This is a genomic window from Blautia sp. MSK18_10 (assembly GCF_020553185.1).
GTDB classification, from domain to species: Bacteria; Bacillota; Clostridia; order Lachnospirales; family Lachnospiraceae; genus Blautia_A; species Blautia_A wexlerae.
Map to the genome: position 1 here is coordinate 1 of NZ_JAJCGT010000013.1, position 57,671 is coordinate 57,671.

General features: G+C 40.5%; 44 protein-coding genes, 2 pseudogenes, 1 CRISPR repeat array, 1 riboswitch and 1 other annotated feature (1 of these 49 running past the window's edge). Of the genes and pseudogenes, 15 read left to right on the forward strand and 31 right to left on the reverse strand.

Annotated elements, in window-relative coordinates; all coding sequences use genetic code 11:
• The first annotated feature begins 375 nt into the window (after positions 1-375).
• Positions 376-645: a binding site (T-box leader), on the forward strand.
• 343 nt (positions 646-988) lie between these two features.
• Positions 989-2,707 carry a biosynthetic-type acetolactate synthase large subunit gene (gene ilvB, locus LI074_RS07330; protein WP_022381367.1) on the forward strand — a complete coding sequence of 573 codons (1,719 nt, stop codon included), beginning with the start codon at positions 989-991 and terminating at the stop codon, positions 2,705-2,707.
• Positions 2,708-2,724: 17 nt separating this feature from the next.
• A complete protein-coding gene (gene ilvN / locus LI074_RS07335) occupies positions 2,725-3,234 on the forward strand; it encodes an acetolactate synthase small subunit (RefSeq protein ID WP_022381366.1) in 510 nt (169 codons plus the stop codon).
• 68 nt (positions 3,235-3,302) lie between these two features.
• On the opposite strand, the gene LI074_RS07340 is transcribed toward ilvN (LI074_RS07335), so the two are convergent.
• The gene (locus tag LI074_RS07340; protein ID WP_173698045.1) at positions 3,303-4,559 is read right to left on the reverse strand and encodes a DNA polymerase Y family protein; all 1,257 of its coding nucleotides are present in this window, start codon (positions 4,557-4,559) and stop codon (positions 3,303-3,305) included.
• Positions 4,560-5,321: 762 nt separating this feature from the next.
• Between LI074_RS07340 and LI074_RS07345 the strand changes: the two genes are divergently transcribed.
• From LI074_RS07345 to LI074_RS07360, 4 genes and pseudogenes are all read left to right on the forward strand, one after another.
• Positions 5,322-6,035, forward strand: coding sequence for a phosphatase (locus LI074_RS07345; protein ID WP_022381364.1), 714 nt, complete (start codon positions 5,322-5,324; stop codon positions 6,033-6,035).
• Between the two features lie 159 nt (positions 6,036-6,194).
• Positions 6,195-6,596: pseudogene (gene ilvN, locus LI074_RS07350) on the forward strand (acetolactate synthase small subunit); the annotation flags it as partial.
• 348 nt (positions 6,597-6,944) lie between these two features.
• Positions 6,945-7,583, forward strand: coding sequence for an ECF transporter S component (locus LI074_RS07355; RefSeq protein ID WP_118408713.1), 639 nt, complete (start codon positions 6,945-6,947; stop codon positions 7,581-7,583).
• 258 nt (positions 7,584-7,841) lie between these two features.
• Complete coding sequence (locus LI074_RS07360; protein ID WP_173698044.1) at positions 7,842-8,807, forward strand: P1 family peptidase; 966 nt, start codon at positions 7,842-7,844, stop codon at positions 8,805-8,807.
• Between the two features lie 71 nt (positions 8,808-8,878).
• On the opposite strand, the gene LI074_RS18150 is transcribed toward LI074_RS07360, so the two are convergent.
• The 7 genes from LI074_RS18150 to malQ form a co-directional block, all read right to left on the reverse strand.
• Positions 8,879-9,031: a hypothetical protein gene (locus tag LI074_RS18150; RefSeq protein WP_420314068.1), complete on the reverse strand. Its 153-nt coding sequence runs from the start codon at positions 9,029-9,031 to the stop codon at positions 8,879-8,881.
• A gap of 188 nt (positions 9,032-9,219) precedes the next feature.
• Complete coding sequence (locus LI074_RS07370) at positions 9,220-10,404, reverse strand: MFS transporter (RefSeq protein ID WP_055153347.1); 1,185 nt, start codon at positions 10,402-10,404, stop codon at positions 9,220-9,222.
• A 340-nt stretch (positions 10,405-10,744) separates the two neighbouring features.
• Positions 10,745-11,509, reverse strand: coding sequence for a tRNA threonylcarbamoyladenosine dehydratase (locus tag LI074_RS07375; RefSeq protein WP_022381359.1), 765 nt, complete (start codon positions 11,507-11,509; stop codon positions 10,745-10,747).
• A gap of 326 nt (positions 11,510-11,835) precedes the next feature.
• On the reverse strand, positions 11,836-12,522 hold the full coding sequence (locus tag LI074_RS07380; protein WP_020993573.1) for a DUF6198 family protein: 687 nt from the start codon (positions 12,520-12,522) through the stop codon (positions 11,836-11,838).
• A 168-nt stretch (positions 12,523-12,690) separates the two neighbouring features.
• Positions 12,691-14,109: a pyruvate kinase gene (pyk, locus tag LI074_RS07385; protein ID WP_118330128.1), complete on the reverse strand. Its 1,419-nt coding sequence runs from the start codon at positions 14,107-14,109 to the stop codon at positions 12,691-12,693.
• Positions 14,110-14,361: 252 nt separating this feature from the next.
• The gene (locus tag LI074_RS07390; RefSeq protein WP_055059861.1) at positions 14,362-14,892 is read right to left on the reverse strand and encodes a DUF3877 family protein; all 531 of its coding nucleotides are present in this window, start codon (positions 14,890-14,892) and stop codon (positions 14,362-14,364) included.
• Positions 14,893-15,223: 331 nt separating this feature from the next.
• On the reverse strand, positions 15,224-16,729 hold the full coding sequence (gene malQ / locus LI074_RS07395) for a 4-alpha-glucanotransferase (protein ID WP_020993574.1): 1,506 nt from the start codon (positions 16,727-16,729) through the stop codon (positions 15,224-15,226).
• A gap of 536 nt (positions 16,730-17,265) precedes the next feature.
• On the opposite strand from malQ, the gene LI074_RS07400 reads away from it, so the two are divergent.
• Positions 17,266-19,641 carry a phosphoketolase family protein gene (locus LI074_RS07400; protein WP_008706824.1) on the forward strand — a complete coding sequence of 792 codons (2,376 nt, stop codon included), beginning with the start codon at positions 17,266-17,268 and terminating at the stop codon, positions 19,639-19,641.
• Between the two features lie 86 nt (positions 19,642-19,727).
• Here LI074_RS07400 and LI074_RS07405 read toward each other — a convergent pair whose 3' ends face one another.
• Complete coding sequence (locus tag LI074_RS07405; protein WP_022381354.1) at positions 19,728-20,630, reverse strand: LysR family transcriptional regulator; 903 nt, start codon at positions 20,628-20,630, stop codon at positions 19,728-19,730.
• A gap of 377 nt (positions 20,631-21,007) precedes the next feature.
• Between LI074_RS07405 and LI074_RS07410 the strand changes: the two genes are divergently transcribed.
• Entirely contained in the window at positions 21,008-22,666 is a 1,659-nt protein-coding gene (locus tag LI074_RS07410; RefSeq protein ID WP_118592691.1) for a glycoside hydrolase family 13 protein, read from the forward strand.
• An 89-nt stretch (positions 22,667-22,755) separates the two neighbouring features.
• On the opposite strand, the gene LI074_RS07415 is transcribed toward LI074_RS07410, so the two are convergent.
• From LI074_RS07415 to LI074_RS07495, 17 genes are all read right to left on the reverse strand, one after another.
• A complete protein-coding gene (locus LI074_RS07415) occupies positions 22,756-24,444 on the reverse strand; it encodes an AAA family ATPase (protein ID WP_118592690.1) in 1,689 nt (562 codons plus the stop codon).
• A 169-nt stretch (positions 24,445-24,613) separates the two neighbouring features.
• Positions 24,614-25,228: direct repeats of the CRISPR family, unit length 30 nt; unit sequence GTTTCAATACATCTCATGTTACTCTTTATC.
• 245 nt (positions 25,229-25,473) lie between these two features.
• On the reverse strand, positions 25,474-25,764 hold the full coding sequence (cas2, locus tag LI074_RS07420) for a CRISPR-associated endonuclease Cas2 (RefSeq protein ID WP_008706834.1): 291 nt from the start codon (positions 25,762-25,764) through the stop codon (positions 25,474-25,476).
• A gap of 65 nt (positions 25,765-25,829) precedes the next feature.
• Positions 25,830-26,258: a CRISPR-associated endonuclease Cas1 gene (gene cas1 / locus LI074_RS07425; protein ID WP_330593944.1), complete on the reverse strand. Its 429-nt coding sequence runs from the start codon at positions 26,256-26,258 to the stop codon at positions 25,830-25,832.
• The gene (cas3, locus tag LI074_RS07430; RefSeq protein WP_243868794.1) at positions 26,230-28,827 is read right to left on the reverse strand and encodes a CRISPR-associated helicase Cas3'; all 2,598 of its coding nucleotides are present in this window, start codon (positions 28,825-28,827) and stop codon (positions 26,230-26,232) included. The genes cas1 and cas3 overlap by 29 nt, the downstream gene beginning before the upstream one ends.
• Before the next feature lie 50 nt (positions 28,828-28,877).
• A complete protein-coding gene (gene cas5b, locus LI074_RS07435) occupies positions 28,878-29,615 on the reverse strand; it encodes a type I-B CRISPR-associated protein Cas5b (protein WP_118592689.1) in 738 nt (245 codons plus the stop codon).
• Between the two features lie 3 nt (positions 29,616-29,618).
• Positions 29,619-30,557: a type I CRISPR-associated protein Cas7 gene (locus LI074_RS07440; protein ID WP_118592688.1), complete on the reverse strand. Its 939-nt coding sequence runs from the start codon at positions 30,555-30,557 to the stop codon at positions 29,619-29,621.
• Positions 30,550-32,304 (reverse strand): CRISPR-associated protein, encoded by a 1,755-nt coding sequence (locus LI074_RS07445; RefSeq protein WP_118592687.1) that lies wholly within the window; start codon positions 32,302-32,304, stop codon positions 30,550-30,552. The genes LI074_RS07440 and LI074_RS07445 overlap by 8 nt, the downstream gene beginning before the upstream one ends.
• 88 nt (positions 32,305-32,392) lie before the next feature.
• The gene (cas6, locus tag LI074_RS07450) at positions 32,393-33,097 is read right to left on the reverse strand and encodes a CRISPR-associated endoribonuclease Cas6 (protein WP_008706840.1); all 705 of its coding nucleotides are present in this window, start codon (positions 33,095-33,097) and stop codon (positions 32,393-32,395) included.
• A gap of 364 nt (positions 33,098-33,461) precedes the next feature.
• Positions 33,462-35,252, reverse strand: a complete 1,791-nt coding sequence (locus LI074_RS07455; RefSeq protein ID WP_173698043.1) for a flavin reductase — start codon at positions 35,250-35,252, stop codon at positions 33,462-33,464.
• 577 nt (positions 35,253-35,829) lie between these two features.
• Positions 35,830-36,999: a M20 metallopeptidase family protein gene (locus LI074_RS07460; protein WP_173698042.1), complete on the reverse strand. Its 1,170-nt coding sequence runs from the start codon at positions 36,997-36,999 to the stop codon at positions 35,830-35,832.
• A gap of 20 nt (positions 37,000-37,019) precedes the next feature.
• On the reverse strand, positions 37,020-38,909 hold the full coding sequence (gene recQ, locus LI074_RS07465) for a DNA helicase RecQ (RefSeq protein WP_161276503.1): 1,890 nt from the start codon (positions 38,907-38,909) through the stop codon (positions 37,020-37,022).
• A 25-nt stretch (positions 38,910-38,934) separates the two neighbouring features.
• A complete protein-coding gene (locus LI074_RS07470) occupies positions 38,935-39,822 on the reverse strand; it encodes a putative ABC transporter permease (RefSeq protein ID WP_161276504.1) in 888 nt (295 codons plus the stop codon).
• A gap of 67 nt (positions 39,823-39,889) precedes the next feature.
• Complete coding sequence (locus LI074_RS07475; protein ID WP_173698041.1) at positions 39,890-42,838, reverse strand: hybrid sensor histidine kinase/response regulator; 2,949 nt, start codon at positions 42,836-42,838, stop codon at positions 39,890-39,892.
• A 5-nt stretch (positions 42,839-42,843) separates the two neighbouring features.
• Entirely contained in the window at positions 42,844-44,694 is a 1,851-nt protein-coding gene (locus tag LI074_RS07480) for an ABC transporter substrate-binding protein (RefSeq protein WP_173698040.1), read from the reverse strand.
• Positions 44,694-46,877, reverse strand: a complete 2,184-nt coding sequence (locus LI074_RS07485) for an ATP-binding response regulator (RefSeq protein WP_173698039.1) — start codon at positions 46,875-46,877, stop codon at positions 44,694-44,696. Before LI074_RS07485 ends, LI074_RS07480 begins: the two co-directional genes overlap by 1 nt.
• Positions 46,861-47,676: a substrate-binding periplasmic protein gene (locus tag LI074_RS07490; protein ID WP_119241120.1), complete on the reverse strand. Its 816-nt coding sequence runs from the start codon at positions 47,674-47,676 to the stop codon at positions 46,861-46,863. Before LI074_RS07490 ends, LI074_RS07485 begins: the two co-directional genes overlap by 17 nt.
• A 179-nt stretch (positions 47,677-47,855) precedes the next feature.
• A riboswitch (cyclic di-GMP riboswitch) is annotated at positions 47,856-47,949 on the reverse strand.
• Positions 47,950-48,112: 163 nt separating this feature from the next.
• The gene (locus tag LI074_RS07495) at positions 48,113-49,456 is read right to left on the reverse strand and encodes an MATE family efflux transporter (RefSeq protein ID WP_025580637.1); all 1,344 of its coding nucleotides are present in this window, start codon (positions 49,454-49,456) and stop codon (positions 48,113-48,115) included.
• 218 nt (positions 49,457-49,674) lie between these two features.
• Here LI074_RS07495 and LI074_RS07500 point away from each other — a divergent pair, with 218 nt between their 5' ends.
• Together LI074_RS07500 and LI074_RS07505 are read left to right on the forward strand one after the other, a co-directional pair.
• On the forward strand, positions 49,675-50,133 hold the full coding sequence (locus tag LI074_RS07500; RefSeq protein WP_173698038.1) for an Lrp/AsnC family transcriptional regulator: 459 nt from the start codon (positions 49,675-49,677) through the stop codon (positions 50,131-50,133).
• 143 nt (positions 50,134-50,276) lie between these two features.
• Entirely contained in the window at positions 50,277-50,588 is a 312-nt protein-coding gene (locus LI074_RS07505) for a helix-turn-helix domain-containing protein (RefSeq protein WP_082809189.1), read from the forward strand.
• A 100-nt stretch (positions 50,589-50,688) separates the two neighbouring features.
• Here LI074_RS07505 and LI074_RS07510 read toward each other — a convergent pair whose 3' ends face one another.
• Both LI074_RS07510 and LI074_RS07515 read right to left on the reverse strand, forming a co-directional pair.
• Positions 50,689-51,666, reverse strand: coding sequence for an NAD-dependent protein deacetylase (locus LI074_RS07510; protein WP_227194210.1), 978 nt, complete (start codon positions 51,664-51,666; stop codon positions 50,689-50,691).
• Positions 51,667-51,714: 48 nt separating this feature from the next.
• Positions 51,715-52,614, reverse strand: a complete 900-nt coding sequence (locus LI074_RS07515) for an NAD-dependent protein deacetylase, SIR2 family (protein ID WP_227194208.1) — start codon at positions 52,612-52,614, stop codon at positions 51,715-51,717.
• A gap of 150 nt (positions 52,615-52,764) precedes the next feature.
• Between LI074_RS07515 and LI074_RS07520 the strand changes: the two genes are divergently transcribed.
• From LI074_RS07520 to LI074_RS07540, 5 genes and pseudogenes are all read left to right on the forward strand, one after another.
• The gene (locus LI074_RS07520) at positions 52,765-53,202 is read left to right on the forward strand and encodes an Rrf2 family transcriptional regulator (protein WP_055052657.1); all 438 of its coding nucleotides are present in this window, start codon (positions 52,765-52,767) and stop codon (positions 53,200-53,202) included.
• Between the two features lie 89 nt (positions 53,203-53,291).
• Positions 53,292-53,615, forward strand: a complete 324-nt coding sequence (locus tag LI074_RS07525) for a tetratricopeptide repeat protein (RefSeq protein WP_179962954.1) — start codon at positions 53,292-53,294, stop codon at positions 53,613-53,615.
• 111 nt (positions 53,616-53,726) lie between these two features.
• A complete protein-coding gene (locus LI074_RS07530) occupies positions 53,727-53,999 on the forward strand; it encodes a type II toxin-antitoxin system RelB/DinJ family antitoxin (protein ID WP_118592679.1) in 273 nt (90 codons plus the stop codon).
• A pseudogene (locus LI074_RS17825) lies at positions 53,996-54,276 on the forward strand (type II toxin-antitoxin system YafQ family toxin). Before LI074_RS07530 ends, LI074_RS17825 begins: the two are co-directional and overlap by 4 nt.
• A gap of 372 nt (positions 54,277-54,648) precedes the next feature.
• Complete coding sequence (locus LI074_RS07540) at positions 54,649-54,999, forward strand: hypothetical protein (RefSeq protein ID WP_226824580.1); 351 nt, start codon at positions 54,649-54,651, stop codon at positions 54,997-54,999.
• 72 nt (positions 55,000-55,071) lie between these two features.
• Here the strand turns inward: LI074_RS07540 and LI074_RS17565 are convergent, their stop codons facing one another.
• From LI074_RS17565 to LI074_RS07550, 3 genes are all read right to left on the reverse strand, one after another.
• On the reverse strand, positions 55,072-55,272 hold the full coding sequence (locus LI074_RS17565; RefSeq protein ID WP_330597524.1) for a DUF6199 family natural product biosynthesis protein: 201 nt from the start codon (positions 55,270-55,272) through the stop codon (positions 55,072-55,074).
• Between the two features lie 41 nt (positions 55,273-55,313).
• A complete protein-coding gene (locus LI074_RS07545; protein WP_226839683.1) occupies positions 55,314-55,712 on the reverse strand; it encodes a GNAT family N-acetyltransferase in 399 nt (132 codons plus the stop codon).
• 388 nt (positions 55,713-56,100) lie between these two features.
• Positions 56,101-57,671, reverse strand: partial view of an ABC transporter permease gene (locus LI074_RS07550; RefSeq protein WP_118592678.1) — the 3' portion only. The gene runs 874 nt beyond the window's last position; the window shows 1,571 of its 2,445 coding nt (coding positions 875-2,445); its start codon lies off the right edge, out of view; the stop codon is at positions 56,101-56,103.

Genomic DNA, 57,671 nt, shown 5'->3' on the forward strand with positions numbered 1-57,671 from the left:
GCAGATACGCCTATAATTTTTGAAAATTCATGTATAGAATAATATTTACTCAAAGAATCAACTCCTTTCAATAATATTCTACTCTAATATCTTGCAAAACTCAACATGTGCTTATATGATTTTATAATTTATATTTAACTGTTAATAACCTTCCAAACAGCTGTATTATTTATTTTTTATATCAGCAATATAGAAATCTGTCAATTACATTACTGTTCACTCCGTTCTCAGTAACGTAGCCAAAATTCATTCAGGAACATAAATTTTACAGCAATTATCCAAAACCCGGTTGACAATTTCCTCTCTATAAATGTATAATGTAACCCAAGAAAACATTTGTCCACCCTATTCGGACAATGAATATCCCTATATCAGCCAAATGCCATGACAGGGAGGAGTACACAACCCCGGGAAGCACAGAGAGAAAGCGGTCGGTGCGAGCTTTTGTGAACGAATTGTGGAAGTAGCCCCCGAGCAGTGAACCAAACCGCATATCCAGTCAGATGATTCATAGACCCGGACAGACATGCCAAGTAGGCTTCAACGTCAGTTCCACGTTACAGGAACACAGTATATCAGTACTGACAAAGTGCAGAGCCAGACTCTGAATACAGGTGGTACCGCGGAAACATTTTCGCCCTGGGCAAACAAGCCCAGGGCGTTTTTTACTATATTCAGAATTGTGGGAGCTGCTTTACAGCGTTCTCAGCAGAATCAGCGCAGCGCCATTCTGCCCCTGTATCAGCCAATACACAGCTCAGAAATTTATTTGTTTGGTGTGCATTTGCAGGAGTCGTGTAGATCTTAGTGCCTAGAAATCTGCGTTGTTCAGAAAAATCTCACTGTCTGAGCGCAGCGAGTTTGAGATTTTTCTGAACGCTTTTAGCAGATTTTCAGACACTTAGATCTACTAGGCTCCGAAACCGCACACCAAACAAATAAATTTCTGAGCGTCCTATACACATACACAAAGGAGGTTTACCAAAATATGAAACAAATATCCGGCAACAAACTCTTAGTCAAAGCCTTAAAAGAAGAAGGCGTAGAATACCTCTTCGGCTACCCCGGAGCCTGTACCATCGACATCAGTGACGAACTCTATAAACAGGACGACGTCAAAATCATCCTCCCCCGTCACGAACAAGCCCTTGTACACGAAGCCGACGCCTACGCCAGAACCACCGGCAAAGTCGGCGTATGTCTGGTAACCAGCGGTCCCGGAGCAACCAACCTTGTAACAGGACTTGCAACCGCCAACTATGACAGCGTACCTCTTGTATGCTTCACCGGCCAGGTAGCCCGCCACCTCATCGGCAACGATGCATTTCAGGAAGTAGACATCGTAGGAATCACCAGAAGCATCACCAAATACGGCGTTACTGTCCGCAGACGTGAAGACTTGGGACGTATCATCAAGGAAGCCTTCTACATTGCCCGCACCGGCCGTCCGGGACCTGTCCTCATCGACCTTCCAAAGGACGTCATGGCAGAACTTGGCAGCGCAGAATATCCTAAAAATGTCAACATCCGCGGTTACAAACCAAACACAGATGTCCACATCGGCCAGCTCAAACGTGCCATCAAACTTTTAAATAAAGCAAAACGTCCCTTATTCCTGGCAGGCGGCGGTGTAGTAATCTCCCGCGCCCATGAAATTTTCCGGGAAGTAGTGGAAAAGACAAAAGTACCGGTTGTCACAACCGTAATGGGAAAAGGCTCTATCCCCACAGACCATCCGCTCTATATCGGAAACCTTGGCATGCATGGTGCCTATGCAGCAAATATGGCAGTCAGCAACTGCGATGTGCTGTTCTCCATCGGAACCAGATTCAATGACAGAATCACCGGAAAACTTCATGAATTTGCACCACATGCCCAGATTATCCACATTGATATTGATACAGCATCCATTTCCCGAAACATTCAGGTGGATATCCCCATTGTTGCTGATGCAAAAGAGGCTATCACCAAAATGAACGAATACGTCCAGGAATGTTCAACGGACAAGTGGCTTAACCTGATCAAAAACTGGAAAGAAGAGCATCCGCTTAAAATGCGTCCAAATGATCTTTTAAGTCCGATGGATATCCTGAAAGAGATCAACGAACAGTTTGAGAACAGTATTATCGTAACAGATGTAGGACAGCATCAGATGCTTGTCTCCCAGTATGCGGAAATCACAGAGGGCAAACAGATGATCATGTCCGGTGGTCTGGGAACAATGGGCTATGGTCTTCCAGGCGGCATCGGAGCCAAAATCGGAAATCCCGACAGACCTGTCATCGTTATCTCCGGTGACGGCGGTGTGCAGATGAACATTCAGGAGCTTGCAACTGCAGTTCTGGAAGAACTTCCTGTTATCCTGTGCATCTTTAACAATGAATACCTTGGAATGGTACGCCAGTGGCAGAAGCTTTTCTACGGCAAACGCTATGCTATGACCAATCTGCGCGCAGGAGCACTTTCCCGCCGCACTGAAGGCATGGAATATCCACAGTACACACCGGATTTCATCAGACTTGCAGAGAGCTACAGGGCAAAAGGAATCCGTGTCACAAAGAAAGAGGAAATTGCAGCAGCCTTCGAGGAAGCAAAAAAGAACACAAAGGCACCTACAGTAATTGAATTCATCATTGACCCTGAGGAAATGGTTTATCCTATGATCAAACCAGGCGGAACTCTGGAAGATATGATTATGGACTGTTGATCAGGAGGAAAATTATTATGGATAAAGGAATGAAAAAAAGATGGATTTCTCTCTATGTTGAGAACCAGGTAGGTGTTCTGTCCAAAATCTCCGGACTTTTCTCCGGAAAAAGCTACAATCTGGACAGTCTTACTGTAGGAACTACCGAGGACCCCACAGTATCTCGAATGACTATCGCAACAGTCAGTGATGATGAAACTTTTGAGCAGATCAAAAAACAGTTGAACCGTATGATCGAGGTTATTAAGGTTATTGATTTCACAGACGTATTTGTCCGCATGAAAGAGATTCTGTATATTAAGGTTTTTAACTGTTCCAAAGAAGATAAGGTTGAACTGTTTCAGATTGCCGAAACCTTCAAGGCAAAGGTCATTGACTATGGCAAAGACAGCCTGCTCCTGGAATTTGTCCAGACAGCAACCAAGAATGACGCAGTAGTGAAACTGATCAAGGAAGAATTTCACAGAATTGAAGTGGTACGTGGAGGAAGTGTAGGAATCGAATCTATCAGTATGATGGAACGATAAAACTTTTTCTGAAATTTTTATAAAGGGAGGATTGTCGCATTATTCTTAATGCTCAGTCCTCCCTTTACTTACGGTTCTTCTGTCTTTTCGTTTTTCATCTGTGCTTTCGCTTTTCGCCCAATCCGTGTATTGCTGTTCATAATACTGGCACGGGTGATCTTATCATTTCCAAATTTCATCCGGATCTCATCCATAGCTGCATCCAGCTTTCTGCGGCGTTCTTTATTTTCCGTATCTTCAAACAGAGACATCTGTTCATAAGTGCCATCTGTAAGGCCTGTCAGTGCCACACCAATCAGACGTAGCGGCTGTCCTTTCCAGAATTCTTTAAAAAGTCTTGTAGCATTTATATAAATTTCATCTGTAAGATCTGTAGCATTTTCCAGCTTTGTCTGGTGTGAACGGTTTCTGAAATCCAAAGTACGAAAAGTCACGGAAATACAGTTGCATTTCTTATCTTTTCTGCGCATTCTGGTTGCCAGAACATCACACTGCTCCAAAAGTATGGGAAACACCTGCTCTATGGAAGTAATATCATCGTTAAAAGTAGTTTCCACACTGAAACCTTTTGCCTCATCAGGCACTGCTTTTACAGGGGAATCATCAATACCTCTGGCATATTGCCATAGCTGATGTCCCGTTTTTTCCCCAAGCCAGTACTGCACATTGGATGCTCTTTCTCTTGCCAGATCACCGATGGTACGGATCCCCTGATTCAGAAGCTTCTGCTCGGAAGCTTTTCCCAGAAACAGCAGATTACGGATAGGAAGAGGCCACATTTTCTCTGGAATTTCATCCGGGAACAAAGTGTGTACTCTGTCCGGCTTCTGAAAATCTGATGCCATCTTTGCCAAAAGCTTATTGGTAGAAATTCCCACATTTACTGTGAATCCCAGCTCTCTGTGAATCTTGTCTTTCAGCTCATGAGCAGCAGCTACAGGGTCAGGATAGATCAGAGAAGTACCTGTCATATCCAGAAATACCTCATCAATGGAAAAAGATTCCATCACAGGTGCAAAGGAAGCACAGATTGCTTTAAATGCCCGGGAACATTTATCGTATAATTCAAAATCACTGGGAACGATCACCAAATTGGGACATTTCCGAAGAGCCATAGCTACTGGCTCGCCGGTCTGGATCCCGTATTTTTTTGCAGGGATAGATTTGGCAACCACGATACCTGTCCGTTTCTTTGGATTTCCTCCTACACAGGAAGGAATTTCTCTGAGATCCGGCAACCCCTGGCTCACCCTTCTGGCTGATTCCCAGGAAAGAAATGCACTGTTTACATCAATATGAAAAATTAACCGTTCCGTACTTTTCACTGTTCTTCCTCCAATATATGAATTGCGCTCTTCATATCTGATGATTTCATTTTACCCTGATCTGCTCTCCAGGGTAAGAACCTCGTTTGTCCAAAAAAGTGTCTTTATTTGCATCATCTTGTCTGAGCTGTTACTGTATTTATATTTGTTTGATTTCACTCTGCTATCAGAGTTTTGAACAACAACGCCGCACTTGCCATACGGCAGTGCGGCGTCTGTATTTCGCTACCGGTCACATTGTTCCCGGTAACTTTTTTTACTTAATTCTGAGGATTCATTTCCTCTCGATATATACTTATCGATTAGTCATAAAGGTTAGGAGCAATTTCTTCGCTGTCCATATTTGTGGAATCATACCAGTATCCAGTTCAGCCTCCAGCCATTCATAAGAGAATTCCGGGAATGTCTGATGTTTGAAATTTTTCCATGTTACTCCTTTCTCATGAAGTAACTGTCTACACATAAGCAAACAGTGCCATCGCTGTCATTGATCAGCAATAAGCCCCCATGTTTTCATATAGTTCCATTATACCTTCTCATTTTCCCGAAGTCAACATAATTTAACATGTATCAGCCGTTTATTTGTGTTGCTTTTTATTTGATTTTTGTTGTATTTCAGTTGTTTTTATTTTGTTTCCTCATTGACATTTAAATCCTCATCTGTCATACTTGAATATAACGAATGTACCATCAAACAGCAGCTTTGCATCTTCCGTAAGGCTCTTATCATATATAGAAACCGCTCTGGAAAGGAGACAAACAATGTATCTTTCTGACATCCACACACATTCTATCGCCAGCGGTCACGGAACCACCTGTACCATCTCTGACATGGCAAAAGCAGCCAGCAAAAAAGGACTGAAACTCCTTGGGATTTCTGACCACGGCCCGGGAACTCTGGCTTCCGGAACTTCTTCTTATTTCAGAAGCCTTCCTTTTTATCCCAGAAAAAGATTCGGCATAGATATTCTTTACGGAGTTGAACTAAACATCCTGGACAGTGCAGGACATACAGATCTGTCAGATGAACTGCTGAACAACCTGGATTACGCTATCATCAGTATGCATCGGCAGAACTACCGTTCAGGCTCTGTATCTCAGAATACAGAAGCTTACATCAATGCAATAAAACATCCTGCTGTAAAAATACTCGGCCACTGCGACGATACACATTTCCCTGTAGATTATGAAACGCTGGCAAGAGCAGCTTTACGGGAAAATGTTATTTTTGAAATAAACGAAGCTTCCCTCGCACCCGGAGGATATCGGGGAGACACAAGAGCCAATGCAGCCAGAATCCTGTATCTCTGTCAGAAATATCAGCTTCCTGTTATTTTGTCCAGCGACAGCCACGGAAAAGAACATGTTGGAGATTTCACCTATGCCGAAGAATTCGTTCACCAGCTCATGTTTCCGGAAACTCTTATCCTTAACAACCAGCTTCCCAAATTAAAAGTTTTCCTTCAGACACGTTAAAAGAATGTTCCTCAAAGGGACATTCTTTTATTTTATGCATTGTTTTTTGCATTGTGTTATTTTGTTTATTTTCTATAATTTCTTGTCAAAAAAGACGACATTTTAGTACATTTTAATTAACAAAACTCACTTAACCATTTACATATCTCGTGATAGATCAGTCTTACTGTAGGAACCACCGAGGATCCTACAGTATCCCGAATGACTATCGCAACAGTCAGCGATGATGAAACCTTTGAACAGATCAAAAAATAGTTAAACCGCATGATCGAGGTTATCAAGGTAATCGACTTCACAGATGTATTTGTCAGAATGAAAGAAATTCTCTACATCAAGGTTTTCAACTGCTCCAGGGAAGATAAAGCAGAACTGTTTCAGATTGCAGAAACCTTCCAGGCAAAAGTCATTGACTACGGCAAAGACAGCCTGCTTCTGGAATTTGTCCAGACAGCCACCAAGAATGATGCAGTTGTCAAACTGATCAAGGAAGAATTCCACAGAATTGAAGTGGTACATGGTGGAAACGTAGGAATTGAATCCATCAGCATGATGGAACGCTAAATCTCATAATCAATATTTTTTACAGGATATAGAAACACCTCTATATCCTGTATTTATTTTCAAACATACTATAAAATATTGCAGTTTTTAATCAAATGTGTTATGGTTTACGGGAGCGTTATTCGAAAGAAAATGCATCTGTTTTCCACATCTGACAGTCTGGTGGATAAAGTCATCCACTTCACAGTCTGGTTAAATTCGTGAGGCGACCTGTAAGGCGTCTACACACCGGAAATTTTTCTTTTGTTCTGATGCATATTTTTCATAACGCCTGATCCCCATACTCTAAACTGTCTGAAAAGCAGGGGACGCATTGCGCCGTTTTATCAGACCAAAAGGAGAATTCATATGAACACAACAACAACCACTACAACAACGGCTGCAGCAAAAAGAAGCAGCACTCTTTACATGGTAGAGTTGGCTATGATGATCGCCATTATTCTGCTCATGTCCTTTACCCCGCTGGGCTACCTTCGTACTCCCGGCTTATCCATCACTCTTCTCACCATCCCGGTAGCTGTAGGAGCTATCATCCTCGGACCGAAAGGTGGTGCTGTATGCGGACTTGCTTTCGGTGCAACCAGCTTCTATATGGCTGTCACAGGAAGTTCAGCTTTCGCTGCCGCACTTTTTAACATTAATCCATTTGGCACTTTTATTGTATGTATCGTGGCACGTGTGCTGGAAGGATGGATCACAGGACTTATTTTCGCAGCATTATATAAATCACCGGCGAAGAAATTTTCCTATTACGTTGCTTCACTGGCATGCCCGTTACTGAATACTTTCTTCTTCATGGGCTTTTTATGTCTCTTCTTCTACAACACAGATTACATTCAGGGTATTGTTTCCAGTCTTGGAGTAAGCAATCCTGTTGTCTTCGTTGCTGCTTTTGTGGGCGTTCAGGGACTGATCGAAGCGGGCTTCTGCTTTGTAGTGGGAAGTATCGTTTCCAAGGCACTTTCTGTGGCACTGAAACGTGCATAATCTTTAAAAGAACAGCCTTTTCCAAAAAACCTGACTACATTGTCACCGTAGTCAGGTTTTTTTATCTGGCACATTTAAAACAGGAATCCTACCTGATTCAATTAATATCTATAGCAATCTCACAAAATAATGCAATCAAGACAGTTCAGCAGAGTGCGAAAGACAAGGAAAATATCTGACGCAGTACTTCACATTCTGATAGGCTGGATTGCTCTCAGTATTTCATAGAATTGCTATCACATAATAAAGGAGATTTTTATGTCATTATTAAAAGAGATTTCTATTACAGAGCTTTCAAATTTACGCATCGGTCATACTTCTGACCATGATGCGAAGACCGGTGTAACTGTTCTTTATTTTCCAAATGGAGCAAAAGCAGGCTGCGATATAAGCGGAGGCGGCCCTGCTTCCAGAGAAACTCCTCTCACCTCTCCTGTCACTGCCGACAATCCCATCAATGCTATTGTCTTGTCCGGAGGTTCTGCCTATGGACTGGCTGCTGCTGACGGTGTAATGAACTATCTTGAATCACAAAATATCGGTTATAACACCGGTGCAGCCCTGGTTCCTCTTGTATGCCAGTCCTGTATCTATGACCTCTCTTACGGAAATCCTAAAATACGTCCAACTGCAAAAATGGGCGAAGAAGCCTGCCGTCGGGCATTTGCAGGAACAGATACCAGAACCGGAAATATCGGTGCAGGTACCGGTGCAACTGTGGGAAAACTTTACGGTATGAAACAGTCCATGAAGTCAGGTCTTGGTATTGCCGCTGTATCTGTGAAAAATTTCCAGATGGCTGCAATTGTCGTTGTCAATGCACTGGGAGATATCTTTAGTCCACAAAATGGTCAGAAAATTGCAGGGCTGAAAACGCCTGACAGAAGCGGGTTTCTGGACAGTGTCCACGAATTATACCGCTTTATGACACCTCATGACCAGTTTACCGGCAATACCACCATCGGAGCTGTGATCACCAATGGGGCATTTTCAAAGGCTGAACTGAATAAAATTGCCTCTATGACCCGCTGTGCCTATGCCAGATGCATCAATCCTGTAGCAACTATGGCTGACGGCGATTCCATCTATGCTGCCAGCATTGGCGATGTTTCTGTAGATATCAATATGGCAGGAACTCTCGCCGCAGAAGTCATGGCTCAGGCTATCCAAAATGCCATCCATACTTCCCAGATCCAGGATGAAGAATTTCTGAAATATGTATAACAGTCCGCTATAAAAGCGCAGAGAAAAAGTATCATCTCTGCGCTTTTATTCTTCCTGTCTGTCTTCATTTTTCATCTGTGCTCTGGTTTTTCTCCAAGCCAGAGCTGTACATTTGCTTCCCGTTCCCTTGCCAGATCACCAATAGTACGGATTCCCTGATTCAGAAGCTTCTGCTCGGAGGCTTTTCCCAGAAATAACATGTTACGGACAGGAAGTGGCCACATTTTCTCCGGTATTTCGTCCGGGAACAGCGTGTGTACTCTGTCCGTTTCTTTGGATTTCCTCCCACACAGGAGGGAATATCCCTGAGATCCGGCAGCCCCTGGCTTACCCTTCTGGCTGACTCCCAGGAAAGAAATGCGCTGTTTACATCAATATGAAAAATTAATCGTTCCATACTTTTTAATATATCTCAATCATATTTTTGCAGACTTCCAATCATCTTAATCCCCATTATCATCAACACAGGGAAAATCAATGCCGCAAAGATTCCAAGTTTCAGATTATCATTCAGTGCTCCTGAAATCATCCCCACATAGGTTGGTCCGGATGAGCATCCCACATCTCCAGCAAGGGCAAGGAGGGCAAACAGGGCTGTTCCGCCACGCTTTACTGAGGCAGCCGCCATGCTGAAGGTTCCTGGCCACATAATACCTACAGACAGACCGCAAACCGCACATCCAAGGATTCCCAACGCAGGTACCGGGATAAATGCGATCATCAGATAGGAAACCATGCACAGAACTGCACTGTATTGCATAAAGCGTTCCAGATTGATTTTATCTCCAAATTTCCCATAAAATGCCCTTGAGCTTCCCATAAGAATTGCAAACGCCATGGGACCTGCCAGATCTCCGATAGTTTTATTGATTCCAAAGCTTTTCTCAGCCAGAGTAGAAGCCCACTGGCTTACCGCCTGCTCACTGGCTCCTGCACAGAGCATCATTAACATCAGAACCCAGAAGATTTTTTTCTTAAAAAGCTCTCCCATAGTCAGCCCCTTTTCACCCTCATCCAGCAGCGGAGCAATGGGAACTCTGGTAAAAAGGATTCCATTTGCAATGGGAATCAAAGCCCACACCAGCGCCATATATTTCCAGTTTGCAATCCCGAAAATACGAAAGAATAATGTAGAAAGAAGTACCACTCCCACATGTCCCCAGCAGTAAAAGGAATGAAGGAGACTCATTGCTTTTTCCTTATTATCTGTAGGGCAGGCTTCCACCACAGGACTTACCAGCACCTCTAGCAATCCGCCTCCGATGGCATAGATCATAACTGCAATGAGAAGTCCCACAAACGGATCTCCCAGGCACTCCGGCAATACTGTGAGCAAAATCAGACCTGCAGCCGCCATTGCATGTGCCAGGATCATAGATGCACGATAACCTATTCTGTCCACAAATCCAATCGATGCCAGATCTACCAGCAACTGGATCCCGAAATTAAATGTAACCAGAAGTGTGATCTTCTGCAGCGAAATCCCATAACTGCCCTGAAATGTCAGAAACAGCAGAGGAACGAAATTGTTCACAATGGCCTGCACTACATATCCGATAAAACAGGCCTGCACTGTTCTGTTGTAATTTGTTTTCATTCGATATGATATCCTCCAATCTGAAATTTATTAGTTACTGAGAACGGAGTAAGCAGTAACAATTTATTACGCTGATATCGTTCAGGCATTCTCATTCACCAAATTCTGCACCTTCACAGTTCTATCAATCAATAATGACAGTGTATCACAGATTCTTTCTTTTTTCTTTCATTATATTTTGAAAATCCTATAAATTTTTATGTTATTTTGACTTTTTCTCATATAACAATTCTATACACTCTAACAGGTAATCCATCAATCCAATTCAAAATATTTCCCGCAAAAAAAGATGTGTACCATACCATTTCTGACACCATACACATCTCAAAATAAACACTTCTTATCTTCTGTACTCCGCAGTCAGGTCTTTAATAACCTCTCCTGCAATAATCAGCCCGACGACAGACGGCACAAAGGCCACACTCCCCGGAATATCTCTGCGCTCCGTACACTTATGCGTAGCACCTGGAGGACAAATACAATGCGACCTGCAGCTGATCGCCATATCTTCAATTGGTCTGATCGGCTGTTCCTCTGAATAAACAACCTTCAGTTTCTTCACACCACGCTTCTTCAGCTCTCTACGCATAACCTTCGCCAGCGGACACACCTTCGTCTTATAGATATCCGCCACCCGAAACGCACTGGCATCCAGCTTATTTCCGGCACCCATACTGCTGATAACAGGAGTCCCTGCCTCCTTTGCACGCATGATCAGTTCAATCTTCGCAGTCACTGTGTCCACAGCATCTACCACATAATCATACTCACTAAAATCGAAATCAGCAGCATTCTCCGGAAGATAAAAACAGTTATGGATTCTCACATCTGCTTTCGGATTAATGTCCAGGATCCTGTCCCGCATCACCTCTGTTTTATATTGACCAACAGTTTTCCTGGTGGCAATAATCTGTCTGTTAAGATTCGTCAGGCATACTTTGTCATCATCGATCAGATCAAAGGTCCCCACACCGCTTCTGACCAATGCTTCACATACATATCCTCCAACCCCTCCGATTCCAAACACTGCCACGCGGGAGTTCTCCAGTTTATTCATTGCTTCTTTTCCCAGAAGAAGCTCTGTTCTTGAAAATTGATTCAACATAATATCTCCATTTCATTCGGTATTGACCGACTATCTGCCTGCCTTTCTTCTACTTCATTATTTCTGGTCTGTTCTGCTTTGCTGCCTGTAATGTAAGCAGCTCTGCATGCCAGAAACAAAAAAACAAGGAGCAGAAACCAAAGCCAGAGCTTTCTTTTGTTTTTTATGAGCAACCGTTTCATAATCTGCATCACTATTCCTTAATATATTATTTTCAGATACCAGAGTTGCAACATACTTCCATCACAGATTTCTTATGATATCTTTACTTCTATAATGCGTCAAGTATATCATAGAAAGAAAAATCCTGCAATGAAGAAACTCTGTTACTGTACATGAAGTGAACAGTGCTGAGTGAAATTCACAAACCGGAAGTGCTTATCCATCTCATCACCAATCAATCCAATTACTTTTCCCATGGTAAATGCCGCCATCACTGTTCCGATTCCCAGTCCGTTGATATGCCCCAGGATCAGCCCTGTCATACAGGCAGTAATCATCAGACAGATCACATCAAAAGAAACCTTGATCTTAGAATATTTCACCTTTATAATCTCTGACAGTTCACGAGGAAACAGATCTGTAGGAATAATCGGCAGACCGCATCTGTTAGAAAGTGCGATCCCTATACAGATCAGCAGATAACTGATCACAAAATATAACACTCTGAGTGGAATTGTCTTTGGCAGGATATTGATCCATGCCTCATTAACATCCAAAAGCTCACTGAATGCAAATCCAACCAGAAAACTGCACAGATAAGCAGGTACAAATTTTTTTCTCAGTATCATCAGACTTAAGATCAGAAGTGCCTGAAAAATATAAGTCCATGTTCCCAGTGTAATTACCGGAAATACTTTTTCAAATGCATAAGGAACACTGGATATGGCAGATATTCCTGAACCAGAATACAGCATCAGAATAACAGCAAGACTGTTGATCATGACTGCTATCACCAATGCCAGCTCTCCTCTGAAAATATGTCTCGAATCTTCTTCCTCATTTGTTTTCATAACAATTCTCTCCTCTAACACAAGCAAGGGACTGCTGTCAGAAAATATTTTCTGTCATACTTTTCTGACGGCAGACCCCTGTGTCTTTTACATCTTATATTTTCTGAAAATACTATTTTTTATCGAATCAGGCAAGTTTCCCACTTCAACTACTGATATTTTCCTGACTTACTCAACCGTGCAGACGCGGATCAGGTTTGTTCTTCCCGGAATTCCAAGCGGTACACCACCGGCAAATACAATAGTGTCACCAACTTTTACAAGTTTATGCTTCTGTGCTGCCTCGATTGCTCTCAGGCAAAGGATCTCAGAACTGTATTCTTCTTTGATCAGCATCGGGTAAACACCCCAGGATAGATTCAGCTGGCGAAGAACTCTCTCAGAGCTTGTACATGCACCGATCAGACATCCTGGTCTGTGTTTGGACATCATATGAGCTGTACTTCCGGATTTTGTCACTGCAAGGATTGCACTGGCCTTCAAGTCGATTGCGGTCAGACAGGTTGCATGTGCGATTGCATTTGTGATATCCGGATTCTCATTTCTGTCTGTTTTCTTAAAGATTGTATTGTAATCAATATTCTGCTCCATATGTTCTGCAATACGGCTCATCATCTGAAGTGCCTGTACCGGATATTTACCAGCTGCGGTTTCTCCTGAAAGCATAGTTGCACTTGTTCCCTGGAAAATCGCATTGGCAACGTCTGTAGCCTCTGCACGGGTTGGTCTCGGATGAGAGATCATGGAGTCAAGCATCTGTGTTGCTGTAATAACCGGTTTTCCTGCTGTGTAAACTTTCTGGATGATTTTCTGCTGGATAACAGGTACATATTCCGGCGGGATCTCAACACCCATGTCACCTCTGGCGATCATGATGCCATCTGCTGCTTCAATAATCTCGTCGATATTGTCAACGCCCTGCTGGTTCTCAATCTTTGCAATGATCTGAATCTCTTCACCACCGTTTTCTTTCAGGATTTTTCTTACTTCGCGGATATCGTTTGCAGTACGTGTAAAAGATGCTGCAACGAAATCAAATCCTTCCTGGATACCGAAGAGAAGATCATCATGGTCTTTTTTACTGATGAATGGCATCTTCAGGTTTGCACCCGGAACATTGACACCCTTCCTGTCGCCAATCACACCTGCATTAATAACCTTGCAGACAATGTCCTTTCCTGCGATGTCCTGAACCTCCAGGTCTACAAGTCCATCATCAACCAGAATATGTCCGCCCGGCTGCACATCCTTATAAAGCTCTTTATAAGTAATGCTTACGCACTCATTAGTTCCTTCAATATCTTTATTTGTAAATGTAAATATCTGTCCTTCTTCCAGAGAAACCTTGCCATCCTTGAAGCATCCAAGTCTGATCTCCGGTCCCTTTGTATCAAGAAGTGCTGCAACAGGTCTGTCATATTTCTTGCGAAGTTCTCTCAGTTTCTGGATACGGCCTCTCTGCTCATCGTGAGGTCCATGTGAGAAGTTGAAACGTGCTACGTCCATTCCCTCTCTCACAAGCTGCTCCATAACATCGCCCTTATCAGTAGACGGTCCCATTGTACAGATAATTTTGGTTTTTCTCATTTAATCTTTCCCTCCAAACTGTCAACTCAATTTTATCTATTTTATTCCTGTAAAATAATGTAATAAAATGTTACCTGTTTCTATAAATGAAAACATTAAATCAAATAAAAATTACCATTATTGAGACTATCTGTCAATATAGAATTTCGACTTATTTTTGTTGATATTTGACAAAAAAATAACATACTTTTGTTGCAAATATCACATATATTTTTACTGATCCGACAGTTGGAAAATTTTCACTCATTCTTATCAGAATCCAAAATCTGCATAGTCTTCCGGCAGAAATCTGTGGTAAATGATATGGCATCCTTCATCTTTAAAACAATAATAATAAGGATCTGATCCGTCATCAAAGCGGATCATCACATCAAACTCCTCGTTATCCATTGGTTCAGTAATGATTTTATCTGAATAAGAATGGAACAGTTCTTTAATTTCCTCTATCGTACATCCATGTCTGCCAACCAGTTCGATCAATGCCTTGATAAATTCATTCTCTTTCATATTATTATGTACATATTCGGAAGCTTTTTCCGAAACAGTGAAGCAGAAACGATCTCCTCTGTGTGATACTGCTACTTCACCAAATTTCTCTTCTATATAAGAAGGAAAATCTTTTAAAATCTCCATCATGCCTGCAGCATCCGTCTCATTGCCAAAGAAATGATTCAGGGAACTGAGCGGATAATAAAGGCTGATCTTCTCCTTCATATATCCAAGCTTCGCCTGTTCCTCTTTGATCACATCGATCAGACTGGTTTCTAATCTGTTATAGTTCATTTATTTTCCCTCCTGAAAATCTATCCTTTTGCTTTTTCTGGTTAATATTTTATCAGACATTGCCCGAAAATCAATGCATTTCTTTTTCAATTGTACGCCCGCCAAAACAATTTCAATGTTTTCTTTTTCATACAAAAATAAAGAGCTTGCGAAACTGTCCTTTTTTTCTCCCTCTGACAAATAACTCTGACTGGATAAAACAAAACAGATAAAACCAACCACTTCGTTGCTTTTTTAACCAAATAACTGCTTGATTCGGTTAAAAAAACAGCGTTCCGAATATTATTTATATCCGAAACGCTGTCATTATTCCAATTATTTCATTATGTATTTAATCCCAGTTCTTACGTCCGTAACGAAGTGTCACATCATATATTTCCTTCTGGAGTTTCTTTGTAAGATCTCTCTTCTTGATTCTCCACTTCCAGTTCGTACCAACTGTAGATGGTTTATTCATTCGGAATCTGTTGTCCAGTCCCATATAGTCCTGCATTGGGATAACGCAGACACGCGCAGCACTGCGCATGATCAGACTGATGAAACATTTATACAGTTCTTCTTCCGGTGTTGCATGATCACACAGATAATCTCTCGCCAGTTTTCTCTCAGCTGCTGTGATGCTCTTCCACCATCCCACGATAGTTTCATTATCATGGGTTCCTGTATATGCCACGCAGTTCTCCGGATAATTATGTGGCAGATAATCACTGGCACATCCGGAATCTCTGGAGTCAAACGCAAATTCCAGAACCTTCATTCCCGGGAAGCCGCTCTCATATACCAGATGACGTACAGAATCTGTCATATATCCTAAGTCCTCTGCGATAACCTGCTTCCATCCAAGCGCCTGTTCGATCTTACGGAACAGATCAATTCCGGGACCTTTTTCCCAGTGTCCGCCTCTTGCATCTTTATCTCCGTATGGAATAGAGAAATATTCATCAAATCCACGGAAATGATCGATTCGCACAACATCATACAGTCTGAAGCAGTAACTCATTCTGGAAATCCACCACTGATATCCTGTATTTCTGTGATAATCCCAGCGATACAGCGGATTTCCCCATAACTGACCGGTTGCAGAAAATCCATCCGGAGGGCATCCTGCTACTGCCAGCGGTACATTATCCTGATCCAGCTGGAACAGCTCCGGATGCGCCCATGCATCAGCACTGTCCATTGCAACATAAATCGGAATATCTCCAATGATCTGGATTCCTTTTGAATTTGCATAGGATTTCAGTTTCATCCACTGCTCATAGAACTTAAACTGCATATACTGCTGGAATTCAATATCAAAATAGAGTTCTTCACGATAATAATCCATGGCATTGTTCCAGCGGAGTCTGATATCCTCAGCCCATTTGGTCCATTCTACACCTTCGAAACGGTCTTTTACTGCCATAAACAGAGCATAATCTGACAGCCACCAGCTGTTCTCTGCTACGAATTTCTGATAGTCAGGATTCTTGCTGATATCACTGTTCTCGTATGCTTTTCTCAGAAGAGGATAACGGCCTTTGTAGATTTTTTCATAATCTACCTCATCAGGCTTCTTTCCCCAATTAACTTTCTCGCAGTCTTTCTTATCAAGAACTCCTTCTTCCACAAGTGTATCCAGATCAATAAAATATGGATTACCTGCAAATGTAGAGAAAGACTGATATGGAGAATCTCCATAGCTGGTCGGTCCCAATGGCAGAATCTGCCAGTAAGTCTGTCCGGCTTCCTTTAACCAGTCTACAAATTCATATGCACTTTTGGAAAAACATCCGATGCCATAGTCTGATGGAAGACTGCTGATCGGCATTAATATTCCTGCTGCTCTTTTTCCCATGATTCTTGTCTCCTTCGCCATTCTTCACTTTTACCGCCTATACTTTATCTAGTGTACATATAAGCAGTTTTTCTATACCTTATGCGCAATTGTTTTTTTTATTATATCTATTTTTTGTGCAAATTGCAATACAACTTTCATGTTATCCATTTTTTCGTGAAAATTACTAATCATTGCTTAGTTCTTTTCGTCATCTTCCATATTAAACACCAATCATTTCCACTCAGAGCATTGTCGTCAAGCGGATATTCGCAATCTGCTTCGCTACGCAGCTCTATACCGAATAACTGCTCCGCATTTCATCAGAAGGAGCTTATTTTTTATCCATATCAAAAACTTATAATTACAATGCAATATTTCTATTTTACGTTTCATTTCTGATATGATAGGATGTGTTTGGTTAAAAAATAACAAAGTAACACTCCAACTTATCTGTTGAGAAACGTTTATCATTAACTACCATCAGAAAATTTCTTATACAGATATCTTCGACATCTTAAGCTATACACATCAAAGACAAAGAAAGAGGTAAGAAAATGGAAGACAACAAATTATGTCTGGAAAAGCAGCCTTTAAACCAGGAAATGCTTGACAAAATCGATGCTTACTGGCGTGCAGCTAACTATCTGTCTGCCGGACAGCTCTATCTTCTCGACAATCCGCTTCTGAGAGAGCCATTAACTATGGATCAGATCAAGAAAAAAATTGTTGGTCACTGGGGAACTGTACCGGGACAGAACTTCGTTTATGCACACTGCAACCGTGTCATCAAACGTTATGACCTTGATATGATCCTGCTTTCCGGTCCTGGACATGGCGGAAACTTCATGATTGCCAACACCTATCTGGAAGGTTCTTACAGCGAAGTTTATCCTAACATCAGCCAGGATGAGGAAGGTATGAAGAAAATGTTCAAACAGTTCTCCTTCCCATGCGGAGTCCCAAGCCACTGCGCACCGGAAACACCTGGTTCCATTAATGAAGGTGGCGAGCTTGGTTACTCCATCGCTCATGCTTTCGGAGCTGTATTTGACAACCCGGATCTGATTGCAACTACTGTTGTAGGTGATGGTGAAGCTGAGACTGGTCCTCTGGCGACATCCTGGCAGTCCAACAAATTCCTGAACCCGATCACAGACGGTGCTGTACTTCCTATTCTTCACTTAAATGGATATAAGATCAGCAACCCGACTATCTTCTCCCGTCTTTCTCATGAAGAACTTGAATGCTTCTTCAAGGGCTGTGGCTGGAAACCATATTTCGTTGAAGGTGACGACCCAATGACAATGCACAAGAAGATGGCTGAAACAATGGACACAGTGATCGAAGAAATCAAAGCGATCCAGAAGAACGCCCGTGAGAACAATAATCCGGAACGTCCGGTATGGCCAATGATCATCCTTCGTACTCCTAAGGGATGGACAGGTCCTAAGGTTGTTGACGGACTTCAGATTGAAGGTTCTTTCCGTGCTCATCAGGTTCCGATCACTATGGAAAAACCGGAACATCTTGAACTTCTGAAGGAGTGGCTGGAAAGCTATCGTCCTCAGGAACTGTTTGATAAAAACGGACGCCTGATCCCGGAACTGGCTGAACTGGCTCCTAAGGGAAATGCACGTCTCGGTGCCAACCCACATGCAAATGGCGGACTTCTTCTGAAAGATCTTCGTCTTCCGGACTTCCGCGATTACGGTATTGAAGTACAGCCTGGCAAAACAAAAGCTCAGGATATGATCGAACTTGGCGGATACATCCGCGACATCTTCAAACTGAATGAAGAAAACAAGAACTTCCGTATCTTTGGACCAGATGAAAGCATGTCCAACCGTCTGTACAAAGTATTTGAATATCAGAAACGTGACTGGAACGCAGAAATGCTTGATACTGATGACTGCCTCGCAAGAGACGGACGTATTATGGACAGTATGCTCAGTGAGCATATGTGTGAAGGATGGCTGGAAGGTTACCTGTTAACAGGTCGTCATGGCTTCTTCGCAAGCTATGAAGCTTTCATCCGTATCGTTGACTCCATGGCAGCCCAGCATGCAAAATGGCTGAAAGTTTGCAATCAGCTTTCCTGGAGACAGCCTATCGCATCCCTGAACTTCATCCTGACATCCAACGTATGGCAGCAGGACCACAACGGATTTACTCATCAGGATCCTGGATTCCTGGATCACATTGCCAATAAGAAAGCAGACGTAGTTCGTATGTACTTACCACCGGACGCTAACTGCTTACTCTCCTGCTTCGATCACTGCATCAAGAGTAAGAACTATGTCAATGCAATTGTAGCTTCCAAACATCCAAGCTGCCAGTGGCTGACCATGGAGCAGGCTGTTAAGCACTGCACACAGGGTATCGGTATCTGGGAGTGGGCAAGCAATGACTGTGGTGAAGAACCAGACGTTGTTATGGCCTGCTGCGGTGATACACCTACACTTGAGATCATGGCTGCAGTTACTATCCTTCGTGATGAAATGCCGGAACTTAAGATCCGTGTTGTTAACGTTGTCGACCTGTTCAAACTGGAATCTGACCACAAACATCCACACGGCTTAAGTGACGCAGAATATGATGCAATCTTCACAAAAGATAAACCTGTCATCTTTGCATTCCATGGATATCCAACACTGATCCATGAGCTTACTTATGAGCGTCACAACCACAATATCTCTGTTCACGGATATCAGGAAGAAGGTACTATTACTACACCATTCGATATGCGTGTACAGAACCAGATCGACCGTTTCAACCTTGTAAAGGATGCCATCATGCATCTTCCACAGCTTGGAAACAAAGGTTCCTTCTTAATCCAGAAGATGAATGACAAGCTTGTTGAGCACAAACAGTATATTGCTGAATATGGCCAGGATCTGGAAGAGATTCGAAACTGGGAGTGGCATAAATAAATCCGTCTAACAGATGATAAATTCCTTATAAATATAATAAGTCATCAGGATTCACATCATGTGGATTTCCTGATGACTTTTCTATTTCAGCGGTTCTGTTCTTTCCGTTCTGCCAAAAACTTCTGGAATGCTTTAGATGCAATACTTTGAGGATATTCTGTATCATGGATCAGAATAATGCTTCTCTCCGGAAGTGTTTCATTTACATCTATCTCAAAAACCTTTCCGGATTCCAGATCATCTCCGGCAAATTCTTCTGGCAGGAATCCGATTCCCATATTATACCGTACTGCCGGGAGAATCATATCTGTAGTCGCCAGCTCTACATCCGGCGAAAACTGCAGTCCATTTTTTGAAAAATACTCATTCAAAAATCTCCTGCTGATTGCCTCGGAAGTCAGGCTGATCCATGGATAGGCTGAAAGTTCCTCCAACGAAGTCTTCCTCCCCTTCAGCTCCGCAAAACGACTGCCTCCGATCAGAATTTCCCTATACTTTCGCACTACTTTCATTTTCAGTGGCTCTGCTAACTGTAAAGAAGCAGATACAACTGCAAGATCTACTTTACCCTCTTTTAAGGCATTTACAGAATCTGTAGTGCTGTTATTAAGAATTTTAAAATGCACATTCGGGTATTGAATATTAAAGTCTCTGACTGCCTCGAACAAATAACAGTGCAATGCTGTCTCTGTTGCACTGATATAAATGGTCCCGTTCTCAAGGCTGATCAGATTATTAAGATTATCCTCGGCTTTGAAAAACTGAGCACAGCCTGCTGCTACATACTGATAGAAAATCTTTCCCTCAGGAGTCAGTTTCATGCCACTTTTGCTTCTGGTAAACAGTCTGCACCCTAATATATTTTCCAGATTATGTATCGTCCTGGTCACAGCCGGCTGGCTGGTCTTTAATACTGATGCTGCCTTTGTCAGATTCTCATATTTTGATACGTAATAAAAAACTTTATAATATTCAAAATTTGCGTTCATTCTGTTCTCCGTCTTTCATTGTCTTATGTACAGTAACATATTTTACGCGCCTATTCTATCACAATTCTTTTTTCTGTACAATCTGATATGTCCAGAGTGTGTATTACTGTTTACTTCGTTATGTTACTGTTCACTCCGTTCACAGTAACGTATCCAAAATTCATTCCAGATTGCCTGCGGCAATGGAATTTTGGCTTGTATGTCTCGGGATTTTGGCATATTCATGCCAAAACACCTCGCGGGATAGTGGAATGTGAACAGTAACACGTGTGTTACTATTATCAAAAATAATCTCGTTTTCTTCATTGCGTTTTTTTGCACAATACAATATAATAATTTCAGAGTTTATTTATGCAAAAAGACGAAAGGATGTACATATGAAACACAAAAAAGACTGGTATAAAGATCTGGTGATCTACCAGATTTACCCAAGAAGTTTTAAAGATGGCAACAATGATGGAATCGGTGATCTGAAGGGAATGATTGAGAAGCTGGATTATCTGAAGGAGCTTGGCATCAATGCAGTATGGATGTCTCCTGTCTATGCTTCTCCGAATGTGGATAACGGTTACGATATTTCTGATTACTTCGCGATCATGGAAGAATTCGGAACTATGGAAGACTGGGATGCTTTCCGCGACGGTGCGCATGAACGAGGTATCGCCATTATCATGGATCTGGTCCTGAACCATTCTTCAGATAAACATAAATGGTTCCGGGAATCAAAGAAATCCCGCAATAATCCTTACAGTGATTACTATATCTGGCATGATCCTGCACCGGACGGAGGCGCACCCAACTGCTGGATGTCCGTATTTGGCGGAAGTGCCTGGGAATATATTCCTGAACGTGGACAATACTATCTCCATTTCTTTGCTAAAGAACAGCCGGATCTGAACTGGGATAATCCGGAAACTAAAGAGAAAATTTTTGATATTATCCGTTTCTGGAATGAGAAAGGTGTTGACGGATATCGCATTGATGCCATCAGTTATCTTGACAAAGGACTGGACGGACGTGCAGATATGAATGAACCCATTGGTACTGTAGCGTGTGTAAATCTGGAGGGAACCCACCGCTACATCCGTGAAATGGTTGCAGAAACAATGACTCCCGACAATCTGATGAGTGTAGGAGAAGTTAATATCAACAATGAACAGGATGCCATCAACTATTCCAGCGCAGCAAGCAAAGAATTTAACATGGCTATTCCATTTGTCCCTCCGATTGTTGAAATCCAGACATGGTCACCAGAGAAAATGAAACGTGATCTTAAGAAAGATTATGAAATCCTGAAAAAAGACGGATGGTGGGCAAGATTTTTAAGTAATCACGACAAACCGCGTCAGGTTTCCCTCTACGGAAATGACAGAGAATTCTGGTCAGAATCTGCCAAAATGCTGGCATGTTATCTGCACACGCTTCCCGGTACCCCCTTTGTTTTCCAGGGTGAAGAATTGGGAATGACCAATGTTGCCTTCCCATCTATCGATGATTACGATGACATTGATACCTGCAATTACTATAAAACCATGATTGAACAGGGAACTTCTCCTGAAGAAGCACTGGCAGAATCCAGAAGTATCAGCCGTGATAATGCAAGAACGCCTATGCAGTGGAACGACAGTCCAAACGGCGGATTTTCTGAGCATACTCCGTGGCTGGGTGTCAATCCAAACTACAAACTCATTAACGCAGAAAGCCAGATGAATGATGACGCTTCCGTTTTCAGATTCTACCAGAATCTCATCGCACTACGCAAAAAACACCCGATAATGGCTCATGGAGATTTCAAACTCTGCTGCCCGGAAGAGGGACCGATTATTGCCTACACCAGAAGCTGGCAGAACGAGACATGGCTGGCAGTGCATAATTTCTCTGCATCCATGCAGAAATTCCATTATGGCGCTGAAGATATTGAATTACCGTGCAACACTCCCGTAATCATTTCCAATTACGGAGAAAATGAAGTTGAATACGGAATTGGAACACTTGTACTCAAACCTTACGAAACCGTAGTATTCCAGTTACATTAAGCAACTTCATCAATACAGACAGTAAAAAGCAGAACCATTGAATCACTATCCCTCAATGGTTCTGCTGCTTTTGTGTATTTGTTTTTCATTTATTTGACTGCCATTACTTTGCATTTCTTTTTGTAAAATGCAATACCATATTTCAAAATATGCTCTACTCCCTCTTCCAGCAGCTGCTCCTCGTATCGTCTGTCTTCTATCTGTTTTAATGCCTCTTCACTGACAGCTTCCAGATTCCCTGTTTCGGCATATTTTATTTCTATAATGATTCCTGTTTCCTGATCTTCTGTTTCTATCAGAATATCACTGTATCCATCACCTGATTCTTTATTTGATGACACACTCCAGTTCTGCTGAAATCCAAGAATTCCAAGTAAAATCCCATGATAAAAATTCTCTTTCATCTGTTTTTTTACAAAGGTATCCCGAATACTGATGGTTCTTTTCAGATAATTGTTCAAACTTTGTTCTACCACTTCGGAATTTCCATCTTTTAGTGCATTACAGAATTTTTCAAGTGCTTCTCCATTCTCAGAAACAGTTTTCTTAAAATATTCCATAATCTGTGTCAGAAAAATATTACGTATTTCCATATTAGGAATGGTAAGCATGAACGTATTTGTATCTTTTCTTTCGGTCTGTGTGAGATATCCCGTAGTAAAAAGAACACTCCACAGGTTTTCAATCGAAGCATACATATCCTGATATGTCAGTTCCTGATGAATCTCCTTTACAATTGTTTCTCCTGCTATCAGTTTCTCAATTTCCTTTCTGACCGTTCCCTTATCAGTCTCCTGAATAAAACGTTTTACCGCTTCATTACTGCTGGTATTAGACCAGTAATTCTGTGGCTGCGCCATATTATTTATACGCAATTCGTCACAATAATTTATCACATCCCAGGGACAATAAACCTCTACATTCCCAAACCGATATCCGTCATACCACATTTTTATTTCATCATAATGCTCAGAAAGTTCATAATATTCCAATATATTCTTTACATCTCTGTCCGTAAATCCAAAATATTCATCAAACTGTACATCCGCCACTGACAAAACTTTCAGATTATTTAATCCTGTAAAAATACTCTCCTTTGAGATACGCATGCAGCCTGTAAGCACAGCAAACTTCAGACTGTCATTTGTTTTTAATGCATTTTCAAACAAGTTACGGATCAGCAGAGTCATTGAATTGTAATATCCCAATTCAAATGCTTTCGCCAGAGGCACATCATATTCATCAATCAATAAGATAACTTTCTGACCATGATGTTTCTCCAGAAGTTCTGACAGAATCCTCAGACTACTACACAGAACAGATTCCTTCATATCCGGCAGAAGCAATGATTTGAACGCATCCTTATCATATTCTGTCAAACGTTCACTTTCCAGTAAATACTGGAATCTACGCGCCTCACCATTTACAATCTGTATTGCCATATCACATGCTTTTTCATAAGTTTGCGCGCTGATACTCTTCAGGGAAATAAAAATCACAGGGAACTTTCCCATGTATTGTTCGCAAAGATAAACTTCTCTGGAAATTCTTGTTCCTTTAAAGCAGTTCTTATCACCGTTTAATTCAAAGAATGCTTTCAGCATACTCATATTCAGTGTTTTACCAAATCTTCTCGGACGTGTAAACAGATTCACCTCCGCCCAATTATCCAGAAGTTCTTTGATAATCATCGTTTTGTCTACATAGTAGAAATCTTCCGCCTGAAGCTTTGCAAAATTTTCTATTCCTATTGGAAGTTTTTTTTTGACTGAATTCAATACATGATCCTCCCTTTTGTCTCGGTTCTATATACATATTATACATTGTATTTTATGTTAATCTCTATTTTCCATACTTATGTTGCTATATGTTAACAGATATAAATGAGTTGTGGATTGGATATTTGTTATTGTCAGAGCAATTTCATTATATACAACATTTTATATTGTTTCAATACATCTCATGTTACTCTTTATCGGGGTAATCTTTAATAGTTGCAGATGGTGCAAACGTTTCAATACATCTCATGTTACTCTTTATCTAGTAAGGGGACTATGCTCCTGCTCCGCGTGCAGAGTTTCAATACATCTCATGTTACTCTTTATCCGGTTCCAGAGATGATTTACTTGCCCAGGGATAGTTTCAATACATCTTATGTTACTCTTTATCTGCAGAACAAGACGCACTTGGAACATCAGTCGTTCAGTTTCAATACATCTCATATTACTCTTTATCGAAGAAACTGGAAGCGCAGAAAAAAAGTTACAGCCGTTTCAATACATCTCATGTTACTCTTTATCAAGTATGGGCTATCCTCTGGTTCTTGTGGCACTTTGGGTTTCAATACATCTCATGTTACTCTTTATCGATCAACAGCAAGATGACAGTATACCTTATTGCGCGTTTCAATACATCTCATGTTACTCTTTATCAGTATAAGGCTTGTAAGCTCCATATCCGCCCAGAGCGTTTCAATACATCTCATGTTACTCTTTATCTAGAAGGTGAAATAATAGAGGAAAAACCATTAACGTTTCAATACATCTCATGTTACTCTTTATCCCTCGTTTTATAGGCTTTTCTTCTTCTAACAGTTTTTATAATACAGCAAAATACAAAGGATTGCAAGATTTTTACCAACCGACATCTCATTTTTTATTTACTCAATCAAAACCTGGTATACCCCCGTATTTTCAATATTTTTCATTTTTTTATGAAAATCCGCCTGGTAATTTTTATAACTTTTCATTTAACTTACTTAAGGAATTCCCCTGTCATGTTTTCACACTGACAGGAGAATTCTTTTACTACAAAATCAAATCTTCTCCATTATCTTTTTTTCCATTTCCAAGTACTTCTTCTCCAAACACATTATCATTCATCAATTTTATAATACACACAAAATCTTCTTCCTTATCTATCACTCGATTCAGTTCATTTCTCAATTGTATGAATTTTGATGGCGTCATGTCCCCTCTGAAAACTGATTTTTGGAAATGAGATAAATATTTTTTGCAGATTTTAAATACTTTCTGTACCCTTTTTTCTCCTACATCATAAAATAAGAATGCATAATTATAATTCAACTGTTTTTTCATACATGAAATCCCCATTTTTTAACACAGAAATCATTAATACCGTTACTCTTTTCTCTCTATCCTTTTTACATTCCTTCTTTAAGAGAAAATGGAACAAACTCTTTTTCTTCAAGAATATTTTTTATCAGCTTATAGCAATCCAGTTTCAATGCAGTGCGATAAGAAACTTTTCTTTTCAATTTGGGATGAAGAAATACACTTTCCAGACGATTTTCAAATGCTTCTATAAATATTTTCCGTCCCTCTTCATTCAAAATACAATAGTTTACCTTTTTTTCAAAATGCTTTTCAACCTGCAGTCTTCTATTATTGACCAAGTCAAAAATTGTTCTGAAAACAATAACTGGTTTAAACACTTCGCTCAAATCCAGACTTAATGAGAATCTGCCTTCCGATGGTTCATGTAAAAAGCTTATTCTCTGGTCCAAATGTGTCTGGTAAATTGCTGCATTCCTCCCACATCTGTCAGAAAAACATCTCTCCGCCTGTTCCAAATTTTTCTCTGTTTAAAACTCCATTTTCAAAATAGGAATCACCGTCTTTTATGAAATATATATCACCAATTGCTTCATATTCATCCCATGCGAATGTATTTCCTTTTTCTATCTGATACACAAACATTTTCATTTTACATTTTATCTCATGAAGTTTGACACGCTGTTCGCTGTAATCCATGCCCTGATCATGTAACAACGATTCATACTCCTGCCAAATCTCGTCTCCGCATATTTTTTCAGTAACAGATAATGTAAGTGTCCTGGAAAGAAATACATTCATCATTTCTCGCTGTTCATCTATCAGATGCATTTTGTCTGAAACTTTAGGATAAGCAAGCTGACCAACTTCTTTTTTGAAAAAATGCACTATATTATTTTCGTTTTCGCTTTTTTTGTTATTTCTCTCTATCTCCAGAATTTCTCCATAATAATCAGAAAAATTTTTGGTTCTCAAAATTTCCTGCATATCTGTTTTCATGACAGTAAATTCTGTGTCAACACGAATATCTCCATCTTTATACACCATTCTTGCAGAATCAAGATTAAAGAAATAAACAATTCCTTCCCCTTTACAGGAACGATTAATACGCCCCATAAACTGCTCTTCACTGTCCAGCTTTGAACAGTCTTTATATCCTATATCCATATCAATATCGACACCCGCTTCTATCACCTGAGTTGCCACCAGAATAACAGATTTCAGCTTCGAAAGTTTTTCAATTATTTTCTGTCTTTCCCAGATGCTGCTGTCTCCACTCATAAACAACGTTTCACAGTCTATTTCTGTATCCGTTAACATACCGTAAAATTTTTCTGCACTCTTTTTGCTGATAAATTCTATCAATATTTTTTTCTTTCGCAGTACCTGTTTTTGCACATGTTCACACAAAATTTCCAATGTCATCTTCTGTTTCAGTAAACTATAATCAGGTATGACTCTTTCCGCAAAAACAGGATGTTTAAAGTAACTTTCTTTTTGTGGAATCAGATTGACAGCATCTTCCTTATCATCTGTCAGTGCTTCCAGATTTGGCAAAGTTGCTGACATGATAATGATTTTCATATTAAGCAATTTCGCATACCCTTTCAAAAAAGTTATGATTTCACTCCAGAGAGCATTTTTGTAACTTTGTATCTCATCCAGCACAATTACTGAATTGCATAACTGATGAAAAGCAAATACATCCTCTTTCTCATGCCCAAATAAAGTTTTAAACCAAGTCACATGTGTAGATAAAACAATTGGATAGTTCAAAAACTGTCTGTCAAGAAGAACTTTCTGATAGAATTTTTTTGTCTTATCCTCATACTCGTCTTTCTCTTCTTTCATAGGTACCAGTGAATTTACCACAGCAATCTGGTTCATAATATCTTTCTGATTTCCAAATATTTTCCCCAGATTTTCAATATTCTGATCTACAAGCGTGTTAAACGGATAAATGTAGAAAATTTTATTGATATTCTTTACTTTCTTTATAATCTGAAAGCTGAGGTTCAATGCAGTATTGCTTTTCCCTGCGCCTGTAGGTTCTTCCAGATAAAATATGTGGTCATTGATATGTTCTTTTAATGTATTTTCCGCATCCAGAAACATTTCTGTTCTTAAATCATTGATTACATCCGCTTTTTTCTTTTTCACCAGCCTTTCTCTTCTCTGTGGATATTTTGTTTTTTCATACTCCCGAATACTTTGTTGTGTTCCCGTTTTTTCATATGCCTGTATAATATTTGAAATATCATCCAGTTGTCCAAAAGCTTTCAATTTTATCCCGTTCATATAGTCTGATGTGGCATAATAGTCAACAGCTACCAAAAGTGAAAACAGCAGTCTGGTATATCCAAATAAATATACCTGACGGGAAGCATCGTCCCCTGATATTCTTTCAAGCATATCCTCCTGTTTATCTTTTTTCAAATACACCTTCTTTCTTACTTTCTGATTTTCATTTTCTTCTTTCCACTTTTTCAGCCATTGCTGTGCATGCCACCCTAATACTGTACCCTCTGTATCATTCAGACTTGCAAAGCTGTCCAGATATGTCTGAAAATCAGTAAGTGCCCCATGATGTTTTGCTATTAAAAATGAGTGAATATATGCAAGATCTCTTAAACTTTTTCTTTCTTCCAGATTTTCTATTTGAGAAACTCGATCAAGGAAATAATCCAGATACAAAACTGAAGACAAAATAGAATGTTTACTTCCTACACTGTTATCCGGCCTTGCCTTTCCTTTCAATTCATAATTTCCCATATTTTTTTCCTGGAATCTTGGATTAATTTTTCCGATATCATGAAAAGTGATAACATTGTCTCTCATTGTTTCAAAAAAATGGATTCCTTCCCGACTCATATCGGAAAAATACAATTTTTCAAACTGCTCAAAGACTACCTGTATCTGTTTGTGCTCTACTATTTTCTCATAATATTGCTGGCATAATTCTGTATGCTCTATTAGTGTTTCTTTCTGTCTTTGCTCCATGCTCTTCTTTTCATTGCCAGTTCTATGTGCATAACAATGCACAACATCTTTCTGTACTTCTGTTAAATCAATAAATTCAATATTCAAAGAAATCCCCCTTTACGACAGAATCCCGCAAAAAGGCTGCGGGATTCTGTCTAATAAAATACAAGCATATGATCTTCTGTTTTAAAAATTTTTTTTCCTTTCAAAGTCACTTTCATATTTGTAAAACAAAACGTTTCATACTGATACAAATTCAAATGGCTGTCTATTCCGACGGGAAGCTTTTCTTCATATTTAAACTCCGGAACTTCCTCTTCATCTTCATACTCTTCCTCTTCTTCATCAGCAATTCCCAGTTTTCCATCTTTTTTCTCATAAAGGCAAGATAAAACTACATTTTCGCATGTTACCACATCCAGTTCCACAACTTTTGCAGCACAGATATCCGCCAGATGGTCATTTTTTCCCATATATGGGATATATACGCATTTCTTATCCAGAATCATCTCTGCAATCTTATCCGCTTCCCGGGAATCTAAAAGAATATAGATATCCCATACCGGATTCTCCAGCCACTGCTCTCTTACGATCAGATTTCCTCCCAGTTCCTGGGATGCATATCCTACTGTGTTATTAAACATCTGTACTTTCTTCTGTATATATCCCTGAGAGTTTCGCGGTACAACAGAAACTTTCAAATCTTTTAATTTTTCATAAAACTCCGGATACGTTCCTGTACAGCCATAACCTTTGTACCCTACAATAGCTCCAAGTATGCCTAAAAGCGCAACTCTATGGATTTGTCCATATGTAAAATAAAAGTAAGCATTCACTTCCGGCTTTTTAAAAAAGGCATTTTTTCCACTGAGAGTAAATTTCAAAGCCCGCATAAATCACACCTCTTCTTGTGTAATAATATTAAATATCTTCGCCCCTTCAATTTCTCCTTCAAGTTTTGTTGTATACGGATTATAATAAATTTCTACATTTTTAATCCTTGTTTTAAGCACCTGTAAAAGCTCAGCACACTGTTCCAGATTAATTATGTTTTTTTCCTCTCCTTTATCAAAAGAAATATATTCTGTCAGATTCGGAAGATATAAGTCTGATTCTGTTTCAACAAAAAGTGCAAACTCATTTTCACATCCTTCTTTTGCATTTGTGGCAAATGCTGTGGCAGATACTAATGCTGTTCTTTTAAAATTCTGGTAATCTTCCTCTGTGTACCCATCTGTAACTCCCAGCTCCTTAAACTCTTTATATGCCAGAGGATTAATCACAAATGGATAAAAATAATGCGCTTCATTGCTGGTGATTTTAGTTCCAAGCGTTGAGTTTTTTGCTTCTTCATCCTTCTTATCATCTTTACTTGAATCCCTGAACGGTGACAATATATTCTGCTCTTCCGAACAGGTATCTGCATATTTATTGAATCCCTGACCAAATTGAACAGCACCCGTAATAGATATGTTATTTTTTGCTTCTGCAAAAGTTGCACCAAAGTTTTTTACATCTACTGCTGAGAACAGATTTTTTAAAGTTTTCTGTGGATTCTTTTCCACCTTTTCTCCAAAGATATATTCATAACGCTCTCCCAATGAACGTGGCACCAAAGATACCAATGAAGCATCTTTTCCGCCAAATTTCATTGATTTAATATACAGAACTTTTTTTCCTTCATTATCCCACATTTTTTTCATCGGATACTTCAAGGCCTTATCACTTCCAAATACCAGGCCATCAGATGTTGTTTTGGGATATCCGGAAAAATCTGCATTCCAGTTTGCCATAATAGAAGAGATGCCTAATATTCCATGTACTCGTTTATTCATTTACCTGTTCCTCCATATTCTTTTTCTGATATAAAATGTTATTATTAATATATCCCGCAATCATAGAATTCTGATCTGTTTTTTCTGCTTTTGTATAATTGCAGATCATTGCATAAAGATTATTAAACCATGTTCCTGAACAATTCAGCTGGTAATTATATTTTATAAAATACTGGCGCAGTTTATCTTTTAAAGCCTGATTATTCTTTATGTTAAAGAAAGGATTCGCCAGAGAATGTTTCTTATCCTTTGCCTTACTGAGAGAAATAAAGTAATTCACAAGCTGTCCGACTGCATAATAATATTCTTCATCACTTGTAATCTGCTCTGTCTCTTTACTCTGTATCTTTCTTCTTAATTCTTTTCGTATTGACTCATAATCCGTACTCATTGGCTCTCCTCCTGAAAAATATTCTTCCAGTGAACACTTCAGATTAAACTGTTTCACAGCCTTGGAAATATATCCGTTTTTTATAGAATCTTTTATCATGTTCACACTGACTTTAGATAAAATTCCTGAAATATTCTGTGTTTCATTCTTATATAACCATGCAAAAATTGCGTCTCTTGACCATATCAGATTTCGTGCTGTCTCACCGGAAATCTGCAATTCATCAACAGGTGTGAAATAATTCGTAACCAGCCATTTTGAAAACAGGATTTCATTAAGTAAACTCTCCATCTGTCCGACAGTTCCGTAATCCCTGTAGAGTTCTTCCTCTGTTTTTCTGTCGAATACATTTATATATTGAAAACGCTTTCGCAGATGATAACGGTAATCTACAATAACATCCTGATGCATGATCTGCACTTCTTTTCCTTTCTGCACATACAGATAATAGCCTGTGAAATCTTTCTGCATCTTTTCTTCTTTTGAAAAAGCACTGATTTCTCCTTTTTCCGGATCAATATAGATATTTACTTTTCCTGCAGACGCCTGATTGTACAGGTAATCAAAAAATTTCCTCTGCAAAACTGCATCTTCTGCAGTAATCATATATGGCAGCTCTGTCTTTCTTGTTTTATGTGCCATATATGGTTTCTTCTGGTTCATTCCCAGATTGTCGTTAGGAAGTCCCCATATTTTCCCATCTATTTCCTGATTATAATCATTCTTATTAAAGATTTTCGTAATCAGATATCTCTGTTCTTCCTGTATATATCGTTCTTCTGTATCTTCAAAGAAGATTTTCAGATAATTTTTTCCTGACAGGGAAATTCCCATATCTTCCAAACTAAAAATATGCTTCTTTACCCAATCCCGACACCATTCCAGTTTTTCTACATTAATTTCGTCAATCTGAGCAGCAATATAGTCATACATTTGTCTGTCTTTTGACTTGGCATATTTCTTTTCTGGATTTTTTAATACATCAAAATATCGGTCAATTGCCTCCTGATTTAATTTCCCGTTACCCAGACTTTCCTGCTTCACCCAAAATGAAAGGTAATTATTTGAATGAATAACTTTCTTTGGATCTACAGGTTTATCCATGCTTACTAACCTGCTGTGATAATCAAAAAAACACATTTTCCCATAATATCTCTGCGAAATCCCCTCCATTTGTTTTGCCTTCTTGTTAAATTTCAAATCCATCTGGCATGCGATAATTCCATCAGAATTCACACTGATATAACACCCATCTGCCGGAATATAGGAATCCAGAATCAAAGCATCTTCTGCCCTGCCTTTTTCTTTTACCTGTTGCATTTGTCTTTTGAATACTTCAAGACAATCCTTCAGCACATACTCACCCTCTTTACTTTTTATATAGCAGTTTATTATTACCATAAATCATATGGCTATCCCACAGGTCAGTTCCAACAAGCACTGATCAGAACCACCTGAAATTGCAAAACCCAGCTCCTCTGCTGTTTAATTCACAAAGTCCTACACCTAATATGAAATATGCAAGTTTCTGACTCTTCTCATCATCTGCAATCTGAAGACTTAATTTATCACCTAACAAACTAATACGTTTATACTTGCAACTAATTGGATGTCTGTTTAAAAATGTAATATTTGTATATAAGGGAAAATCTTCTTCGATCTGCTCTCCTGTAAATGAATTATACTTCTTCACTAAATTAGAAAACAATCTTTCTTCATATTCATCAAGACTCATATAACTTCTCCAGTATCCTTCGTCTGACTTCATAATAACCGGACTCAGCGTATATATTTCGCTTATCATTTTGTGCGGAATAATACGATTCTCAACAGTTAAGCCTTTCATTTTCTGTGTATAGTGATTTTTTAATACCTCTGAAAAGTATCTCGCAAGAATCGGTTCTACAGTTCGTACAGTTAAGGTATAAATCTGGTCTTTTTTATATGTCATGCCGCGTTCCAACGGCCACAGAGTCCCTACACTGTAGAATTTGTAACAATTTGTCTCATGAAAAGAAATTAAACTCTCATTCTGACACAGTGCTGAATCCACAAAATTTGCTACTGCATTCTGTAATTCCTTAAATGGAATATCCTGCAGCAGATAAAGCTTCACTCTCATTTCATATACATTTAGTTTTTGCTCCACAATACCCTCCCAATATTTTTCAACGTAAATATTTGTTTATTTAGTTATAAAGTAACACGTTTGCTTTGTTCTATCAAGCTGAATCTTTTTACTTTTCTAAAAATTTATTTGCAATATCTGTTAATTTATAATAAAATACTCGTAACTGTTCAGCACCTTTACAGTTACAAATCCAAATCTACTGAGACTTGTTTGCAACGATAGAATTTGGGAACTTCATTAAGAATAACATAGCTATGTATTGAAACACGTATATATTTGTTTCTATTTATCAAGTGTAACATGTGATGTATAACAAAAATCCCTGACAGAAATTTTAACTGATCATCAGTTTTTAATTTCTGTCAGGGATTTTTATTTATTATTATCCAATCGGCTCGAAGTCTACAGCTCCATGTTTACACAGTGGGCAGATATAATCTTCCGGAAGTTCATCGCCTTCGTAGATATATCCGCAGACTTTACATACAAATCCTTTCTTACCTTCTGTTTCAGGTTTCGGTTTTACATTTTTCTGATAATAGGTGTAGCTCATTGTCTCCTGGTCACTTACCACGCGGGCTTCTGTCACACTGCAGATGAACATTCCGTGAGTTCCCAGATCTACATACTGCTCTACTTTCAGGGACATAAATGCGTTGATATATTTGTCCAGGAATATCAGTCCGTTATCAGAACGATTCACCTTCTGTCCCGCAAATTTATCCACGCTTCTTCCACTCTGGAAACCAAACTGTTCAAATACAGAGAACGGAGCTTCTACAGAGAGACAGTTTACATTCATCACCCCTGTCTGCTTGATAACATGGTGAGAATAATTTGTCTTATTGATATTAACTGCAACGCGGAACGGAGAGTCTGTCAGCTGTGTCACTGTATTAACGATCAGTCCGTTATCCTTTTTACCGTCATTTGATGTCACTACATAGAGACCATAACCAATGCGGAATAATGCTGTCATGTCATTTTTATTTGCCAGTTCATCATTCTTTGCAATATATTCCTTACAAAGCTCGGAAGCCATCGCTTCCATCTGATCTCTGTTTTCCTGATTTACTGCGGACATGATCTTCACTGTGGTGTCCAGCCAGTTGATCTTCTTACATTCAGAAAGCATATTTTTCATTACTTTTGCTGCCAGAGGTGCCCAGGAACCGTTTTCAATAAGACCTACCGTACGGTTCTGAAAATTATGCTCTGCCAGACGGGTAATAAAGTCATTCATAAACGGATAGATTCCTGCATTATAAGTAGTTGTTGCCAGTACCAGCTTACTGTAGCGGAATGCATCGCTGAGTGCCTGAGACATATCATCTCTTGCCAGATCATAAACAACTACTTTCGGACATCCCTTGCTTTTTAATTTCTCCACAAACTGATTGACTGCTTCTTTGGTATGTCCGTATACAGAAGTATATGCAACTACGATTCCTTCTTCCTCCGGTGTGTAAGAGGACCAGGTATCATAGAGGCTGATATAATGTCCCAGATTTTCTGTAAGTACCGGACCATGTAACGGACAGATGATCTGAATATCCAGAGTAGCTGCTACTTTCAGAAGTCTCTGTACCTGTGCGCCATATTTACCAACAATACCGATAAAGTATCTTCTTGCTTCATCATCCCAGTTTTCTGCCACATCCAGAGCACCGAACTTACCAAATCCATCTGCTGAAAAAAGAACTTTATCTGTGCTGTCATAAGTCACCATAACCTCCGGCCAATGTACCATTGGCGCAAATACAAAAGTAAGATTGTGATTTCCCAGACTCAGTGTAGAACCATTCTCTACTTCCAGTTTCTGCCCTTCCAGATCCAGTCCGAAGAAATTCTTGATCATTACAAATGTCTTCGCATTGGCTACTACTGTAGTGCCGGGATATACTTCCAGAAAGTTCGCTACATTTGCTGCATGGTCAGGCTCCATATGCTGAACGATCAGATAGTCCGGCTTACGTCCGCCAAGTGCCTGTTCAAGATTATCCAGCCATTCATGTTTGAAATTGGCATCTACAGTATCCATAACTGCAACCTTGTCATCCAGAATCACATAGGAATTATATGCCATTCCGTTTGGCACTGCATACTGTCCCTCAAACAAATCTACCTGATGGTCATTCACTCCGACATATTTAATGGTATCTGTAATCTTCATATTTCTGCCCTCAATTCTTTCTTTATAGTATATCGTCTGTCCGTTACTATTCAGCAATCTGCTGTCACTCAACGTTAATAAGTTATAGTTGCTATGCATTCTTAATTTGTTTATGTTTTTATATTATACTATTTTAATCCAATTTTCAAGTCCTTTTGGTAATTTTTTTCATTTATTTATGAAATTTTGTTATTGTTCACACACCACTGTCCCGCGAGGTGTTTTGGCATGAATATGCCAAAATCCCGAGACATACAAGTCAAAATTCCATTGCCGCAGGCAATCTGGAATGAATTTTGGCTACGTTACTGTGAACGGAGTGAACAGTAACGAGATTTTTCATAGAGTCAGGTGGATATCCTCAATTGAAGCAGGGCTTACTTAATTGGGTTAATTTACAGTATTCTCTGAAATTATTACGAGTATACTCAAAAAACAGCAGAACAGATACAAATTATCCATCCTGCTGACGTTCCTTCCATAGCAATCTGCGTAAATAATATATTAATCCAGTTCAGTAGAATTTCACGCTCTGCTGAACCACATCACAATTCATTATTTTCCAAAATTGCAATACTCATAATGTAGTTATAATCTTATACAATGTCTCCACGCTGTACGGCAGTATTCTCTCATCCAATTGAAATTTCGGATGATGCAGAGGATGATTCTCTCCTGGTATTCCCGCAAGAAATACTGTGAAAAGTCCTCTGGTTTCTCTAAAATATCTGTATGCGTTGTCGCCGGAAAGAAACAACTCATCTTCTCTTTCCAGAACAAATTTATCTCCGAATACTTCTGCACCCACTACCTTTGCTGTCTCTGTAAGTTTCTCATCATTGGCAAATGCATATACCGGATCTTTTGGAAATTCCATACGGATCTGTGTGCCAGTCTGCTTTTCAATTTCCTGCAGATTTCTCTCCAGCTCGTGCTCAAGTGCCATGTAAGTTTCTTCATGAACTGCGCGTATATTTCCGTTTAATACCACATGGTCTGCAATAATATTCGTATATTCACCGCCATGGATCGTACCCGTACCCACAATATATTTTCCTGCATCCGGATGCTGTTTTCCAAAACTTTCATTCAGATCATGAATGGCACTTATCACTTGAGCAGCAGCATAAATTGCATCAATCCCCTTATCCGCTTCACACCAGTGACTGGATTTTCCATGAACATGAATCTGCATACTGTTGATCATGGAAGATGCCTGTCCCTGATGCACTGCCATTCCAAATGTCATGTCCGCTGCGTAATGAAACATCAGAAATGCATCTGCTTTCGGATTCTCTAATGCTCCGGCCTGAAGCATTCTTTTTGCACCTTCACCAATCTCCTCTGCAGGTTCAAAAAGGAACCGGAGTCTGACCGGAAAACTTTCCTGCATTCTTTGCTCTTCTGCCACAATTTTTGCAAGGATCAGTGCTGCTGCCAGGATCATATCGTGACCGCAGGCATGCATACATCCCTGATTTACTGATGCGTATGGTAGATTTGTCTGCTCCTGTATGGGCAATGCATCCATCTCCGCCCTGAGTACAACCAGTTTCTCTCTGTTTCTCAGAGATGGAAGTTCCGCGATCAATCCTGTAGGTTCTATCGGCACAATCTCATATCCCAGTTTCTCCAGATATTTCCGGATATATGCAGACGTCTCCACTTCCTGAAGTGCCAGCTCCGGATGTTGATGAAAGTAATGTCTCAATGTGATTAATTCTTCCGTATATTTTTCTATATTCATCTGTTTTCCAACCTTTGTTCTCAGGGATTACCATTTTCATCTTCCGACATACTCAAAACCGCATTCGGACGTTCCAGGCAGAACTTCTGTATCTCTTCCAGAAATCTCTGACCGTATTTCTTTAGCTTATTCTCGCCCACACCGGAAACCTCCAGCATTTCTTCTTCATTTGATGGACATTTGATGCACATATCTATCAGCGTCTTATCACTGAACACGATATATGGAGGCATGGCTTCCTCTTTTGCAATTTCCAGACGAAGTTTCCGCAGGGCTTCAAATAAATCGTAACCTGCTGCCGTAAGCGCATCTGTACTGCGTTTTCTGACAGATTTCTGGGGCTTTTTCTTTTTATCCGGTTCTTTTTCCTCGTAAGTACGCATGATCACGTGAGTATTTTCATCTCTTAGCGGAGAAATATCGCCCAGTTTCAGCACACTGTAACGTTCCTGTGTCTGATAGAGATATCCCATCTCAGTCATCTGGCTGATCAGTGCCCTGAGTTCTGCCTCACTGTGATCATTCAATGCTCCATAAGATTTATACTTATCTGCTCCAAGCTCCCTCAACCGGGCTCTCTTAGCCCCCAGCAGAGTACCAATCACAATTGTCAGTCCATACCTTCCTCTCGTCTCAGCTACACAGTTCACTACCCACTTCGCCTCTCTGGTCATATCTGTCTCATGGTATTCTCTGTGACAATTTCCACAATTATCACAGGGACCGAAGGTCTTTTCACCGAAATACTCCAGAATATAATTTCGCAGACATCCTGTTGTTTTACAATATCCTTCCATGATCTGAAGCCTTCGTATATCCCGCTGACGAATGAGAAATTCATCCTCTTCATCCACATCGGAAAAATCTTTGTTATCCAGAAGCATTCGATCGATCATAACATCCTGTGCAGAAAACAATAGAACACACTGGGAATTCTCTCCGTCACGCCCTGCACGTCCTGCCTCCTGATAATAATTCTCCATACTCTGCGGCATATTGTAATGGATCACATATCTCACATTGGATTTATCAATCCCCATTCCAAATGCATTTGTTGCAATAATAACAGGAGTTCTGTCATAAATGAAATCATCCTGATTCTTTTTTCTGGTTTCATTATTCAGTCCTGCATGATATCTGGTAACAGCAACTCCTTTTTGGAAAAGCAGTTCAAAAAGATTGTCCACATTTTTTCTTGTAGAGCAGTAAATAATCCCGCTCTCTGTTGGATGTCTGTCTATGTAATCCATCACAAAATCGTCTTTTCGCCGGATATTTTCCACGCTGTAATATAAATTCTTTCTATCAAACCCGGTGATTACTACTTTCGGATCTTCCAGATTTAAAGTACAGAGAATGTCGTTCTTTACTTCCTCTGTTGCAGTTGCGGTAAAAGCACTGACGATCGGACGACCGGGAAGATTTTTTACAAAGTCTACGATTTTGACATAGCTTGGTCTGAAATCCTGGCCCCACTGTGAAATACAATGTGCCTCATCCACTGTCACCATGGAAATCTCCACCTGTCTGGCAAATTCCAGAAACTCATAATTTTCCAGACGTTCCGGTGCAACATAAATAATTTTGTATCTTCCTCCTGCTGCCAGGTACAACGCCTTGCTAATCTGACTTTCCGACAGTGAAGAATTGATAAATGCGGCATGTATTCCCGCTTCATTCAAAGCCTTTACCTGATCCTGCATCAGTGAGATCAGAGGAGAAATTACAATCGTAATTCCTGACAGCATCAGTGCCGGTACCTGATAACAGATAGATTTTCCGGCTCCTGTCGGCATGATTGCAAGCACATCCCGGTGTTCCAGAATGGACTCCACAACACTCTCCTGCCCTTCTCTGAATGTATCATATCCAAAATAAGTCTTTAAGGTTTGTACTGCCTGTCTGTTCACCTGAAACCTCCCTCTGCATTTTAATCTATTTTAATCTCTTTTTCAGCTCCTGAATCAGTTCGGAATAGTCTCTGTGCTGCATCTTCGGAAATGCCTTGATGATACGCCCCTGACCGACAACGGTATGATTGGTAATAGAACTGGACAGTTCCTCAAACTGAGCCTGAAGCTCCGCTCTTTTTATACGAAGCATTTCGATAGATTTTTCTCGCTGTGCGGCAGTTGCATCACGCAGTTCTGCTGCTGCAAGAGTTGCCTGAACCTTTCCTTCTCCCACTTTCTGTGCTGTGCCAATCGTAGTCGTAGCCAGTGTATCACTCAGTTTATCACTTACAATTCTCAGATCTGAGCGAACCTTATCCAGTCTGGTAAGCTTTTTATTCAGTCCCTGGATCACTGCTACCGTCACAATAAAATCTGTCAGATACACAGCATACAAAGCTGCTATCACAATCCATTCCCAGGTTGCAGGTGTATGTAACGCATGTGCCTCTACATACTTCTGGAAAACTTTTACTACCATAACGATAGCCAGTCCCCAGATCAGAGAAAACTCCAGGCAAATGTAGCCATGAAAATTAAAGGGTTTATCTGAATAATCCCACCATCTTGCGTGGAAACACACATCCAGCAGCCAGCCTGCAACCAGCTCCACCGCAGTTGCCAGAACAATTCCAAACACAAAAATCATTCCATCACTCATCTGACGCCCGCTGCCCTGAATTGTATTGAGCAAAGCAAAAACAGAAAGCACCCCAAATCCATATACCGGGCAGACCGGTCCATTCAGGAAACCTCTGTTTATAACTTTTCCCAACGCTACTGCATGAAAAATAACTTCAACAACCCAGCCGCCAAAAGAATAAATAAGAAAATACAGACATATCTGAAAATACGTCATTCCACAAATCATTCGTTGCTCCTCCTTGCTTTCATCAAACCACTTTTCATATCCCATTATCACAGTTCAAACAGAAAACTTACCCCAGACTGTTTTGTAATGTACTGATCAGTTCCTCTATAACAATTGGTTTGGATAGAAATCCATCCATACCACATGCCAGTGCTTTCTTTCTGTCTTCGTCAAAAGCATTGGCAGTCATGGCAAGGATCGTAATTCCCGCCAGTGCCCGATCATCCAGTGAACGGATCTGCTCAGTAGCCTCATATCCGTTCATTACAGGCATCTGCACATCCATAAGCACCAGATCATAATCACCTGGTCTTGAATTCTTAACCTTCTCCACAGCCTCTGCTCCATCTTCCGCTGTATCAACCTGAAAACCATATTCACTAAGGAGTGCTACTGCAATTTCTCTGTTCAGTTCATTATCTTCCACAAGCAGTATTTGCCTGCCTCTGAAATCTGAATCTGCTGCCGGAAGAATATTATCCTCTGCCCCGGCCTGCTTCTGGCCGATAGCCGCCATCAGAGTCTCTCTGATATCTGACATAAACATAGGTTTGGCACAGAACGCAGTCACCCCTGCTGCCCTGGCTTCCACTTCAATATCTGACCAGTCATAAGCAGTCAGGATAATGATCGGTGTATCATCACCAAGACTTCGGATCTGACGGGTAACTTCAATGCCGTTCATATCCGGCAGACGCCAGTCAATGATATAAGCATGGAATGCATCACCCATTTCCATAGACTGTCGTGCGCGGAGAACAGCCTCCTTACCGGAAAGTGTCCATTCCGAACGCATTCCAACCTTTACAAGCATCTTAGTCACACTGTCACAGGTATTGAAATCATCGTCTACTACCAATGCCTTCAGGCCTTCCAGCTCTGCGATTTTCTCTATACGGTGATTCTCAGGCTGGATCCGCAATGGCAGGCGGATAATAAATTCAGTACCTTTTCCCTGTTCTGTCTGAACTTCAATGGTTCCACCCATCATATCCACGATGTTCTTGGTAATAGCCATGCCCAGTCCTGTACCCTGAGTCCTGCTTACAGTGGAAGTCCGCTCTCTCTCAAAAGGAGAAAAGATCTTCTGTACAAATTTCTGACTCATGCCGATTCCGTTATCCTTTACCCGGATTTCGTACAGTTCACAGCCTCTCTGTGTACCCGGATACTCTCTCAGCCGGACAGAAACGGTTCCGCCTGCAGGAGTAAACTTGATCGCATTGGACAAAAGATTCAGCAGTACCTGATTCAGCCTGGTCTTGTCACAATAAACATCCTCATTGGTAACATCCATGACATCCATGTAAAGCTCTAACTGTTTCGCATGGATTTGTCCGCTGATAATGGTTTTCAGATCATGAAGAACCTCTGACAGACTGACTTCCGTCTCTTCCAGATGGATTTTCCCGCTCTCAATACGGCTCATATCCAGGATATCATTGATCAGTGAGAGCAGATGATTACTGGAGGAAAGAATCTTACCCAGATAATCCCGAACCCTTTCTTTATCATCAATGTTGCTTACAGCCAGTGTAGTAAAACCAATGATCGCATTCATTGGTGTACGGATATCATGAGACATATTGGAAAGGAAGGTGCTCTTTGCCTTGTTTGCAGTCTCCGCAGCGCGGACCGCCTCAGAAAGGGCCTGATTCATTTTTCTATCAGAGGTACGATCTGACAGAACCAGGATATATTTCTTTTTTCCGTTTACCTCGCTGCCCATTGCAACGTTATGAAACCAGCGGTGTTCTCCTGTTTTCTGATGAACATATTCAAGATCCCATTCCTGCTGCTCATGAACCTGGATTTCTTCCAGATACTTCTTCTCCGGATCTTCAACGTCCCCGGGATGCAGTTTCCCAAGGACACAAATATCTTTACGAATCTGTTCTACTGTAATTCCCAGCAGTTTTTCCACATTGGGACTGACGTAATCTGCCTGATATGTTTTTGCATCCAGCATCAGGAAAACGTCATCTACATTCATTGACAGCTTTTGAAACAATTCGTCCCTGTACAGGATCTCCGTATCCTTTCTCTTCAGGTTTACCCTGTTTTTCCGGAGAATAATTCCAATAAAAAGACCGGCAATACACACCGCTACTGCACTTACAAGCAGCACAGTGCTACGCTGCAGAACATTCATACTTGCATTGACGATATCAGCCTGGACAAGTCCCAGAAAGATCCAGTCCTGAGGTTTGGATTTCTCATAGACCAGATAGTAATCCTCTCCATCCAGATTTATCAGCATTGCATCTGTATGTCCTTCCTTAAACTCTTCTGAAAGCTTAAGGATCTCTTTTTCAGACAGAGTAGAATGTTCTCTCAGAATCCCAAAGAAATTATACACCTCTCCCCATGCCTCAGAAGAATGATCCACAACAACACGGCCATCCGGATGAACCACATAACTCTGGGCATTTCCATTGAAAGCAGAAATATTCAGCACATTTACGATATCAGAGTTTTCATAGGCAATGGCAATGGCATCATATTCAAAGCCCTGATAACTTCCATGAGGCCTGGGAGTGGCAAAAACAAGGAGCTGGGATTTTCCGGGAACTGTTGCATTGGTTATCACATCATTTCCCTGCCGGATCTCATCTTCAATATTTTCCTGTAATCCCAGATACCCGGTTTCACCTGTTGCCATCTTATAGTTCCCGTCCGCTGACAGGAAATAAAAATCTAAAAAGCCTGCATCTTCCTGTGCTTTCTCTATATACTCACGAATTTCACTTTCATCGGAAGTGTTCTGCAAATATTCCCCCCATATATGGAGATAAATCAGATTCTTATTTGTCAGCTCACTTAGCATATTATCAGACTGATGAAAAATTTCTGTCAGGTGAGAAACACTTTCCTCATAAACAGTCTTCGATACAAACCCCAAATATTGGAAAACAGTCAAAAGGATTCCAACAAATAGGGCAATAAGAACTGCTGCATTCCATCGTTTTCTCACAACCCGTTTCTTTCTGTTTGTATTATGATTCTTAACATCCATTCTTCTCACCTCAGAGTAATGTAGTCTTCAGGCTCTGCAAGAATGGCATTACCATCTGAAACATATGTTGTCCAGGTATCTTCCACAGAGGTATCCCCTCCATCAAATACAATATTTTCCTCTGCCGGATAAGCTTCCATATATTGTGGTGCTGCAAGGCAGGTCACAGTAAAAGTATCCTTGTCCTGAATCTGTTTTCCATTCTTTGTAACTTTACTCAATGTATAACCATTATCCGTTTCCTTGATTTCTACAGAAATACCGCTGAACACAGGCAGAGAGCCGCGGTTAAAGGGGATAAAGCCTCCCTGGTAGCCTTCTACGAAGTTTCTGACCGTTTCCTTCAGTTCTGCCCCGCTCATCTCACTGCTGTAAGCGGAAAGCTCGTTTGGCATAATCATGTTGCCTGCCATTTTTTCTGTATAATCGGCCTTCAGTACATTTCCTGTAAAGCTGTTTCCTGTTGCAATCAGCACATCCGTCCCATAAATACCGCGCAAAGTGTTTGCCATAACAGAATAGGCTTCATTGCCTCCGCTGGTATGGAAACGATTGGAATAAGTTTTCTTTGAATCCAGCACAATATCCTCAGAAGTGGATTTTTCTTCAAGAAGCTGGGAATTAAATGACTGATAAGCCTGCTCTGCATTATATTCTCCTGAGATCATCTTAGACACCACATCCCTGGAAATGGAAAAAAAGTCATTTGACGCAATACGGATATACATATGGTTTTCTTCGATCACAGGTTTCACATCCTTCAGATATTCCGTAAGCCGGAAATCCACATCCTGGCTATAGCTTAACAGATCCTGCCCATCATAAATGATCCGGTTCTGCGCATCCTCTGAAAGCATTGTGTTCAGTACCTTCATTGCTTTCTGCCGACGTGTTTCATCCTTTGTCAGGTCACGGTTTAAAGCTATCTGGAAATATGGTGTAGTCATCAGCCACTTTTCGCCGTTCTGCTGAAAGAATGGCAGGAATGTTGTGTTAATGCCCTGATCCTGGAACATTTTTACACCGGCAGAACTGCCGAAATACATGGCAAGCTTACCACTTTTGTACATCTCAACCACATCATCATAATTCATATCCAGATCATCCTGGCTCAGCCCTGTATCCTGAATAAACTGCTCCATACGTTCAAAAGCCTCCGGCCAGACGGTACTGTCCAGACCTTCTCTCTTTGTATTGTCCGGGTCACTGTAGATGGTACGCCACTTACGTCCATCCCCAGAAGACAGCTCTGATGCAGACAGACCCTGCAGTGTTTCCATACAGGTATAATCATAGTAATAGTCTGCAGTAAACCCACGGATACCCACCTCATCAAATGCCTGGCAGGCAGAAACGAAGCTTTCATAATCCGTTGGAAGAGGAATATCATACTTTTCAAAAAGATCTTTGTTCACTACAAAGCCATGGGCATCTGCACACACAGGAAGCCAGTTTACGCTGCCATCCTGATTTCTGAAACTGTTAAGGTATGTATCATAGACAGCACCTGCAGCATTGGTTGTGGAAAGATCCATCAGACTGTCTTTCAGAGGACTTGCATCATGGAGGGAAAACCGGCAGCAGGTTATAATATCCGGCAATCCACCGTTTTCGTTCAGAAAACGATAGAAATCCAGATCATTATTGCCTACTACAAATTCAATGTTGATATCCGAAAGCTGTTCCTGGATGTATGATGCGTATTTTTCATACAGATTTGTAGTCCATAGATACACTGTGATAGTTTCCGCGTCTTCTTTTTCCGTACTTTTCCTGCCGCAGCCAGACAGAAGTGACATGACTGTCACCATCACCAAAAGTACAGAAACTAACTTGTTCCATTTTTTCTTTTTCATTATAACTTCTCCCTCTGATCGCGTTTTACTAACTCATTGATCACTTTTACTAATAATTTCCCATCAACAGGCTTGGCAATATGTTCATCCATTCCTGCTTCCTTTGCTCTCATTTTGTCCTCAGTGAACGCGTTTGCTGTCATGGCAATGATCGGTATCACTTTTGCATCCTCTCTGTCCAGAGAGCGGATCATCTTTGCTGCTTCATATCCATTCATGACAGGCATCATAATATCCATAAGAATAACATCAAATTCTCCAGGTCTGTTTTTTCTGAATATGTCAACAGCCTTCTGTCCATTCCATGCTTTTGTCACCACAGCGCCTTCATTCTGAAGCACAAATTCTGCAATCTCCATATTCAGCTCATTATCCTCTGTCAGAAGAACATGGAGCCCCTGGATAGAAGTTTCTGTTTTTTCTTCCGTTTCATTCCTGTCCTTCATATCTGCATCAATCTGGAATGGAATCCGGATCACAAATGTAGTCCCTGTGCCTTCTTTACTTTCAAAGGAAATGGTTCCGCCCATTTTCTCCACCAGTTTTTTTGTAATTGGCATTCCCAGTCCTGTTCCGGCGAATTTTGTGCGGCTTCCTGCATGTTCCTGTGCAAATGGTTCAAAAATGCGTTTCTGGAATGCCTCTGTCATTCCAATTCCGGTGTCTCTGCAGACAAATTCCAATGTGGGCATTGCTGTCTGTTTCGATGGGATTTCCCGACAGCTGATATAGACATATCCGTTTTCTTTGTTATATTTCACCGCATTGGACAAAATATTCATCAGAATCCGTTTCACATGCACCGGACTTCCAATAAGATTCCAGTGTGTAACTTCTTTCTCTTCCCAAATGATCCGGATGTTCTGCTCCGCAGCCATATGTTCGATCACACCCAGTATTTCCTCAAAAATACTGTTCAGATTAAATGGGATGTCTTCCAGAACCACTTCATCTGACTCCAGCTTGCTCATGTCCAGAACCTCGTTTATCAGTTCCAGCAGCAGATGGGATGTCTTTTTGATCTTTGCCCTGCATTCCGTCTGTTTCTCCATATTGTCTGCATAATGGTCTGCCACATTGATCATGCCGCAGATTCCATTGATCGGTGTCCGGATATCATGGCTCATTCTCTGCAGAAACTCAGTTTTTGCCTCATTGGCTGCTTCTGCTTTTTTTGCTGCTCTTAGAAGTTCTGCTTTATATGTTTCATCTTTTTCCTTTTCCTGTTTCCGATGTGCCAGATCCGCTCTGTAACCCCAGAAGCAGAATATACCGAATATGAGTAAATAAAGAAAAACGACAGCTGTTACACTTAGTGGCAGGTTACGGAATACTTCCGTATCCGGAAGATAGGTATAAATATAATAATCCCGCTGCTTCAGCATGATTCCGTAACCTCCGGTTCCTTCATTTTTTAAATGAAAAATATGCTGACTGTCTGTATGCTCTTTCATTGCCTGGACAACCTGGTTGCCGGCAGTATCCTGTCCCAGCAGGCTTTCATCGTTGCTGGCAACGATGGTTCCCTTGTCTGCAACAATAATCGTTCCATCCTTCTGAGTGCTATAGCCATTTAAAAGGTTCTGTATTGTCAGGGTATAATTTCTGACAAATTCCGAAGATGTATAATAATAAATTGCAACCATACCTGGTGCATCTTTTCTGGCACAGGCTGCAATGTCGATACGTGATCCGTCTTCTCGGTCAATCCGTTCCGAATAAGATCTTTCTTCATATCCGGTAAAATCCATGATAATGTCTTTTTGCAGATAATCTGTGATCTCATTGGTCAGAGCCTCATCCATGCTGTATTTGCAGACTGTCTTTCCCTCTGTATCCAGCACAAGGATACCATCCACCCAGAGGGTCTGCAGATTTTCTTTTAGAAACTCCTGGCTTAGCCGGCCGCCGTTTTCTGTTTCCATGTCGATATTCGTACTCATCTGTCTGGCACTTTCAATGGCGCGGAGGAGACTTTTAGATTCCGAAGCTTCATTATAATGGGTGTAGGTGGAACACTGCACTTTGACATAGTTTACAGTTTTCACCATCCTGTTCTCTGCTTCCTTTTTCTCTGCCTGAAAAAAGTAATACAGGGAAGCTGCAGTCACACAGATTCCAAGCAGAATGCCGAATATCCAGAATCGTTTTACTTTTATTCTTCTCCTAATATCCAAGATCATCCACCTCCAGATACTTCTGGGGATCATCCAGATATTTTTTAATGATTTTCAGGGATGTGCCATCCTGACGCATTTCTTCCAGCGTCTGATCCATCTGCTCACAGATTCCTCTGTCATCCTCTTTTGCAAAAGCAACACCTATCCCGACCACCATCAGCGGATCTTCCAGGATACGGAAGCTTGCATCATAATCCTTCATGTACTGGACAATGGATTCCTCATGTGCAGCAACTGCATCTACATATCCTTTTCCCAGAAAGGTATAGATCAGTTCCCTGTGCCCAAGACTGATCAGATTGCCCAGTTTGGGGATCCTTTCATCCGTCCGGTTCAGAAAGATGCCTTCCGGTTTGGTTGTGGACTGGACGGCAAGGTTCTTTCCCTCCAGGTCACTTAGTTTATAGATATCACTGCTCTCATTTACAGCAACTACCTGGCGGCTTGCTATGTAGGGTCCTGCCCAGCGGTAATCGTCAAGGCGTCCTTCCATGGAAAAACAGCCCATAATACAGTCGATCTCTCCGCTTTCTACCAGTTCTTTTTTCTTCTCCCAGTTGATCTGGACAACATCCACCTGATACCCCATTCTTCTGAAAGCTTCTGTAGCCAATTCCACATCAATTCCTGTGGGGATTCCATCTTCATTCAGATAATTGTATGGCGGATAACTGTCACTGCCCAGGGTGATAACGGGCTTTTCTCTTTCTTTTTTGGTGATATTTGTGTTTTTGCACCCTGCCAGGGCAGTTGCTAAAATTCCCACAAGCAGAATGCCTGCAATCACTCTTTTTCCTTTCATCTTTTCTCCATTCCTGCTGTTCTTCTCTATTTTCCATCAAAATTTAACCGAATCAGGTAAGTCCCCTGCGGAGGTTGCAAATATCCGCTTGAAGACAAAAAAAAGTTCCTTGTAAAAAATTTTACAGGAACTTTTTCCATAATGCCCATTTAACATTTACCTTTTTTATTACTGAGGCATGATGCAACCGGCTGGCATGGCCAGATTTCAATCTGACTTTAGCTCCTTCTGGCTTTGCGCCCCGGCTTTTCAACCGGTTTGCCAATAAATGCCATAAAAAATTATTTTTTATTATAGCACTCATACTATATCATGTCTATAAGAAAATATGTTACTGTTCACAGCAACACGCTTCGCGGGATATTGCCAGTGAACAGTAACGAAAATATACCTCTTAACATACGAATCCAGCTTTCCATCAAAACTTAAGAGAAATTTACCGGAATGAAACTCCTTCATCAACCGGCCATGATTTTCTAAGTGCCCCATAGGAGATCAGAAAATTCGCAAGCCATCCGGCCGGTACAGCAAGCCAGACAAATGCAATTCCATAACGCGGTGCAAAAATCAAGGCAACTGACAGCCGAATGGCAAGATTTACCATATTGGCAATGAGAAACGGCCGCATAATTCCAAGTCCACGAAGAACTCCATCTGTTGCCATCTTAATACCCATAAAAATAAAGAAATATCCCAGCCATTTCATATAATCCCCGGACACCTGATATGCCAGAGCGGTTCCATCTTTTCCAAGGAATAAGGAAGAAATTGGGGTGTGCAGTGTTTCAATGACTATGAAAGCAAGGACTGCGAAACACAGGTCCAACACCAGTGCAGCATGGTATCCTTTTTTGATACGTTCAATTTTCTTTGCTCCAAGATTCTGGGAAACATAGGGCGAAACCGCATTTCCAATGGATACAAATATCAGTGAAAAAACATTCTCTACTCTCATGGTTGCCGCATAACCTGCCAGCGCTTGTGTACCGAAGGGATTTACAACCGCCTGTACGATCATCATACCAATTGACACTGTGGATTGCTGAAGAACCGATGGTACTGCAATACGAAGCATGGAATGTAACTCCTGCCTGTCAAACCAGTTAAAGCGGCTTTTATATCGACGCATCCGGTTAAAGAAAATCAAAAGCGAAAACACTGCGGAAATCCCCTGCGCAATGAGAGTTGCAAGGGCGGCACCGAACACACCCAGCCCTAAACCTGCCACCATCCAAAGATCCATAACAATATTCAAAACAGAAGAAAATATCAAAAGGCCCAACGGAATCTTCGATTCACCGATGGAATTGAACATCGTTGAAAGGATATTGTACATAAACAGAAAGGGAAATCCCACAAAATAAACACGCAGATACAGTACCGCTTCATCCAGTATGTCAGCAGGTGTTTGTAATAAACTCATCATAAAATGAGAAAAAACAAAGCCAAAAACCCCCAGAAGTATACTCAGAATCAGAAAACTGATCAACGATGTTGACACAATTGTTTTCATTTTGCTATAATTCTGAGCTCCAAAATAGCGGCTCACAAGTACGCCTGCTCCTACACCAGCTCCCAAAGCCACACAGATGAAAACATTGGTCAAAGCGGCACAGGCTCCAACTGCCGCAAGTGCAGAGGATCCCACAAACTGACCGACGATAATGGAATCAGCCATATTATATACTTGTTGAAAGAAGCTGCCCAGAATCATAGGCATTGCAAAAACAGTCAGTGCTTTAAGAGGGGCATCTGTGATTAAATATTCATCTTTTGACATTCTCATTTTCCTCCATCAATTCCTGCTTTTTATCCGAAATCACGATTGTATTTTCAAAATGTAAGTTTAAGATTTCGTTACGCAACAATTATATGTAATTACAGCAAATAAGTCAAGCTGCTGTTTACTTTTAGTAATATAAATGATATGATATTTGATATTGAAAAAAACTGCTATCAGATGGATATTATTTTATATTATTTTACAGGAGGGAACTTATGTACCTGGACGGTTTAGATGAGCTGGATCAGAAGATTATCCGGCTGCTTATAGAAAACGCACGTATCTCTTACTCTGATATCGGTGAAGAAACCGGTATTTCCAGAGTGGCAGTAAAAGCCCGTATCCAGGCTTTGGAGAAAAGAGGCGTAATCGAAGAATATACAACAATTATTAATCCGCAAAAAATCAGTGGGGCTGTATCATGCTATTTTGAAATTGAAACAAAACCGGAGTACCTGGCGCAGGTGACAGATATATTGTACAAAAATAATACAATCACACAGATTTACCGTGTCACAGGAAGAGACAGGCTTCATGTACATGCCGTTGCTTCATCAGGTGATGAAATGGAATACTTCCTGCACAATGTCATTGATACACTGCCTGGCATTATCAGCTGCAGTTGCAATATGATCTTATCACGCATTAAAGATATTAAAGGATTACGGCTATAAAAGTCAAAAGCTGCAACCAACCTTGATCCATACAGTCATGTCACCCTGCCAAAGTGAATTAAATATAACGCTCTTAGCCACTTTTTGACTTCAACAGTTTGCTCTTCCTGAAACGCCTCGCAGCTTTTCAAAATAACAATAAAATGCCCATTTTTCGTACACGGGAACATATCCTAAAACGCCACTATACTATTGAAGAGTTGTCAAAGCAGTACCTGATGAACACCACTACTTTGAAATCCGTTTTCAAAGCAGTCTATGGAATGCCCATCGCTTCTTACATGAAAGAATACCGTATGAAATTGGCATCGAATATGCTGTTGCAGGAAGATAAATCTATTTCGGAAATTGCCGCCGCTGTGGGATATAAAAGCCAAAGTAAATTTACATCGGCTTTCCGAGATATATTTCAGATATTACCTACTGCATATCAGAAACTGTATCGTAATCAATAATTTTAATACAAAACTGCACCCACAATATCCCTGAGTGCAGTTTTGTATCAATCAATATTCTAATGTTTCTCCATCAAGTGGAATATCAAGAACAAGCATCCTATACAAATGCACTTTCCTCTTTTGCTTTCCGCAAATCTTTTAACACTGTTCCTATATCTCCCAAAATAGCAATTCCCTTATCTTCAATGAATTCCGGCAAAAACTGATATTCTGAATTTACGGAAATATAATATGCATCTTTCAAACTGTTTGTCAGTTCCCAAAACGGTTCCTGCATAAACATCGGTGTCATGCGCCCTACTCCAAGTTCTATCAAGAGAATTTTTCTATCTTTGTTCTTTTGAATGTATTTTGAGATTTTCTCATATTCTTCTTCGTATTTTTTCCCTTGCAGAAAATTCCCATATCCTCTTACCCACGGAAACATTTCCGCACCACAATGAGGGCAGCGAGGAATCAGTTCATCCGGCACCATTGTCCCCTCTCCCATAGCCGCAATCATATCTGCCACAGGTTGTACGGCATCCCATGTTTCATCCTGACAGCACTGGGAACACTGGAAGAAACGATGATCTCCCTGAATCTCACTGACCTTTTCTTCCGGATAAATCTTTACAAACTGTGTATCCTGATTAGTCGTTAAGATATGAAAGTCCTTTCCCTGCAAGATTCTATCCAAATCCAGATATGGATCTCTGATAGGGGCATTTTGTGTAGCATTTAAAAAGGTTGCCACATATCCCCAGTGTTCATTTCTTGTAGAAAACCGATGCATCATGCCGCTAAAAGCACCTTTGAATCCATACTTATCTGCAAATTTTCCAAAATGCTCACGAAAAGAAGGGGTATCACTATAATAAAAGTCACCACCTCCAGCCGCTGATAAACCGGATGCTCCGCCTACTACGATACACTCTGCCTCCTGCACTCTGCGAACAAATTCCTGAATCTGTTCCTCATAAGGAAGTGGTTTTTGTTTGCTCAACACTACAGCAGTACCGCCGGATGCATAGGTACTATAGTGTCTGGAATAGTTCATTTGTGTTTTCATTACCAAATTTTCATAACAGCTCATTTTTTTCATTCTCCTATCTCACAACTGTAATATCTTTAACCACCTTACTTAGTCTATCCTTCCCTTTCTGATTTCCTTTAACGCTACCGTAAGATTACCATCCACACCGATGGATTTTTCTTTGATTTCTTCTGGAATGTAAATTTCGCCCTTGTTAAATGTGATATATCTTGCCTGTGGTTCTACTGCTGCTAGCTGCATCAAAGGAGCTTTAATCATCTGATTTCTCCAACCAATACCAAATTCCAGAATTACCAGCTTCTTTCCATGTAAATTCTGAATAAATTCTTGATAGCGGGCAGCCTTTTCTTTCCAATTTTTCGTTTCTGTAAACGAGGACATCTCACCCCAATTTACTTCCATATCTCCACCGCATTTTGGACATTTCGGCAGTAACTCTTTGGGTACTCTTCCGTTTACTTCCTCTTCTGTCATGGCGAGAACTGCTTTTTGATTAGGATAGACCTCGTCATGACATCTGTTCTTACACCGCATCTGGGTTAATTTCCCTTCCATTTCAAAAACACGGTCTGCCTCAAAACCTGCCGGCACAAAATGATCCTCCGCATTGGAAGTTACTACGAAATATTCTTTATCCTTTACCAGTGCATAGATGTTTTTCATAATCTCACTCGGCTCATCCTGCATAGCTTTTGCCTTAACAAGTCTGCTTACAAACGCCCACTTTTCTTCTACCTTCATTGGCACTGAAAATCCATGTAAAACACAACGCAGTCCGTATTTTTCTCTGAAATCTCCCATATTTTCCTGAAACCATGCGTCATCTGCAAAAATATTATATCCCTCTGCGATAGACAAACCATTACTGGCTCCAATCAAAATACCATCTGCTTCTTTGATGATTTGGCTTATCTCTTGATATACATTCATCTTCACCACATTTCCTTTCCCGCCAGAAAACTGACTTGTTCCTCCTTTTGCATACACCACTTTATCTCCTTTTTTATATCAGATTCCACACTTTTTATTTTGCTTGACTTTTATTTTTTTACTTGTTAAAATTAAATTTACATCAAGCATTAAAATCATATTATCATGTAAATTTAAAAATTGCAAGAAGAAAATTCGAGGTGACAAATGAAATATTCCACAAAGCTTAGTGACACCATTCATATTCTTATATTTATTGCTCTTGGAGATGACGAACAACTCTCCAGCACAAAAATCGCAGAAAGTATCAAGACAAACCCGGCTTATGTCAGACAGCTTATGGCAACCCTGAAAAATGCAGGCATTGTTGTCAACACACAAGGTCATGCGAATGCCGCTCTTGCAAAATCGGCAGATAAAATCAATATGTATGACATCTACCGAGCCGTAGAGGGCGATAAGCCGCTGCTTCACCTGGACACAGATACCAATCCGGATTGTGGAATCGGTATCAACATTCAATTCGCTATTGGGGACTTCTATCATGAAATTCAAAATATGGTAGATGAAAAAATGAAATCCATTACATTGCAGGATATTATTGATCGGTATTATTTTAAAATCAGGAAAGTTAAAAGCCTTTAACTAATCAAGAATAGCAAGCACTGCCTGTGTCATGACACAGGCGAAATCCCCCACACTTTCCTATCGTCTGTGTGGTTAAATTTCCATACATGGATAACTATAACTACCACAAAGGTATGAATGTAATCATTCAGGAATTAAAGGTTCTGTTAAAGACAAAAAGCATTGGCACTGACTCTGACCAGGCATTATTGCTAGATTTTCAGGAAACCCTTGCAACCATTTATCTGATGACTGCCAATCTTCCGCAAGCCAAAACATATTTTAAAAGAGCTTTCAAAATATATGAAAAGATCTGGGCTGATGAACCGGAAATGATTGAGGCAAAATATCAGGAAATCCAAGAGTTATATCCACAGGTTGGTTTCTTTCTTGGACAACAGATATCAAGTTTTTTAACAAAACAGGCATAATTTGGGGGAGAAAGTATTTATTTCAGTTTTTCATATATATCTTATATGATGACAATGTGTTGACATTAGGCACATATTTGAATATACTATACTTGAATGGAGGTGTTCTGTATGGCAACAACTAATTTAAATATTCGTATAGACAAGGCAATCAAGGACCAGGCAGAGGAAATCTTCAATGAGCTTGGTCTGAATATGACAACTGCTGTAAATATGTTCCTGAGAACCGCTATCCGTGAGCATGGTATTCCTTTTGAATTAAAACTGGAAGTACCGAATGATACGACAGCCGCTGCCATTGAGGAAGGCAGAAAAATGATGAAGAATCCTTCTGCTCCGCGTTATTCCAGTATGGATGCGCTTAAGGCAGCTCTCGACGTATGAAATACGACATTCAGTTTACCAATCAGTTTAAAAAGGATTTGAAGCTTGCCAAAAGCAAAATAAAAATCTTGATAAGCTGTTTGATGTAATCGGTATTCTGGCGAATGGCGGTACGCTGGATGCAAAATACAGGGATCATGACCTTACAGGAAACTACAAAGGCACGCGTGAGTGTCACATCGAACCGGACTGGCTGCTTATTTATGAGATTTGTGGAGATGTTCTTGTTTTGATGCTTTATCGCCTTGGTTCACATTCTGAGCTGTTTAAGAAATAAGTACAAATCGGGAATTTGGAAAGGGATGCACTGCCATGCTGAGAAAGTTGAATTGTTTTTTAAACATCGTTATTGGTTCATCAATAGGAGTTTTCATTGGATTCGGAATTTATAAGTTCTGGCACTTTAAAACCTACCCAAATTTATATGCCATACAGTCTGCACCGTGGTACACAGAGCTGCTGTTGGATGGTGCCTTGGTGGCTGTTGTGGTGGTCGTATGTATTATCCTAAAGCTGATTATTCGGAAAAAGTCAAAGCCATAACTTCCAATTGAACAAAATCGCTGCGCGATGGCCTGCCAAGGCTATGGCGCAGTTTTTCTTTACACTTTAATAAAAAAACAGTGGAAACCAAGTCCTACAAGTAGTATTGTTAAGTCACCACAACCAACAATCAAACAGGATCGACATCCCCACTGCCTATGAAAAGAATACCATTGAGCTGCCTTTCTGGCAAGCAGTTTTATTATGCTATGATGAGATTGCCGACGAGATCTTCAAACTCCGGGAACAGCGAGAAAAATGTACGGTTGACACTGCCGCCAGAGACGCACAGATTGCCCGCATCAACGAGCTGCAGGATTTTATCAAGCAGCAACCCGCACACCTGGAAGCCTTCGACGAGGCCTTGGTAAAGCGCTGGCTTGAGCGAATCATCGTCTGGGAGAACCACTTCACCGTGGAGCTAAAATCCGGACTGAAAATTGATATTGAAAGATAATCCCACAGACGCACGAAACCCTCTCGACCATGATGGCCGGGAGGGTATTTTCTATTCTGCAAACCGGAATTATCACTCCAAAATAAATGGAAGCATAATTATAATAATTCCAAATAGGGCAAATAAAGCACCACCGATTTTTGTGGCTTTCAAATAGAACTCAGATGGTTCATCTGCACGATAAGATTTCCATTCTTCTGTTAATTTCCATATTAAGCCCGGCTTTAAGAAGATAAACATACCTAACGCAAAGATTATGATTCCGCCCCCAATAGACCATCACATATTTGCCATCTCCTTTATCAAATATAAATTTACCGAATAACCTTTTCAAACCGAAACATTCCGTCCGGAAACTGCTCGTCCTGCTTTTCAGCATTCATTTCCGGATCATTGGGGTCTTGGTGATATTTGTCAAAGAACTCTACGATGCGAAAACCACATCTGTTCACATAAAAATGGATATTCCGCTGCTCGAAATAGGGCGTTACGGTTTCCCAAACTTTCACTTCTGGATGTAACTTCTCAACTTCGCACCATGCAGCATACCCGATGCCTTTGCTATGAACTGATGGCGCAACGAAAAGAAGATCAAGGTCGCCTTTTTCACCCTCGACTTTAATCACAACACCGCCTACTTTTTTGCCATCAAGTACAATGCGGTAAGCTTCACCATCGTCAATGGACTGCTCAATCATTTCTCGTGATATAATCTGTCCATCTTTCTCGGACGTCCTTGTTTTCCAGTATTTTCAGGAGGTAATAAAGGTTCAATGCGAAACCATTCTTCATCAGTCAACTCATATCGTCTCAACATAGTGAACACCCCTTTTTCTTTATTTTATCATGAAAAAGGGAAATAAAACATGCGTTTTGTGCAATTTTTATTTTTCAGACACGCTCTAGCAAGGGATTTTTCCCTTGAACCCATCATTTATGATATATGGTGGCTCTTTTCGCCCCCAAATAGTGAAAGTGGGGGCACTTTCTGCCCCCACTCAGGAAATGTTGCTAAAATACTGTTTAGATTTATCATACATACAAAATGGAAGTTATCTATTTCTCCTCTTCGTTAAGACCTAGTTCATTACATACTACTTGCTATCCCTGATACCTTATTCTTTCTACCAGCGTTTCCTTTTTCAGATTACTGCTTAAAACGCAGGAAAGTACAATCTGCAACAGACCGACCAAAAAAATCATAATAAAAATTGGTACGATTGGAACATGATAGATATTCATTCCAAATATTCCATTATGTTTTGCATAGGAAAAAAGTGCATAGCCGAGCGGCAGACCAATGATCAAAGCTACGCATATGGTACCAACCGTAAAAATCAGTCCCTGTAACTGCAGGCATAAATTTAATTGTTTATTTGTCATACCCACAGCCTGTAATATACCATATTCCTGCTTTTTTGTCGTAATATTCATGATCATGGTATTCGCCATATTCATAAACCCGATAAGTCCTACAATAGCCATAAACAGATAACAGCCAAGCTTCATCATGCTGCTTGCAAATTCGGCAGATTGTAACTGCGCATGATAAGTATCCATTTTTATATGCGAAGTATTAGAAATCAAAGTATTCAGACTTTGTTCTACAGATGCCACATCTTTTTTATCACAGTCCACCCACAGATAGCCATAGGCTGTTCCTCTCGGATTCATGGAACGGTATACACCTTCCGGAATGACAAGATAAGTGTCCGCACTTACAAAAGATCCTGCAATCTTTCCCTGATAGGTATAGGTTCCACTTCCATTCTCAAAGTCAAATGCAATGGATTCACCCGGAGCATATCCATCTCGTTCCATCCACGTTGACCAGCCAAAGAAAATATCACCATTCTTTACCGCCTGATCATAGTCCATAGAGCCAATATCCCCTTCTTGGCGCATAAAATCAAAATCCTTTTTACTCACAATATCAGCCGGAAATCTTGTTCCGTTCAGATTTACAGAAACAATCTCTCTCGTCATGACATCTGTTACTCCCGGAATGCTTTTGATTTCTTCAATCAGCGAATCATTCAATGGATCATCCGTCAGAATCGTATCCAGATTATTCTCCGGATATCTTTCATCATACTCAGCAGAATAGTCAAGCTGCAGTTCAAATTGTCCATGATTAACGGAAAGACGTGCTTCATGCTCCGTGTCAATATTTCCCACATAATTAGAGATAATCACAAACAATACGCAAGAAAAACCCATTGTGAGGATAGTACCAATAGTTCTTTTGGGATTACCCGTTATATTTGCCATTGCCATAGAAAACACGGTGACATTTTTTCTGCCATTTCGTTTTCCTTTTTTTTGTGTTTCTGCATTTTCTAAATACCGTGTTGCTTCGATAGGTGAAATCCGTGAAACAATTTTCATTGGTTTACGTAGTGCCAAAGCAACGGTAAGAAATGATACGAAAATACAGAGAAGCATAACAGGCAGGGAAAACAGAGGCACCTGCTGATTTTGAACTCCCATAGAGCCAGTTCCGGTTGATACAAGGTTCCCCTGTTCTACCAGCCAGTTAAAACCGCATTTTGCAATCAGAAAACCAAGAAGCAATCCAACTGGTATTGAAGAAATTGTCAAAAACATACCCTCTCTGAAGATCAGTTGTTTCATCTGCTTTTTTGTCGCTCCCAGAGCCTTGATTTTTCCAT

Bases quoted from the DNA above. Each gene is read 5' to 3' on its own strand.
- LI074_RS07490 (WP_119241120.1), bottom strand. From the start codon at position 47,676: ATGAAAGGAAAAAGAGTGATTGCAGGCATTCTGCTTGTGGGAATTTTA.
- LI074_RS07510 (WP_227194210.1), bottom strand. From the start codon at position 51,666: ATGAGCTGTTATGAAAATTTGGTAATGAAAACACAAATGAACTATTCC.
- LI074_RS07475 (WP_173698041.1), bottom strand. From the start codon at position 42,838: ATGGATGTTAAGAATCATAATACAAACAGAAAGAAACGGGTTGTGAGA.
- LI074_RS07360 (WP_173698044.1), top strand. From the start codon at position 7,842: ATGTCATTATTAAAAGAGATTTCTATTACAGAGCTTTCAAATTTACGC.
- LI074_RS07470 (WP_161276504.1), bottom strand. From the start codon at position 39,822: ATGATTTGTGGAATGACGTATTTTCAGATATGTCTGTATTTTCTTATT.
- ilvN (WP_022381366.1), top strand. From the start codon at position 2,725: ATGGATAAAGGAATGAAAAAAAGATGGATTTCTCTCTATGTTGAGAAC.
- LI074_RS07400 (WP_008706824.1), top strand. From the start codon at position 17,266: ATGGAAGACAACAAATTATGTCTGGAAAAGCAGCCTTTAAACCAGGAA.
- cas5b (WP_118592689.1), bottom strand. From the start codon at position 29,615: ATGCGGGCTTTGAAATTTACTCTCAGTGGAAAAAATGCCTTTTTTAAA.
- LI074_RS07355 (WP_118408713.1), top strand. From the start codon at position 6,945: ATGAACACAACAACAACCACTACAACAACGGCTGCAGCAAAAAGAAGC.
- LI074_RS07505 (WP_082809189.1), top strand. From the start codon at position 50,277: ATGCCCATTTTTCGTACACGGGAACATATCCTAAAACGCCACTATACT.
- cas2 (WP_008706834.1), bottom strand. From the start codon at position 25,764: ATGAAAAAACAGTTGAATTATAATTATGCATTCTTATTTTATGATGTA.
- LI074_RS07390 (WP_055059861.1), bottom strand. From the start codon at position 14,892: ATGAACTATAACAGATTAGAAACCAGTCTGATCGATGTGATCAAAGAG.
- LI074_RS07500 (WP_173698038.1), top strand. From the start codon at position 49,675: ATGTACCTGGACGGTTTAGATGAGCTGGATCAGAAGATTATCCGGCTG.
- LI074_RS07440 (WP_118592688.1), bottom strand. From the start codon at position 30,557: ATGAATAAACGAGTACATGGAATATTAGGCATCTCTTCTATTATGGCA.
- LI074_RS07375 (WP_022381359.1), bottom strand. From the start codon at position 11,509: ATGTTGAATCAATTTTCAAGAACAGAGCTTCTTCTGGGAAAAGAAGCA.
- LI074_RS07525 (WP_179962954.1), top strand. From the start codon at position 53,292: ATGGATAACTATAACTACCACAAAGGTATGAATGTAATCATTCAGGAA.
- LI074_RS18150 (WP_420314068.1), bottom strand. From the start codon at position 9,031: ATGTGGCCACTTCCTGTCCGTAACATGTTATTTCTGGGAAAAGCCTCC.
- LI074_RS07370 (WP_055153347.1), bottom strand. From the start codon at position 10,404: ATGAAAACAAATTACAACAGAACAGTGCAGGCCTGTTTTATCGGATAT.
- LI074_RS07345 (WP_022381364.1), top strand. From the start codon at position 5,322: ATGTATCTTTCTGACATCCACACACATTCTATCGCCAGCGGTCACGGA.
- LI074_RS07380 (WP_020993573.1), bottom strand. From the start codon at position 12,522: ATGAAAACAAATGAGGAAGAAGATTCGAGACATATTTTCAGAGGAGAG.
- pyk (WP_118330128.1), bottom strand. From the start codon at position 14,109: ATGAGAAAAACCAAAATTATCTGTACAATGGGACCGTCTACTGATAAG.
- LI074_RS07485 (WP_173698039.1), bottom strand. From the start codon at position 46,877: ATGATCTTGGATATTAGGAGAAGAATAAAAGTAAAACGATTCTGGATA.
- LI074_RS07460 (WP_173698042.1), bottom strand. From the start codon at position 36,999: ATGAATATAGAAAAATATACGGAAGAATTAATCACATTGAGACATTAC.
- malQ (WP_020993574.1), bottom strand. From the start codon at position 16,729: ATGGGAAAAAGAGCAGCAGGAATATTAATGCCGATCAGCAGTCTTCCA.
- LI074_RS07480 (WP_173698040.1), bottom strand. From the start codon at position 44,694: ATGAAAAAGAAAAAATGGAACAAGTTAGTTTCTGTACTTTTGGTGATG.
- LI074_RS07455 (WP_173698043.1), bottom strand. From the start codon at position 35,252: ATGAAGATTACAGATACCATTAAATATGTCGGAGTGAATGACCATCAG.
- LI074_RS07410 (WP_118592691.1), top strand. From the start codon at position 21,008: ATGAAACACAAAAAAGACTGGTATAAAGATCTGGTGATCTACCAGATT.
- ilvB (WP_022381367.1), top strand. From the start codon at position 989: ATGAAACAAATATCCGGCAACAAACTCTTAGTCAAAGCCTTAAAAGAA.
- LI074_RS07520 (WP_055052657.1), top strand. From the start codon at position 52,765: ATGAAATATTCCACAAAGCTTAGTGACACCATTCATATTCTTATATTT.
- LI074_RS07405 (WP_022381354.1), bottom strand. From the start codon at position 20,630: ATGAACGCAAATTTTGAATATTATAAAGTTTTTTATTACGTATCAAAA.
- LI074_RS07495 (WP_025580637.1), bottom strand. From the start codon at position 49,456: ATGTCAAAAGATGAATATTTAATCACAGATGCCCCTCTTAAAGCACTG.
- LI074_RS07530 (WP_118592679.1), top strand. From the start codon at position 53,727: ATGGCAACAACTAATTTAAATATTCGTATAGACAAGGCAATCAAGGAC.